This window comes from Halomonas elongata, assembly GCF_029081005.1.
Classification (GTDB): Bacteria; Pseudomonadota; Gammaproteobacteria; order Pseudomonadales; family Halomonadaceae; genus Halomonas; species Halomonas elongata_B.
Genome location: NZ_JAJQTQ010000012.1, coordinates 55572 through 113242, shown reverse-complemented (window position 1 = coordinate 113242; position 57671 = coordinate 55572). Strand labels below are relative to the sequence as shown.

At 66.1% G+C, this 57671-nt stretch carries 44 protein-coding genes and 1 pseudogene (2 of these 45 cut by a window edge); 19 read left to right on the top strand and 26 right to left on the bottom strand.

The window, feature by feature from the left end; genetic code table 11:
* Positions 1-255, top strand: partial view of a CaiB/BaiF CoA transferase family protein gene (locus LU493_RS10890; RefSeq protein WP_275287821.1) — the 3' end only. Its footprint begins 951 nt before the window's first position; the window shows 255 of its 1206 coding nt (coding positions 952-1206); the start codon falls outside the window, past its left edge; it ends in the stop codon at positions 253-255.
* Between the two features lie 6 nt (positions 256-261).
* Here the strand turns inward: LU493_RS10890 and LU493_RS10885 are convergent, their stop codons facing one another.
* The 5 genes from LU493_RS10885 to ppsR all read right to left on the bottom strand — a co-directional run bounded on the left by LU493_RS10885 (position 262) and on the right by ppsR (position 6249).
* The gene (locus LU493_RS10885; protein ID WP_275287820.1) at positions 262-1353 is read right to left on the bottom strand and encodes a DUF1513 domain-containing protein; all 1092 of its coding nucleotides are present in this window, start codon (positions 1351-1353) and stop codon (positions 262-264) included.
* Between the two features lie 3 nt (positions 1354-1356).
* Complete coding sequence (locus LU493_RS10880; protein WP_275287819.1) at positions 1357-2385, bottom strand: imelysin family protein; 1029 nt, start codon at positions 2383-2385, stop codon at positions 1357-1359.
* A 9-nt stretch (positions 2386-2394) separates the two neighbouring features.
* Entirely contained in the window at positions 2395-3804 is a 1410-nt protein-coding gene (locus LU493_RS10875; protein ID WP_275287818.1) for a di-heme oxidoredictase family protein, read from the bottom strand.
* Between the two features lie 87 nt (positions 3805-3891).
* Positions 3892-5175 (bottom strand): imelysin family protein, encoded by a 1284-nt coding sequence (locus LU493_RS10870; protein ID WP_275287817.1) that lies wholly within the window; start codon positions 5173-5175, stop codon positions 3892-3894.
* A 240-nt stretch (positions 5176-5415) separates the two neighbouring features.
* Complete coding sequence (ppsR, locus tag LU493_RS10865) at positions 5416-6249, bottom strand: posphoenolpyruvate synthetase regulatory kinase/phosphorylase PpsR (RefSeq protein WP_275287816.1); 834 nt, start codon at positions 6247-6249, stop codon at positions 5416-5418.
* 532 nt (positions 6250-6781) lie between these two features.
* On the opposite strand from ppsR, the gene ppsA reads away from it, so the two are divergent.
* Positions 6782-9154: a phosphoenolpyruvate synthase gene (gene ppsA, locus LU493_RS10860; RefSeq protein ID WP_275287815.1), complete on the top strand. Its 2373-nt coding sequence runs from the start codon at positions 6782-6784 to the stop codon at positions 9152-9154.
* Positions 9155-9277: 123 nt separating this feature from the next.
* Positions 9278-9769, top strand: a complete 492-nt coding sequence (locus LU493_RS10855) for a hypothetical protein (RefSeq protein WP_275287814.1) — start codon at positions 9278-9280, stop codon at positions 9767-9769.
* A 10-nt stretch (positions 9770-9779) separates the two neighbouring features.
* Here LU493_RS10855 and LU493_RS10850 read toward each other — a convergent pair whose 3' ends face one another.
* The 3 genes from LU493_RS10850 to acnB all read right to left on the bottom strand — a co-directional run bounded on the left by LU493_RS10850 (position 9780) and on the right by acnB (position 15133).
* Complete coding sequence (locus tag LU493_RS10850) at positions 9780-11651, bottom strand: glycerophosphodiester phosphodiesterase family protein (RefSeq protein ID WP_275287813.1); 1872 nt, start codon at positions 11649-11651, stop codon at positions 9780-9782.
* A 166-nt stretch (positions 11652-11817) separates the two neighbouring features.
* Complete coding sequence (gene rraA, locus LU493_RS10845) at positions 11818-12303, bottom strand: ribonuclease E activity regulator RraA (protein ID WP_275287812.1); 486 nt, start codon at positions 12301-12303, stop codon at positions 11818-11820.
* 226 nt (positions 12304-12529) lie between these two features.
* Positions 12530-15133 (bottom strand): bifunctional aconitate hydratase 2/2-methylisocitrate dehydratase, encoded by a 2604-nt coding sequence (gene acnB / locus LU493_RS10840; protein ID WP_275287811.1) that lies wholly within the window; start codon positions 15131-15133, stop codon positions 12530-12532.
* A gap of 269 nt (positions 15134-15402) precedes the next feature.
* On the opposite strand from acnB, the gene LU493_RS10835 reads away from it, so the two are divergent.
* The 3 genes from LU493_RS10835 to LU493_RS10825 are packed head-to-tail and all read left to right on the top strand — an operon-like array spanning position 15403 to position 20450.
* Positions 15403-15849, top strand: a complete 447-nt coding sequence (locus tag LU493_RS10835; RefSeq protein WP_275287810.1) for a DUF1289 domain-containing protein — start codon at positions 15403-15405, stop codon at positions 15847-15849.
* A gap of 34 nt (positions 15850-15883) precedes the next feature.
* Positions 15884-16510, top strand: a complete 627-nt coding sequence (locus LU493_RS10830) for a tRNA-(ms[2]io[6]A)-hydroxylase (protein WP_275287809.1) — start codon at positions 15884-15886, stop codon at positions 16508-16510.
* Between the two features lie 34 nt (positions 16511-16544).
* A complete protein-coding gene (locus tag LU493_RS10825) occupies positions 16545-20450 on the top strand; it encodes an AAA family ATPase (RefSeq protein ID WP_275287808.1) in 3906 nt (1301 codons plus the stop codon).
* A gap of 11 nt (positions 20451-20461) precedes the next feature.
* Here the strand turns inward: LU493_RS10825 and LU493_RS10820 are convergent, their stop codons facing one another.
* The 4 genes and pseudogenes from LU493_RS10820 to queC form a co-directional block, all read right to left on the bottom strand.
* Positions 20462-20725 (bottom strand): YkgJ family cysteine cluster protein, encoded by a 264-nt coding sequence (locus LU493_RS10820; RefSeq protein ID WP_275287807.1) that lies wholly within the window; start codon positions 20723-20725, stop codon positions 20462-20464.
* Entirely contained in the window at positions 20722-21567 is an 846-nt protein-coding gene (locus tag LU493_RS10815; RefSeq protein WP_275287806.1) for a 6-carboxytetrahydropterin synthase, read from the bottom strand. Before LU493_RS10815 ends, LU493_RS10820 begins: the two co-directional genes overlap by 4 nt.
* Entirely contained in the window at positions 21567-22211 is a 645-nt protein-coding gene (queE, locus tag LU493_RS10810; RefSeq protein WP_275287805.1) for a 7-carboxy-7-deazaguanine synthase, read from the bottom strand. Before queE ends, LU493_RS10815 begins: the two co-directional genes overlap by 1 nt.
* 172 nt (positions 22212-22383) lie before the next feature.
* Positions 22384-23052 (bottom strand): annotated as a pseudogene (gene queC / locus LU493_RS10805) (7-cyano-7-deazaguanine synthase QueC); the annotation flags it as partial.
* A 262-nt stretch (positions 23053-23314) separates the two neighbouring features.
* Between queC and yegQ the strand changes: the two are divergent.
* A complete protein-coding gene (yegQ, locus tag LU493_RS10800; RefSeq protein WP_275287804.1) occupies positions 23315-24730 on the top strand; it encodes a tRNA 5-hydroxyuridine modification protein YegQ in 1416 nt (471 codons plus the stop codon).
* A gap of 146 nt (positions 24731-24876) precedes the next feature.
* On the top strand, positions 24877-25299 hold the full coding sequence (locus tag LU493_RS10795; RefSeq protein WP_275287803.1) for an SRPBCC family protein: 423 nt from the start codon (positions 24877-24879) through the stop codon (positions 25297-25299).
* Positions 25300-25375: 76 nt separating this feature from the next.
* Here the strand turns inward: LU493_RS10795 and LU493_RS10790 are convergent, their stop codons facing one another.
* The 8 genes from LU493_RS10790 to LU493_RS10755 form a co-directional block, all read right to left on the bottom strand.
* Positions 25376-25609, bottom strand: coding sequence for a DUF2789 domain-containing protein (locus tag LU493_RS10790; RefSeq protein WP_275287802.1), 234 nt, complete (start codon positions 25607-25609; stop codon positions 25376-25378).
* Between the two features lie 90 nt (positions 25610-25699).
* On the bottom strand, positions 25700-26764 hold the full coding sequence (locus LU493_RS10785; protein WP_275287801.1) for an asparaginase: 1065 nt from the start codon (positions 26762-26764) through the stop codon (positions 25700-25702).
* 45 nt (positions 26765-26809) lie between these two features.
* Positions 26810-27979, bottom strand: a complete 1170-nt coding sequence (locus LU493_RS10780; protein ID WP_275287831.1) for an MFS transporter — start codon at positions 27977-27979, stop codon at positions 26810-26812.
* Between the two features lie 70 nt (positions 27980-28049).
* On the bottom strand, positions 28050-28550 hold the full coding sequence (locus LU493_RS10775) for a hypothetical protein (RefSeq protein ID WP_275287800.1): 501 nt from the start codon (positions 28548-28550) through the stop codon (positions 28050-28052).
* Positions 28551-28633: 83 nt separating this feature from the next.
* Positions 28634-29926 carry a DEAD/DEAH box helicase gene (locus tag LU493_RS10770; protein WP_275287799.1) on the bottom strand — a complete coding sequence of 431 codons (1293 nt, stop codon included), beginning with the start codon at positions 29924-29926 and terminating at the stop codon, positions 28634-28636.
* 143 nt (positions 29927-30069) lie between these two features.
* A complete protein-coding gene (locus LU493_RS10765; RefSeq protein WP_275287798.1) occupies positions 30070-30669 on the bottom strand; it encodes a PqiC family protein in 600 nt (199 codons plus the stop codon).
* Entirely contained in the window at positions 30666-32342 is a 1677-nt protein-coding gene (pqiB, locus tag LU493_RS10760) for an intermembrane transport protein PqiB (protein WP_275287797.1), read from the bottom strand. Before pqiB ends, LU493_RS10765 begins: the two co-directional genes overlap by 4 nt.
* Positions 32339-33652, bottom strand: coding sequence for a paraquat-inducible protein A (locus tag LU493_RS10755; protein ID WP_275287796.1), 1314 nt, complete (start codon positions 33650-33652; stop codon positions 32339-32341). Before LU493_RS10755 ends, pqiB begins: the two co-directional genes overlap by 4 nt.
* A gap of 139 nt (positions 33653-33791) precedes the next feature.
* Between LU493_RS10755 and LU493_RS10750 the strand changes: the two genes are divergently transcribed.
* The 7 genes from LU493_RS10750 to LU493_RS10720 all read left to right on the top strand — a co-directional run bounded on the left by LU493_RS10750 (position 33792) and on the right by LU493_RS10720 (position 43959).
* Positions 33792-34775: a calcium/sodium antiporter gene (locus tag LU493_RS10750; RefSeq protein WP_275287795.1), complete on the top strand. Its 984-nt coding sequence runs from the start codon at positions 33792-33794 to the stop codon at positions 34773-34775.
* Positions 34776-34968: 193 nt separating this feature from the next.
* Positions 34969-36381 (top strand): cytochrome ubiquinol oxidase subunit I, encoded by a 1413-nt coding sequence (locus LU493_RS10745; protein WP_275287794.1) that lies wholly within the window; start codon positions 34969-34971, stop codon positions 36379-36381.
* Between the two features lie 3 nt (positions 36382-36384).
* The gene (cydB, locus tag LU493_RS10740; protein WP_275287793.1) at positions 36385-37386 is read left to right on the top strand and encodes a cytochrome d ubiquinol oxidase subunit II; all 1002 of its coding nucleotides are present in this window, start codon (positions 36385-36387) and stop codon (positions 37384-37386) included.
* 13 nt (positions 37387-37399) lie between these two features.
* A complete protein-coding gene (cydD, locus tag LU493_RS10735; RefSeq protein WP_275287792.1) occupies positions 37400-39079 on the top strand; it encodes a thiol reductant ABC exporter subunit CydD in 1680 nt (559 codons plus the stop codon).
* A complete protein-coding gene (cydC, locus tag LU493_RS10730; protein WP_275287791.1) occupies positions 39072-40817 on the top strand; it encodes a thiol reductant ABC exporter subunit CydC in 1746 nt (581 codons plus the stop codon). The genes cydD and cydC overlap by 8 nt, the downstream gene beginning before the upstream one ends.
* A 25-nt stretch (positions 40818-40842) precedes the next feature.
* Positions 40843-41838, top strand: a complete 996-nt coding sequence (locus LU493_RS10725) for an adenosine deaminase (protein WP_275287790.1) — start codon at positions 40843-40845, stop codon at positions 41836-41838.
* Positions 41839-42201: 363 nt separating this feature from the next.
* Positions 42202-43959: a formate--tetrahydrofolate ligase gene (locus LU493_RS10720; protein ID WP_275287789.1), complete on the top strand. Its 1758-nt coding sequence runs from the start codon at positions 42202-42204 to the stop codon at positions 43957-43959.
* 39 nt (positions 43960-43998) lie between these two features.
* Here LU493_RS10720 and LU493_RS10715 read toward each other — a convergent pair whose 3' ends face one another.
* The 5 genes from LU493_RS10715 to xdhA all read right to left on the bottom strand — a co-directional run bounded on the left by LU493_RS10715 (position 43999) and on the right by xdhA (position 51378).
* On the bottom strand, positions 43999-44844 hold the full coding sequence (locus tag LU493_RS10715) for an EamA family transporter (RefSeq protein ID WP_275287788.1): 846 nt from the start codon (positions 44842-44844) through the stop codon (positions 43999-44001).
* A 127-nt stretch (positions 44845-44971) separates the two neighbouring features.
* On the bottom strand, positions 44972-46324 hold the full coding sequence (gene guaD, locus LU493_RS10710; RefSeq protein WP_275287787.1) for a guanine deaminase: 1353 nt from the start codon (positions 46322-46324) through the stop codon (positions 44972-44974).
* 267 nt (positions 46325-46591) lie between these two features.
* Complete coding sequence (xdhC, locus tag LU493_RS10705; protein WP_275287786.1) at positions 46592-47473, bottom strand: xanthine dehydrogenase accessory protein XdhC; 882 nt, start codon at positions 47471-47473, stop codon at positions 46592-46594.
* Positions 47460-49889, bottom strand: a complete 2430-nt coding sequence (gene xdhB, locus LU493_RS10700) for a xanthine dehydrogenase molybdopterin binding subunit (RefSeq protein ID WP_275287785.1) — start codon at positions 49887-49889, stop codon at positions 47460-47462. The genes xdhC and xdhB overlap by 14 nt, the downstream gene beginning before the upstream one ends.
* On the bottom strand, positions 49873-51378 hold the full coding sequence (gene xdhA, locus LU493_RS10695; protein ID WP_275287784.1) for a xanthine dehydrogenase small subunit: 1506 nt from the start codon (positions 51376-51378) through the stop codon (positions 49873-49875). The genes xdhB and xdhA overlap by 17 nt, the downstream gene beginning before the upstream one ends.
* Before the next feature lie 428 nt (positions 51379-51806).
* Here xdhA and LU493_RS10690 point away from each other — a divergent pair, with 428 nt between their 5' ends.
* Positions 51807-52463 carry a TetR/AcrR family transcriptional regulator gene (locus LU493_RS10690; RefSeq protein ID WP_275287783.1) on the top strand — a complete coding sequence of 219 codons (657 nt, stop codon included), beginning with the start codon at positions 51807-51809 and terminating at the stop codon, positions 52461-52463.
* A 16-nt stretch (positions 52464-52479) separates the two neighbouring features.
* Here the strand turns inward: LU493_RS10690 and LU493_RS10685 are convergent, their stop codons facing one another.
* A complete protein-coding gene (locus LU493_RS10685; protein WP_275287782.1) occupies positions 52480-53856 on the bottom strand; it encodes an NCS2 family permease in 1377 nt (458 codons plus the stop codon).
* A 174-nt stretch (positions 53857-54030) separates the two neighbouring features.
* Between LU493_RS10685 and hrpB the strand changes: the two genes are divergently transcribed.
* From hrpB to LU493_RS10670, 3 genes are all read left to right on the top strand, one after another.
* Positions 54031-56493: an ATP-dependent helicase HrpB gene (hrpB, locus tag LU493_RS10680; RefSeq protein ID WP_275287781.1), complete on the top strand. Its 2463-nt coding sequence runs from the start codon at positions 54031-54033 to the stop codon at positions 56491-56493.
* A gap of 66 nt (positions 56494-56559) precedes the next feature.
* A complete protein-coding gene (locus tag LU493_RS10675) occupies positions 56560-57012 on the top strand; it encodes a YchJ family protein (protein ID WP_275287780.1) in 453 nt (150 codons plus the stop codon).
* 308 nt (positions 57013-57320) lie between these two features.
* Positions 57321-57671: the 5' portion of a copper chaperone PCu(A)C gene (locus LU493_RS10670; RefSeq protein ID WP_275287779.1), read on the top strand. 114 nt of this gene lie beyond the right edge of the window; only the first 351 of its 465 coding nucleotides appear in the window; it begins with the start codon at positions 57321-57323; its stop codon lies off the right edge, out of view.

Sequence of the window (57671 nt, the reverse complement as noted above, 5' to 3'; positions counted from 1 at the left end):
CCCGCCGGTCCGATCAATACCCTGACCGAGGCCTTCGACGACCCCCAGGTTCGCCATCGCGGCCTGTACCGGGAATTCTCCCGGCATGGGCAACGCTTGCCCCAGGTAGCCAACCCATTGCGCTTCGATGGCCAGAGTGCCACCAGCGACACACCGCCGCCGGCACTCGGCGAGGACAGTGACGCCGTGCTCACCGAGATGGGGCTTTCTTGTGAAGAGATCGCCGAGCTGAGGCGCCGAGGCATCGTGCGGTAATGCCGCTCAGGTCAGGTGGTTATCCCAGTGGATATCCCATGACCCGAGTCGCTGTGGTGCGGTGCCGTCGCCGTCGACGCGGTAGAGCCCGCCCCGGCCGGAGGAGATGATGAAGCCGCCCTGGCCGTCGCAGCGGGCGCCGGCGGCATCGGGCAGGCGGTGGCTGGCCAGCAGTCGGCCGTCCCGGGTGTCGAGCAGCAGGACCCGATGGCCGCGTGGCGCCGTGATCAGTGCGCGAGGCATGTCCCGTCCGATGGCGATGCTGGCGGTGTACTGGCGAAGCTCGTCGGTGAGCGGGCCGGGCAGGGATATCTCGGAAAAGTCGCCTTGCGGTGACAGACGGGCGACCAGGGGGCGTCGTTCCCACTCCGGCCCCTGATACTGGTAGCCGACGATCACGGTGCCGTCGGCGCCCGCATCGAGATGCCGGCAACTGAGCTGGTGATGGCTGGGTGCATGACGGGCCGAGATCTCGCCGCTTTCGCGGTCCATCAGCACGAGTGCCGGGGCCATGTCGTCGAGGTTGAGCTTGGCGCGCCCGTAATCGGGGTGGGTGCGGATGCCGCCGAGGCCGATGGCCAGGGTTCGACCATCCGGCATCAGTCGCAGTTCGTGGGGGCCGATGCCGTCCAGGGGCAGGTCATGCCGATGGGCATAGTCCTGCTCGGCGTCGTAGACGCGCACCAGGCCGGCGGCATCCTCGATGCGGTTGGCGGTGACGTGGAGATAGCGTCCGCTCGGGTCGAAGACACCATGGCCGTAGAAGTGATAGCCATTCCCGGCATCGATCCGGGCGATCTCGGCCTGAGCTTCGCCGTCGACGACATGCAGTGAACGCCCCGGACGCCGGGCGAAGAGTACCACCTGGGAATTCCCGGGACGCAGGCAACCGCCATGGCAGCGTTCCGAGACCGGAATGCGAAAGGCGTGTTCTTCCTCGGGCGCAATGGCCTGGATGTAGTGATGGCCGTCGGCATCGTCCACGGCACTGAACAACCAGTCGGCCTGGCGACGTCCCGGAAGCCCCCAGCCCAGGACGGGCAGGCCGATGGCGCCGAGCCTGGCGAGTCCTGTCTTGAGAATGTCGCGCCTGTGCATGCGTCAGTCTCCATCGCTGGCGTTGAAGCCTCGCACCAGGCCCAGGACGCCGCCGATCTCCTCGAGCCGGTAGCGCAACTGGCCGATCTGGACATGGAGTCCCTGGAGTTCGCCGAAGGCGGCGGTGTCGTCATCGAGGGCCGGCGCCACGCCGGGCGACATCTCGGCGGCACGCCGCCGTGCGTGATCCAGCGTTTCCCGGAAGTCGTCGGCGAGGGCCGCTTCGCCGCGTCTGGCGAGCAGTACCTTCAGCCCGGGCAGGAAGGTATCTTCCAGTCCGTGCAGGGTGCCCTCGATCAGCCGAATCGATTGGCCACTGCGCCAGGCCTCGGCCAGATAGCCGTTGGCCGGGCCGCCGGTCAGGCCCATGGGATCGCCCAGGCGCTTGGCCTCCAGGGTTTCCAGGGCCAGCAAGGCGCCATGCAGCGTGGCACCGGTATAGCTTGCGGTGCCCCGATAATGCTCGCCGAAACGTTGCCAATCGCGTTGCAGGGCGCTGGTGCCATCCGCCAGGTGGGTGGTGATGGCACGCAACAGGCCGCAGGCGACGGGGCTTGCCAGGGCCTCGGCGTCTTGCATGCTTTCATCGAAGAGCAGGTATTCGAGGGCCGGAAAGCCCTGGGCGGCGACGCTGTCATCGGCGATCTGTTCGGCCGAAGGCGGTTGATCGGCCGTGAGCCAGGCCTGCATCTTGCGACCGACCAGGTTCTTGCGATCGGGCCAGAACTGGAACTGCCAGGCGCGGCTTTGCTGTTCGATGGGCCCGAAGTCGACGAAGCGCACGGCTTGCCAGGCCTGGTAGGCATCCAGCCAGTTTCGGGTCAGGCGTTGGCGGTGCGAGGCGTCCGGCTGCCTGCAGAAGCGGTCGGCGCTGGCTTCCAGCCGCTCGCTGGCATCGGCGAGAACGCCGTAGCGTTGCTCGATGGCCTGGTGCCAGCGCTCTCTGGCCTGGGACGTGCCGTCGTCGGCCAGCAAGGGCGTGGTGGCCAGGGTGAGGGCGGCAAGGCCGAGTCGGCCCAGTCGTTTCAGCATCGTGTTTCCTCACAGCGATTCGAGAAAGCGGATCAGATCGGCGCGGCGCCGGGCCGGCAGGGCGCGGTAGGCGGCGGCGCTGGCGTCGGCCTCGCCGCCATGCCAGAGGATGGCCTCTTCCAGGGTGCGGGCGCGGCCGTCGTGAAGAAAGCCGGCACGCGGGTTCACATCCCGGGCCAGGCCGATTCCCCATAGCGGGGGCGTGCGCCACTCGCTGCCACTGGCCTCGAACTCGGGGCGGCCATCGGCCAGGGTGTCGCCCATGTCGTGCAGCAAGAGGTCGCTGTAGGGCCAGATCGTCTGGTCGGCCAGGGCGGCGCGCGAGGCGTCCGGCGGCGTCTCGTGGCGGGGCGTGTGGCAAGCGGCACAGCCGAGCGCGTTGAAGGTTTCGGCGCCGGCGTGCACCGCGGGGTCGTCCATGTCGCGGCGTGCCGGAACGGCCAGGCTGCCGGCGTAGAAGGTCACGAAGCGTGCGATCTTGTCGCTGACTTCGGGCGTACCGCCGTCGGGAAAGCGGTCGCACGACTGGCTCGGCATGCAGTCGGTGCCGGGGACCAGATTCGAGGTCAGCCCCATGTCGCCGGCGAAGGCATGCAGACTCTGCTGCTCGATGCTTGGTTCGCCGGCCTTCCAGCCGAAGCGTCCGAGGACGGTGCTGCCCCGACGATCGTCCCAGACCCGGTTGACTCGCCCCGAGATACCATCGCCATCGGCATCCTCGGGATCGGCGGCGGCCTCGAGGGCTTCGGCGGGCAGTGCCTCGAGCAGTCCCAGGCCGATCATCGGCGGGGCCACGCGAGGCGAGACTTGAAGGTCGTCCGGCAGCGGCCCATAAGCGGGTGAGTCGATGGTGTAATGCGGCTCTCGCAGAGTGACGATCTCGCCGTCATCAAGGCGGACATCCCGCTCGGTGTAGTGCAGTCGCATCTCGCCCTCGGGCTCGGCGCCGGTAATGGCGGCGGTCTGCAACTGGCGGCCATAGCCGGGCACGGGTCGCACGCCCAGTCGGGTCAAGGTGGCGTCATCGGCGCCATCCGGGGGAAGCGAGAGGCGCAGGAAGAGGGAGACGGCGCGTTTGTCACCACTCGGCGGATGGCCCCGTCCATCCTTGATATGGCAGCCCTGACAACTGTTGGTGTTGAGCAGGGGACCCAGGCCATCTCGTGCCTTGGTGCTGGCAGGAGCTTCCACCCAGGGGTTGCGGAAGAAGCTGTTGCCGACACTGAAATCGAGCCGATCGGTCATGGCCATGTTGTCGAGCGGCAGGGAGTAGGCGTTGTGGTCGAACTGCTGCACGGTGCCGTCACCGCCGGTCAAGGGAGTGTCCTGGATGGGGGCCTGCGCGGCGTTGGTCAGGCCGGGCCCGGAGAGGACCAGGAAGGCGAGCAGTGGGGGCGCGGAGCAGAGCAGGCGTGTCATTTTCCTTGCCGTGACATCAGTGACGCCGCCAGAGAGGCTGGCGGCGGTTGGCAGAGTGATCCGATGGTCTTCGTGCACGACGCCTTTTCAGAAGGTGTGTCCGGCATCGTCGGATTGCAGTGAACTCACGCCGAGCGCGCCTGCTGCCTTTTCGATGGAGCCGGTCTGGGTCACCAGCGCCAGAATGGCGTTATTGACCAGTTCGGAACCTCGTTCGTTCCCGGGGGCGATCATCATGTCGAAGGCCATCGGGTCCTGAACGGCTTCGGCGGCCTGCTTGAGGGCCTCGAGCTCTTCCATGCTGCCGGCGAGCTGCTCCGTCAGGGTGTCGTCGAGCGCGTTGTTCTCGGTGGCGACCAGATCGGAAAGGGAGGGACCTTCCAGCGTCGAACCGTCCAGGCTCCGATAGGTTCCGGTATAGACGTTCTGAATGCCCTTGCCGTTGTAGTAGTGGGCGTTATGAGTGTTGTCGCTGAAGCAGTCGTGCTCGTCTTCGACGGAATTGGCCTCCAGGGCGACCTTCATGCGTTCGCCGGCCAGCTCGCCGAGTGACAGCGATCCCATGCCGAACAGCATACGGCGCAGTCCTTCCTCGGGGGATTCGGCCAGCAGGGCCTGGCGATAGTTGTCGTCCTGATCCGGCGCCCACTGGGCCACCATCCATTCGAGATCGTCGATGAGTAGCTCGGAAGCGGCATCGAGATAGGCGCCACGGCGGTCGCAGTGGCCATGGGTGCAGGCGTCGCCGGCCATGAAGTCGCTGGCGGGACGCTCGCCGTTGCCTGCCTCGAAGCCGTGCAGGTCCTGACCCCATAACAGGAATTCGATGGCGTGATAGCCGGTGGCGACATTGGCCTCGGAGCCGCCGATCTCGTTGAGGTCGGCCAGCAGCGCCGGCGTCAGCTCGCTGACGTCGATGGTCTTGCCACCGACCTGGATGCGCTCGTTGGCGATGATGTTGGCGGTGGCACCGGCATTGCCGAGTTCATACTGATAGTCGTCGCCGGCGACGTAGTCGATCATGCCCTCGTCCAGGGGCCAGGCGTTGAGCTGGCCTTCCCAGTCGTCGACCACGGCGTTGCCGAAGCGAAAGACCTCGCTCTGCTGGTAGGGGATGCGGGCCTCGAGCCAGGCCTGACGCGCTGCCGCCAGGGTCTCGGCATTCGGGTCGGCGAGCAGGGCGTCGATGCGCTCGTCGAGGCTACGGGCGGCGCCCAGGGCATCCTGGTAATTGGCATGAGCCAGATCGGCGTAATGGGCGACGACGTTCCCGGCAGAGACGTCGCCCTCGGTGGCCATGGCGGTTACCGGTAAGAAGGCCGCCAGCACGAGGGCGCGGCGCAGCGGGCGTGGTGCGAAGAGGGTCGGCATGTCGGCATCCTTGTTCGAGATCGCCTGAATGTGTGATGAGATTCGTGGCGAGTAGAGATAGGCAAGTTTCATCACATCAATATAGTGAAACGATAACCAATCTCGTCAATAGATGCGAATGCGATTTTTTATTGTTCATGGATGGCGAGCTACGAGCTACGAGCTACGAGATGCAAGATGCGAGATGCCATCCGGCTACCAGCCGCTCGTATCTCGCCGCTCGAGGTTCGCGACTCGCGACTAGCGCGGCGAGAAGCGCCGATTGATGCCGGTCTCGGCGATCATGCGGGTCGAGATTTCCTCCACCGAGAAGCGCGTGGCGTCGATGAAGGGGACATGCATGCGACGGTAGAGCGCTTCGGCCTGGGTCACTTCCTGCACGCACTGGTCCATGGAGCTGTAGCGGCTGTTGGGGCGACGCTCGTGACGGATCGCCGCCAGGCGCCTCGGGTCGATGGTCAGGCCGAACAGCTTGTGACGATGCGGTTCGAGTACCCGGGGCAGCTTGAGCTTGCCGGATTCGTCGAGGTCGTCCTCGGTGAGCGGGTAATTGGCGGCCCGGATGCCGAACTGCAGGGCCAGGTAGAGCGAAGAAGGTGTCTTGCCGCAGCGCGAGACGCCGATCAGGATGATGTCGGCCTGGTCATACTGATGAGTGCGGGCGCCGTCATCGTTGTCCAGCGCAAAGTGGACCGAATGGATGCGGTCCATGTAGATGTCGTCGCTGCCGATGGCGTGGGTGCGGCCCACGCTGTAGGACGAATGGGTCGCCAGTTCCTGTTCCAGAGGCTCCAGGAAGGTGGAGAAGATGTCGACCTTGAAGCCGGGAGCGTCACGGATCACGTCGCGGATCTGACTGTCGACGATGGTGTCGATGATGATCGGTTGTTCGCCGTCCTTGACCGCCGTGGACGCGATGATCGCGGCCAGTTGGTGGGCCTTCTCGACGCTGTCGATGTAGGGCTTGGTGATCATGCGGATCTCGACGTTCTCGAATTGCGCGAGCAGGCTGCGACCGAGGCTCTCGGCGGTGATGCCGGTGCCGTCGGAGATGAAGAAGGCGGTACGTGTCATGAAACTCTCGACGCATGGTGGAGGTTGCGGGCATTGTCAGTTGGCGAGAGGGATTGCACAAGGGAAACACTGCTTAAATGCCTGCGCATGCAAATCGCTTCGCTATAGCCGCCATCCTTGGCGGCTACCCAGAGGGCCCGTCTAAAGACGGTTCAAATTCGCTCCCGGCGAATTTGTGCGCGGTGCTCGAAAGCTCGCCTAACCCCTCGTTATGTCTCGCTTTCTGTGCTCCGTGCGCCTTGCGCTTCACTATGCTCGGCGATTTATTCAGTATTTCCCAAGCGGTCCTTCCGGGTAACGAGCCACGAGATGCGAGATGCGAGCAGAATGTTGCCATACTTCACTGCTCGAAGCTCGAAGCTCGAAGCTCGTCACTACATAATCCCGGCCATTTCGACGAATGTTGTAAAAAACCTCCAATGACTTCGATGTTAGACCAATGGCGAATATGGCGACCCGCTGGTAGAGTCGCGATCATCCATTCATGACGGCGTGTCATGGGCTATCAGGCGTCGACATCCAAGGGGGTTGCGTGGACGATTACATTCTGTGGTTCGATCAGTTGGGCATGGACGATGTCGAGCGGGTGGGGGGCAAGAACGCCTCGCTCGGCGAGATGATCTCCAATCTTGCCGGGGCCGGGGTCACCGTGCCCGGTGGCTTCGCTACCACGGCCCACGCCTACCGCGAATTCCTCTCCCACGAAGGGCTCAACGAGCGCATCAACCAGCGTCTGGCCACCCTGGATGTCGATGACGTCGCGGCGTTGGCCGAGGCCGGGGCGGAGATCCGTCAGTGGGTCATCGACACACCGCTGCCTCCGGCCTTCGAGCAGGCGCTGCGCGACAGCTACGAACAGCTGCAGGCCCGGCACCCTAACCTGAAGGTCGCGGTGCGGAGTTCCGCGACCGCCGAGGACCTGCCGGATGCCTCCTTTGCCGGCCAGCAGGAAACCTTCCTCAATATCGAAGGTTTCGACAACATCAAGCGGGCGGTTCACGAGGTGTTCGCCTCGCTGTTCAACGACCGGGCCATCTCCTATCGCGTGCATCGCGGCTACCCCCACGAGAATGTGGCGCTGTCTGCCGGTGTCCAGAAAATGGTGCGCTCCGAAACCGGTGCCTCTGGCGTGATGTTCACCCTGGACACCGAATCCGGCTATCGCGATGCGGTCTTCGTCACTGCATCCTGGGGTCTCGGCGAGACGGTGGTGCAGGGGGCCGTCAATCCGGACGAGTTCTATGTCCACAAGCCGACCCTGGCGGCCGGACGGCCCGCCGTGCTGCGCCGCACCCTCGGCTCCAAGCTGATCAAGATGATCTACACCGGGGACGCCAGTGCCGGCAAGTCGGTGGAGACCGTCGATGTGCCGCTGGCCGACCGGGGACGTTTCTGCATCGGCGACGAAGAGGTCATGGCGCTGGCTCGCCAGGCGGTGATCATCGAGCGCCACTACGGCCGACCCATGGACATCGAGTGGGCACTGGACGGCGACGACGGGGCGCTCTATATCGTCCAGGCGCGTCCGGAGACCGTGGTGTCGCAGCAGGAAGGCGGCAAGCTCGAACGCTTCCAGCTCAAGGAGAAGGGCCGCACCCTGGTGACCGGACGGGCCATCGGCCAGCGTATCGGGCGTGGCGCGGTCAAGGTCGTCGCCACGCCGGACGACATGGACAAGGTGCTCGCCGGTGACGTTCTGGTAACCGACATGACCGATCCTGACTGGGAGCCGATCATGAAGCGGGCCTCGGCCATCGTCACCAATCGCGGGGGGCGGACCTGTCACGCGGCGATCATCGCCCGTGAGCTGGGCATTCCTGCCGTGGTCGGTTGCGGCGATGCTACCGAGGCGCTGGCCGACGGACGGGAGGTTACCGTCTCCTGCGCCGAGGGCGATACGGGGCACGTCTATGATGGCCTGCTGGAGTTCGATCGCAACGTGACCAGCGTCGACGCCATGCCCGAAATTCCGTTCAAGATCATGATGAACGTGGGCAATCCCGACCGTGCCTTCAGCTTCGCCGGACTGCCCAATGCCGGTGTCGGCCTGGCACGCCTGGAGTTCATCATCAATCGCATGATCGGGGTGCACCCCAAGGCGCTGCTCGAATACGACACTCTGCCCACCGACCTGCAGCAGACCATCGACCTGCGAACCGCCGGCTACGATGATCCGGTGAGCTTCTATGTCGACAAGCTCGTCGAAGGGGTTTCCACCCTGGCGGCGTCCTTCTACCCCGAGCGGGTCATCGTGCGGTTGTCGGACTTCAAGTCCAACGAGTACGAGAACCTGATCGGCGGCAAGCTCTACGAGCCCGGCGAGGAAAACCCGATGCTCGGTTTCCGTGGGGCGTCCCGTTATCTCTCGGATTCCTTCCGGTCCTGCTTCGAACTGGAGTGCCGGGCGTTGAAGCGGGTGCGCGACGAGATGGGGCTCGACAACATCGAGATCATGGTGCCCTTCGTGCGGACGACCGAGGAGGCCCGTGGTGTGGTGGACCTGCTGGCCGCCAATGGCCTCGAACGTGGCCGGGATGGTCTCAAGGTCATCATGATGTGCGAGCTGCCGGCCAATGCGCTGCTGGCTGACGAGTTCCTCGAGTACTTCGATGGCTTCTCCATCGGCTCCAACGACCTTACTCAGTTGACCCTGGGCCTCGACCGGGATTCCGGGATCGTGGCTCACCTCTTCGAGGAACGTAATCCGGCGGTGAAGAAGCTGCTGGCCATGGCCATCCAGGCCTGCAAGGCCCAGGGCAAGTACGTGGGCATCTGCGGGCAGGGGCCATCGGATCATCCGGACCTTGCCAAGTGGTTGATGGAGCAGGGTATCGACTCCGTGTCACTGAACCCCGACGCGGTGCTTGAGACCTGGTTCATGCTGGCGGGCGAGACCCTGGACTGATCCGCCTCCCCACCTCTGTCCTCTCATGACACCCGGCCGGTCCGGGTGTCATGCATTTCGGCGTCCACATCGGCGCGGCTTTTTGGCACCATTGCCCGTCAATCGTAATGAAGGATCCGCCCGATGACGTATTTTCTGGTGATGGGGGGGCTGGCCCTGTCACTCTGTGTGTTGATCGGCTGGCCCCTGTGGCGGGTATTGCGCTGGCTGGGCGGGCGGCTCTTCGGCCCGTGGGGAGAGAGGCGCGATGCCGCTCGCGCGAAGCGCCCCACCAAGTCTCGTGCCAAGGCCCAGCCCCGGGCCGCGAAGAAAGACGAGAAGCCGTCGACCACGACTCGCCGATCGACCTCCCGACAGGCAACGCCGCATACCGGCCCCTGGTGGCTGACCCGGACCCTGGCACCGCTCGGCTCGGCGTGGCCGCTGGCGCTGGTGGCGGGGCTGCTCTATGGCGGTACCCGACTGGCCGAGTATGGCATGGGGGCGCGTCCTCATACGGCGCCTGCCGCCTATCATCGACTCGTCGAGGCCCTGGGCTGGGGCGCGATCGCGCTGGCCGGCGTGGCGGTCGTGGGGCTGGTGGCGAGCTGGCGCTGCCGTCACCGTCACGGATAGGTTGCCACCGTCAATCGCGCAGCCAGTTGCGCAACTTGACCAGCATCAAGGCGCCGTCGCTCAGTTTCTCCCGTTCCTCGAGCAGTTGGGCCAGGCGATCCGGCCGGTCGGTGATGATGCCGTCCACTCCCAGGTCGATCAGGCGCGACATGCGGGCCGGATCGTTGACGGTCCAGGCCAGCAGGCGATAGCCATGGTGGCGTGCGCGTCGCACCTCCTCCAGGGAAATACGATTGTGGCGCAGGGCCAGGACATCGAAGCCGCGACGGGGCAGGGTGCCGCGCATCACCAATTGTGCCAGCAGCGTCGTCCGAGCCTCGGGCAGTCGGCGCTCGGCCTCGTCCAGCAAGGCATAGGACAAGGCGGCGATGTTGATCGATTGCCAGGGATCCTCGGGGCCGCAGAGGGCCGGGACTCCCTGGCGGCGACACGCCAGGCGCGCTTGTCGCTCGTCCTCCAGGACCCGTTCCACGGCGCCGATCAGTTCCGATCCCCGGCCGGCAGAGGGCTTGAGCTCGATCATCAGATGGGCGCGCCCGCGGACTCGCTTCAGGGCTTCGTCGAGTCCGGCGATGCGGGCGCCCACGAAGGGGTCGCCGAACCAACTCCCCACGTCGATTGCCTCGAGTGCGCTGCTGTCCAGCTCATCGATGCGGCGATCGTCGCCGGCCAGCCGCGACAGGCTTGCATCATGATGCAATACGACCTTGCCGTCTCTGGTCAGCCGTACATCGATCTCGATCGTGTCGGCACCGTCGGTCAAGGCCCGGTCGATGGCCGCGATGGTGTTTTCCGGCGCCTGGGCCGAGCTGCCCCGATGGGCGATGATCTCGACATCCTCGCGTATCTCGAAGCGATTGAGGATCAGCCAGGCCTGGCTCAGGGCGAAGACCACCACGCCGATCTCGACCGCCCAGGCCAGGCGACCCGGGTGGCTGGTGGCAGGGCGAGGCGCCGGGCGTGGTTCGCGATGGGCCAGTCGCAGATAGAGGCAGGTGGCCAGCAGTGCGTTGAGGGCGATGCCGAGAAAGGTGATGGCCAGCGTTATCAGCACATAGGCGCCGACATAGCCGAGCATGGCCGGCAACAGGATGGCCTGGCGCTCCGGCAGTTGGCCGAGCAGCGGGGTAAAGAGGGCATCGAAGAGTGCCGTGGCGACGAAGGGTGATACAAGTATCATCACCAACAGCAGCAGAATGGCACCGACGATATGCCGTCCCTGGCCGTGGGTTAGTCGGGCGCTGCGACCCAGGGCGCGATGGGGGGCGATGTTCTCGAGCACCAGGATCGGCAGTGCCAGGTGCCAGCGGGCGTAGAGGGTGGCACCGATCACCAGCCAGATCAGCACGATGGGCATGCCAGAGGCCAGGAACCACCACAGGGCGGGCGGTCTGACCTGCTGCACATAGTAGGGGTCCAGGCCGCCGAGGAAGTGCCCGTGCAGGCCTGCCAGCGCCAGGATGGCCGGCAAGGCGAGCAACAGGTGGGCGCCGACTTGCAGCACGACGAGTCCGGCCAGGGCCGGCAGGCGTCGGGTACAGGTCACCAGGGTGTCGAAGGCCAGTCGGTAGTGGTTGTCCCGGGGGCGGACCGCCACCAGGGTCATGCCGGCCTGTTGCAGGTAGAGCACCAGGAAGGTCAGGCCGATCGTGGCCAACAGCCAGCCGAGACCCATGGGGGTGAGCAGCGCCGCCAGCAGGCCGGCGTTGGAGATCAATGGGTGCCCGAGGTGACCGAGCAGCCAGGCCAGGGTCCAGCCGGCCACGGGCAGCAGCAGGCTGGAGGCGAGCAGGGTGAAGAAGAGATGGTAGGCAATGAGCGGGCGCAGGTGGTCGCGAAGCGTGCGCAGCACATCGCCGCTGAACGGCATCAAGGATCGCATGGCGCAGATCGAAGAAACGTCATGTCCTTCAGCCTGACACTCCGTTCATTGGACTGGCAACCTAGGCGAATCAGCCGCGGAGCTATCATCGTTGGTGCCTCGATCGAGGTGATCCGCCGGCTTGTCCCCGATGCCCCTCGTGAGATTCAACGGCGATACCCCGGGATCAGGTGATCGGCAGTTGACGTTCGGCGATCAGCACACCGTTGTTGTCGGCGTAGAGCCATTGGCCGGGCGAGATGGTGACGCCACCGAAGGTGACCGGAATATCCCGTTGCCCCTCGCCACGCTTTTCGCTCTTGCGCGGATGGGCGGCCAGGGCCTGGATGCCCAGTTCGGTCTCGGCCAGTTCGTCGACGTCACGCACGCAACCGTACATGATCACGCCGACCCAGCCATTGCCCGCCGCTTTCTCGGCCAGCATGTCGCCGAGCATCGCGCAGCGCGTCGAGCCGCCGGCGTCGACCACCAGCACGGCGCCGTCACCGGGCTCGTCCACGGCCTGCTTGACCAGGGAATTGTCCTCGAAGCACTTGACGGTGCGCACCGGTCCGTGGAAGGCCTCCAGTCCCCCGAAGTTGATCAGCATTGGCTCGAGAACCTCGACGTCCGGGTAGTCGTCGCAGATGTCGGGAGTGATGATGGTCGTCATGGTGGACGGCCTCCGCATGATGAGTGAAGCCCCGATGATGCCATAGCCGGCGACAAGGAAAATGCCCCCTTGGTGGGTATATGCATTGTCCTGTCCGTGTTCGGGCATTTTCGACAAGGCGTAAAAAAAGCGCCCCGTGGGGCGCTTCGGTCATCGGCTCCGGCCGCGCCGCCGTGGCGGCGGGCCTTCGATGTTGCGAGCATCGGAGTCGAAAGAGGTGATCCGATCAAGCTTCCTGAGCCACCGGGATCACGTTCGAGGCGGCGTTCTGGAACTCCTCGATCTCATGGAAGTTCATGTAACGATAGATCTCGCCTGCCATGGCGTCGAATTCGCTCATGTAGCGACGGTACTCGTCGACGCTGGGCAGTCGGCCTTCCACCGCTGATACCGCCGCCAGCTCGGCGGAGGCCAGGAAGACGTCGGCGCCGTCGCCCAGGCGGTTGGGGAAGTTGCGCGTGGAGGTGGAGACCACGGTGCTCTTGGCGGCGACGCGGGCCTGGTTGCCCATGCACAGCGAGCAGCCGGGCATTTCCATGCGGGCACCGGCACGACCGTAGATGCCGTAGTAGCCTTCCTCGGTGAGCTGGTGCTGGTCCATCTTGGTCGGCGGTGCCAGCCACAGCTTGGTCTTCAGGCTGCCGGCGGGCTGCTTCTCGAGCAGCTTGCCGGCGGCGCGGAAGTGGCCGATGTTGGTCATGCACGAGCCGATGAAGACCTCGTCGATGGACTGGCCGGCCACGTCGGAAAGCAGGCGAGCGTCGTCGGGGTCGTTGGGCGCGCACAGCACCGGCTGGTCGAGCTCGTCGAGATCGATCTCGATGACCTCGGCGTACTCGGCGTCCTTGTCGGCACGCATCAGGCTCGGGTTCTCCAGCCACTCTTCCATGGCCAGGATGCGGCGCTCGATGGTGCGCTTGTCGCCGTAGCCGTTGGCGATCATCCACTTGAGCAGGGTGATGTTGGACTTCAGGTATTCGCTGACGCTGTCTTCGGAGAGCGTGATGGTGCAACCGGCGGCACTACGCTCGGCGGAGGCGTCCGAGAGCTCGAAGGCCTGCTCGACGGTGAGGTCCTCGAGGCCCTCGATCTCCAGGATACGACCGGAGAAGGCATTCTTCTTGCCGGACTTCTCGACGGTTAGCAGCCCCTTCTGGATGGCGTAGTAGGGGATGGCGTGGACCAGGTCGCGAAGAGTGACGCCTTGCTGGCGCTTGCCCTTGAAGCGAACCAGCACCGATTCCGGCATGTCCAGCGGCATCACGCCCGTGGCGGCGGCGAAGGCGACCAGACCGGAACCGGCCGGGAAGGAGATGCCCATCGGGAAGCGGGTGTGGGAATCGCCGCCGGTGCCCACGGTGTCGGGCAGCAGCATGCGGTTCAGCCAGGAGTGGATGATGCCGTCACCCGGGCGCAGCGAGACGCCGCCGCGGTTCATGATGAAGTCGGGCAGGGTGTGGTGGGTCTCCACGTCGACCGGCTTGGGATAGGCGCTGGTGTGGCAGAACGACTGCATCACCAGGTCGGCCTGGAAGCCCAGGCAGGCCAGGTCCTTGAGCTCGTCGCGCGTCATCGGCCCGGTGGTGTCCTGGGAGCCCACGGTGGTCATCTTCGGCTCGCAGTACATGCCCGGACGCACGCCTTCCATGCCGCAGGCCTTGCCGACCATCTTCTGGGCCAGGGTGTAGCCGCTGTTGCTGGCAGCCGGTTGCTCCGGTAGACGGAAGACATCGGAAGGCTCGAGCCCGAGGGATTCGCGGGCCTTGGCGGTCAGGCCGCGACCGATGATCAGCGGGATACGGCCGCCGGCGCGCACTTCGTCGAGCAGCAACTGGGTCTTGAGTTCGAAGGTGGTCAGGACGTCGTCGGTGTCGTGACGGCAGACCTTGCCTTCATAGGGGTAGACGTCGATGACGTCGCCCATCTCGAGCTTCTCGACATCCATCTCGACGGGCAGGGCGCCGGAGTCTTCCATGGTGTTGAAGAAGATCGGGGCAATCTTGCCGCCGAAGCAGAAGCCGCCGGCACGCTTGTTCGGCACATTGGGAATGTCGTCGCCGAAGAACCACAGCACGGAGTTGGTGGCGGACTTGCGCGAGGAGCCGGTACCGACCACATCGCCCACGTAGGCGACCGGATGGCCCTTGGCACGGACGTCCTCGATCTGCTTGAGCGGCCCGGTGGTGCCGGGCGCCACCGGCTCGATGCCATCACGCTCGTTCTTGAGCATGGCATTGGCGTGCAGCGGAATATCGGGGCGTGACCAGGCGTCCGGTGCCGGTGAGAGGTCGTCGGTGTTGGTCTCGCCGGGCACCTTGAAGACGGTCAGGGTGATCTTGTCTTCCAGGGCCGGCTTGGAGAGGAACCATTCGGCCTCGGCCCAGGAGCGGATGATGTCCTTGGCCACCTCGTTGCCGGCCTTGGCGCGTTCTTCCACATCATGGAAGGCGTCGAACATCAGCAGGGTGTGCTTGAGCTGCTCGCCGACTTCGGCGGCCAGGGTCTCGTCATCGAGCAGTTCGACCAGCGAGACGATGTTGTAGCCGCCTTGCATGGTCCCCAGCAGCTTGACGGCATGGGTCTTGTCGACCAGCGGTGATTCGGCCTCGCCCTTGGCGATGGCGGTCAGGAAGGCGGCCTTGACGTAGGCGGCCTCGTCGACGCCGGGAGGAATGCGATTGGTCAGCAGGTCGAGGATGAATTCCTCTTCGCCGGCCGGCGGTGTCTTCAGCAATTCGACCAGGGCAGCTGTCTGCTCGGCGTTCAGCGGCTTCGGCGGCACGCCGTCCTGGGCTCGCTCCTCGACATGTTGGCGATAGGCTTCAAGCACGTGGTGGCCCTCATTGGTTGTGGTGACCGAGGTCTCGACCCAGTCGGCGCATGGCAGGGACGGGGGGACGTCGGCACGTGAAACAACGCTGTCATCGGTGGCGCAATTCTAAAAGAAACTGTCGACAATGTTAAGAAGCCCCGTAATGACGGGGTTTGAACTTTGGTCTCCGGTTCCGTGCCGGTCGGCTTGGTTCTTCGGATCATCGGGGTGCCAGGACGGCGGTGTCGCGTTACCATGTCGCCGAATCGACCGAGAGGGAGCGTTCGATGGCGGGACGCGTGGTATCCCCCTGCGTGGGGTTGTGCTCGACGACCGTGGGAGACCGGGTCTGTCGGGGTTGTCAGCGCATCGACGACGAGATCCGCGATTGGCCCGGTTTCGATGCCGCCGAACGTCGGCGTCGGATGGACGAACTGGATGCGCTGCGGGCGAGTGTGGCCGGGCGTCATCTCAGTGTAGTGGATGCCGAGGCGTTGCAGGCGCAACTGGAACGCCATGGTATCCGCTTTCGCGAGGATCAGCCGGCGCTATCCCGGGCGGTGGAGCTGCTGCGGGTTGGACGCGGGCGCATCCGCGACCTGTCGCGTTACGGCCTGCTGCCCAATGAAAATGAACCGCGCGATGCGGCGGCACTGCATGAACGGATCGCCAGCGAATTGATGACCGCCGCCGAGGCGCGGCGGCGGTCCGTCGATGCGACCTCTCTTCAATAGCCATCATCGGCCCATAGTCACCATCGGAATCCTCATGTCTGCCACCGTCACACACGATCCCCGACTGCCCGACGCCATTCTGGACTTTCTTGCCTGTCCCACGCCTGCCAGTTGGGTCGACTGGGCGCTCGACAACCCCGAGACGCTGCTCATCGATCATGCCCAGTGCGAGAAGAAGGCGGCCTCCACGGCGATGAGCCTGTTGTACCGCTATGTCGATGATGCCGAGCTGCTGACCAAGATGGCCCGGCTGGCACGGGAAGAGCTCCTGCACTTCGAACAGGTGGTCAAGCTGATGGAAGGGCGGGGCATCGTCTATCGGCCCATCGGCGCCGCCCGCTACGCCGAGGGATTGCGTCGCCACGTGCGCGGCGGCGAGCCGCAGAGACTGATCGATGTGCTGATCGTGGGGGCCATCATCGAGGCACGCAGCTGCGAGCGATTCGCCCGATTGATCCCTTTCCTGGACGAGGAGCTTGCCAAGTTCTATCGCGGTCTGGTTAAGTCGGAAGGGCGCCACTATGAGGATTACCTGATGCTGGCACGGCGGCTCGCCCCGGAGTCGCTCGACGCGCGTATTGCCTTTTTCGTCGAGCGCGAGGCCGAACTGATCACCATGCCGGATACGGCTTTTCGTTTTCACAGCGGTGTGCCGGCCTGACGCCGTTACCGCCACCTAGCAGGACAGACCCAACATGCGGGATGCTTCCGACGTCGTTACTCATGACGAGCAGGATCGCCTGGCCCTATTCGGTCATTTCTCGCTGACCCTGGGCGATGATGCCTTGACCCACTTCAGCTATGACAAGGTCAAGGCGCTGCTGGTTTACCTGTTGCTGCACGACCAGCCCGTGAACAGGGCGACCCTGGCCGAGCTGCTCTGGCCGGATCAAGGATTGTCGTCGGGACGTACCAACCTGCGTCATGCCCTGCACTGTCTGCGCCAGTCGCTGGGCGAAGATGCCGAGCGCGTCCTGATCGTTTCGCGTCAGACCATTGCCTTTCGACTGCCGGACAGCTGGTGCTTCGATCTTCATGAATTGCAGGCCCTGCTCGACGGGCCGGCCAGTGTCGATACCCTGGAAGAGGCGTTGGCATACTACCAGGGCGATCTGGTCGAGGAACTGCAACTGGCCAGTTGTTCCGAATTCCAGCGTTGGCTGGTGCAGGTGCGCAACGAGTGGCGCCAGCGGGTGATCCGCTTCGCCGAAGCCGTGCTGGAGCAGCATGATCCCTTGCCCGATGAAGTGCTGCAGTCCCTGGTCAGTCGTTTCTCCGGCTATGGTCCCTTTCATGAGCGGCTCGTGCGTCAACTGGCCGAGCATGGACAGCTGGCCGCCGCCCACGAGCAGTACAATGCCTATCTGCAGCTGCTGGCGCTGACCGGCCAGCAGCCCGATCCCGCCTTCCTGCAACTGGCGCGCTACTGGTCCGACGGGACGCCGGATCCGAGCGGCGGCCCGAGTGGTGCCTTTTCTCGTACCCTGGCCGCTGACAGCCTGCCGCTTCGCGAGGACGAGATCGAGCAGCGTCAGCTATCGGTGATGGCCATTCGGCTACGACTCGAGGTGGAACTGTCCTCTCGGGCCGAAGCGCGTGCCTGTCTGGCGTTGCAGATCGAGCTGATGCGCTGGCTCGAGCAGCAGTGCCACCACCTCGGTGGGTTCTGGCTGCCCGGAGCCACCGGAGGGCTGGGGCTGGCGTGTTTCGGCACCCATGGGCCGGCGCATCAACTGGCCGAGCTGGTGGCTCTCTACGAGCACTGCCGTCGCGTGCTCCCCGAGGAGTGTCGGCGCCACTGGAACGGTGAGGGCGAGCCTCCCCGCTTCGAATTCTCCGCCGGGTTGAACAGTGGGCGGGTCGTCTATCTGCCCGAGCGTCATCTGGTGGACCCGCTGGGGCAGGTCACTCAGGGATCGCTGGCCTTGATGGACGCCGCCAAGGGCAGCGAGCTGGTCATTTCCCAGGAGGCCAGCCAGCACATGCCGCCGGCGCTCGATCTGCAACCGCGCCTGTCGTCGCGCCTGGTGGCCAGCGATGGCCGGGTGCGGTTGCGGGCGCTCGTGCTGGGCACCAACGAAGGGGGGCGCGAGGCCCTGCCGCCCAGTCTGGTCGGACGGGAAGCCGCATTGCGTACCCTGCGTGATGCCCTGGCCAGGGCGGGTATCGGGTTGCGCCAGAGCGTACTGGTGCGTGGCCCGTCCGGGCTCGGCAAGTCGGCCCTGCTGGTCGGCTTCCGACAGCTCGAGCAGAGTCGCGAAGCGGCGATCTGCTGGCAGCCCACCACTCGCTTGTCGGTACAGGAGCCCTATGGGGTGGCCCGCCAGTTGTTGCGCTGGCACCTGGATGGTGATATCGATGCCGAGGCATTCGAAGGCCATCTCGGCGGACTGATGGCCGAAGAGCTCGGTGACGATCATCGGCTCCTGCTCAAGGAGGCCCTGGGGGTGTGCGAGCCGCGCGAGCTGGCGGCGCTGGCACAGAGCGGCGAGGCCGTGGAACTGGTGGTGGCGCTGTTGCACCGCCTGATCGGCAAGATGACCGCGTCCCGTACCCTGGTCCTGATGATCGACGATCTTCAGTGGCTCGACGAGCCGTCCTTCAAGGTGCTGGCCGCGCTTCAGGCCCGTCTGCCGATCAATTGCCCCTTCCTGCTGGTGGCCAGCCACCACGGTCGCGAGGCGCTGCCGGCGCGACTCGACTGGGACCAGCAGATCACCCTGGGGCGTCTCGATGCGATGCAGTCCTCGCGTCTGCTGTCGCAGTTGGCACGCCGCTATCGACTGCACCTCAGTCCCCGCTTGCGGGGGCAGATCATCGAGCGCTGCGACGGCGTTCCGCTCTACCTCCAGGAGATCTGTCGTCGGGTCGACATGGATCGTCGTGAAGGGCGGAGTATCCAGCTCGACGAATTGCCCCGGGGGCTGCTCGGTCTGCTCGCCAGTCGTATCGACCAACTGGATACCGATCGGGAAGTGGCGCATGTGGCGGCCGTGCTGGGGCGGCGCTTTCGCCTCGACTTCCTGGCCGAGTGCAGCGGCTGGGAAATGCCGCGCTTGATGTCGGCGCTGGAACAGATGACCCGGTTGGAGATCATCGAGCCCGCCGAGGGGGAAACCGAGGGCCGTGAGTACCAGTTCACCCATCAATTGCTGCAGGAAGCGGCCTACCTGTCGTGCCCCCGGGACATCCGGGTCAACCTGCATTGCCAGGTGGTGAGCTTGATCGAGGAGCATTTCCCGGTCTGGATAAGCCGCCATCCCGGGGATTTCGCCACGCATCTGCGCCGCAGCGGTCACTATGCCCGCGGTGCTCGCTACTTCGAACTGGCGGCCCGGGAAGCGCTCAAGGTCAGTGCCAACCGTACGGCGTTGAAGATGGCCGACTTCGGTCTGGCCAGCCTGCGTCACGTGGAAGGGCAGGTGGAGAGAGAGGTCAGCCTGCTTACTGTTCGCGGTCAGGCGGCCTTCGCCCTGGAGGGCCATGGCTCGCCCACCGCCCACGACAGCTTCGTCCGTGCCCGGGAGCTCTTGACCTGTGCCGACGATCCGCCCGAGGACAGCGAAGACCTGGAGCAGGCCTTCCTGGTCAAGTGGGGGCTCTGGGTGGGATGCAGCCAGCGCAACGCCCATGCCGATGCCTTCATGCTTGCCTCGCGGCTGGCCGATCTGGCGGACCGGCTGGAGGATCCACGCTATCGCCGCCTGGCCGATTTCGCCCGGGCGAGCTGCGAATACTGGGCCGGCCGCATTCAGCAGGCCTACGAGCACCTCGAGGAGATCGATCCCCTCAATTCCCCCATGATGATCGAGTGGTTGCCGTTCTCCGATCATCCCCAGGTGGCCGCGGCCTGCTTCCAGGGCTGGGCGCTGTGCCTGCGGGGCGATTATCGGCGCGCCGAACGGCAGGTGGAGTCGGCCATTCGGCTGGCCGAGCAGTTCAACCATCCGGGAAGCCTCGCCATGGCCCTGATGTATGCCGCGGCCTTGTATCGCCAGGTCGGCCATGTGCATCTGGCGACCAGTCGCGCCGAACGTGCCTATGAGATCACTGGTTCCTCGGACTTGCATCTCTGGCAGGTGTCCTCGCGCAGCGTGCTGGGGTGGCAGCGAGCATTGGCCGGTGATCGCGAAGGGTTGACGATCATCGAAGGGGCCCTCGAAGAGCTGGCGGAGGTCACGGGACGCGATCCCCATCAGCGTCCCGCGCTATGGTACGTGGATGCCTGTGTGTCGATGAACGAACTGGCCCGGGCCGAGGATTACCTCGATCAGACGCTGATGATCGCCAGGGAACGTACGACCCTGTTCGTGCCGGAGTTGGCGGTTCAACTGGCACGGGTGCGTCAACGACTCGGCCATCCTGCCGAGGAAGTCCGCACACTGGCCGAACTGGCGCTCACCCAGTCCCGTGACGATGGCAATCTGCACCAGGAGTTGTGTGCCCTCGAGCTCTGGTTGACGGTGGTCGACCCCGAGGACGCGGGCGCGCGGGACGACTTCCGGCGACTGCTCGGCGAGGTCAGTCACAGCGATGCCCCGGTGCTGGTGCGATGGCGGACGTTGTTGGATAGGCGGCTGACGCATACGGTCGATGCCTGAGACACCGACCTTCAGGTGCTGGCCTCCAGGGAGGCGATCAAGGTCAGGGCCTGTTCGCGGTGATCGCCGCATAGTTCGCGGTCATAGTCGAAGCGTTCACAGACGGCGGGGCGTCTCGGGTCGCCGAAAAGTCGGCAGAGGTTGTCCTCGGTGAGTTGTGCGCAGCGCACCCCCGCCGGCTTGCCATCGGGCATGCCGGGGATGGGGGAGCTGATCGAGGGTGCGATGCAGCAGGCGCCGCAACCCGGACGACATCCTTCCCCCTCGTTCCTCATGGCCTCGCCTCCGCGATAGCCCCCTTGTCGATGCCTTCGAACGCCTGGACACGGGTGGGTCGACCGGTCTCCCGGGCGATCTCGCCGGCCAGCCAGGCGGCGATATGCTCCACGGTGGTGGAGGTGGGCATGACCACGCAGCGATCGCGCGGCAGGCTCATCGTGAAGAGCCCTTGAGCGGCCCGGTAGCTGGTGACCAGACGGCCGAGAAAGGGGGCGTCCAGTCCCTCGTCGACATCGGCTTCGTCCACCAGATAGCGATCATCGAGGCGCGATGCCCAGTCGGCCTCCAGTGCGGGGCAGCGTTGTCCGTTCTGCCAGACATGCAGGCGCGAGCGATGGCCGTGGGCGATGCGCTGGCAGTTGCCGGCGTGTCGCTTCAGGCCGTGGCTGTAGCAGTAGCCGGCGCCCTCGATGGGTTCGTCGTCGAGGGTGAGGCGAATGGCCTCGACCCGCTCGGGCGGCTGACGCATCAGTCCCTGATCGAGATGTTCGGCCAACCGCTGTGGGGTAATCGCCGGCCAGGGCAGCAGGCTGAACGCCTGGCGTGGACCGCGCACCTCCAGGGTATAGGGGGTTTCGGTGCGAATGCGCAGCCCTTCGTAGCACTCGTGGACGGTCACCCCCGGTGCCTCGGTAGGCACCAGCAGGGTGTGGTCGACGCCGCGGTCGAGACGCGACTTGATCCAGGGCTTGACCTCACCGAAGTCGAATAGCATGCCGTCGTCGCCGATTTCGCCGTCGAGTTCGGCATCGACACGCCAGCTCGCGCCGATCAGGCCGCGTTCCGGGCACCATAGCGACGCATCCAGGTGCGTCAGTCGGTTGACGAAGAGCGTCATCAGTCGATCCCCGCGATCTTGTGAGTCTGCAGCGACAGGCGCCAGCGTGGATTGGCCAGACAGTAGGCTACGGTGGCGGCCATGGTATCGTGCGTCTCGTCGAGCGGCGAGGTGTCCATGGGCTGCAGGAAGAAGTGGCGGAAGTCGAGGCCGGTGAAACGTTCCGGGGGGGCCTCGGGCTGCGGATGTACCAGCTTGAGCTCGTCGCCGCGGGTCTGGATCAGCGGTGTATCGCCCTTGGGGCTGACGCACAGCCAGTCGATGCCTGCCGGCGCCGCCAGGGTGCCGTTGGTCTCCACGGCGACGTCGAAGCCGCGCTCGTGCATCGCCGCGATCAGGGCATCGTCGAGCTGCAGCAGGGGTTCGCCTCCGGTGAAGATGACCTGGGGGCGTGAACCGTCCGACGCGCCTTGCCACAGGTCATCGAGGTGCCCGGCAAGCGTTTCGGCATCGGCGAAGCGGCCGCCGTTCTGGCCATCGGTGCCCCGGAAGTCGGTGTCGCAGAAACGGCAGGCCGCCGCGGCACGGTCGGCCTCGCGACCGGACCACAGGTTGCAGCCGGCGAAGCGGCAGAAGACGCTGGCGCGACCGGCCTGGCCGCCTTCGCCTTGCAGCGAGTAGAAGGCTTCCTTGACGCTATACATCGCTCGGCTCCCCGGATGATGCTTCAGCGTCGGCCTTGAGTCGCTGTGATGGTTTAGTGGCGGCATCGGGTCGCTGTGATGGTTTAGTGGCGGCATCGGGTCGCTGTGATGGTTTAGCGGCGGCATCGGGTCGCTGTGATGGTTTAGCGGCGGCATCGGGCCGCTGTAAATAATAACCCAGAGGGTCATCGATGCCATTGGCGGCGAAGGCTGCCAGGCGTTCTCGGCAGCTACCGCAGCGGCCGCAGGCCAGCGACTCGCCCAGGTAGCAGGTCCAGGTGTCGGCGTAGTCCAGGCCCATGGCGAGACCGTCGGCGAGGATGTCGGCCTTGGTGTGGTGCAGATAGGGAGTATGGATCTCGACCGGCTCGAAATTGGCGATACCGGCGACGGCATTCATGGCTTCCACGAACTCGGGGCGACAGTCCGGATACAGTACGTGATCGCCGCCATGGGCGCCGTAGTCGACGCGCCCGGCACCGATGTTCACGGCCTTGGCGATGGCCATCGACAGCAGCATCATGTTGCGATTGGGCACCACGGTGTCGGCGAGATTGTCGGCGGCATAGTCACCGTCGGGCATGTCGCGCTCGACATCGGTGAGCGCCGAATTGTCGATCAGGCCATGAATGGCACGGATATCGACCACCTGGTGGGGAATCGCCAGGTTGCGGCAGACGCGCCTGGCCACCTCGAGTTCGCGGGCATGGCGCTGGCCGTAGTCGAAGGAGAGGGCGTGGACGTCGCGTCCCTCGCGCAGGGCGCGGTGCAATACCGTAAAGGAGTCCATGCCGCCGGAGTAGATCACCACGGTGGCAGAAGAAGCGGAAGATCGGGACATGCGTTACCTGTGGGTCGGAGAATTTGATGGCCGGGGTCCGGTCCGGCAGGGGCGCACAGTGTACTGGACCGGCAAGATAAGCGGCAATAACGCTCGAGCTTCGAGCTTCGAGCTTCGAGCTTCGAGCTTCAGGCTTCGAGCGTCGGACTACGGTCCTTACCTCTTTCCCCTCCCGGTTCGGCCTATGCCGTCGAGGCTGATATAATCCTCGCCCTTCGAAATTCTGCGCTCTGCGCGCCATCGTCCTGACAACGGTGATTCCATGAAAGCCCCAGAACTGCTGTCGCCCGCCGGCACCTTCAAGAACATGCGCTACGCCTTCGCCTATGGGGCGGATGCGGTCTACGCCGGTCAACCGCGTTATTCGCTGCGCGTGCGCAACAACGACTTCAAGATCGATAACCTGCACAAGGGCATCGCCTACGCCCACGAGCGGGGCAAGCAGTTCTATGTGGCTTCGAACATCGCGCCGCACAACAGCAAGTTGAAGACCTATCTGCGCGACATGGAACCGGTGATCGAGGCCGGTCCCGATGCCCTGATCATGTCCGATCCCGGGCTGATCATGATGATCCGCGAGCGCTGGCCCGAGCAGGAGATCCACCTTTCGGTGCAGTCCAACGTGGTCAACCATGCAGCGGCGAAGTTCTGGCATCGGCAAGGCATCAGCCGGATCATCCTGTCCCGCGAGCTGTCGCTGGAGGAAATCGCCGAGATACGCGCCGAATGCCCGGATCTCGAGATCGAGACCTTCGTGCACGGCGCCCTGTGCATCGCCTATTCCGGCCGCTGCCTGCTGTCCGGCTATTTCAATCACCGTGATCCCAACCAGGGGACCTGCACCAACGCCTGCCGCTGGAAGTACAACACCGTGGCGGCATCCGAGGACGAGACCGGTGACCTGGTGCCGGCCAACTCGGCTCGGGCCCATGATGCCAGCGGCATCTGGACCCCGGAGCAGGGGCCCGGCCTGATTGCCAGTGGCGGCGGCAGCGCCGAGAGCACCGCCACCGCCGGCGGCGTGGAAGGGCAGGACGAGCTGTCGGCCCTGATCGAGGACCGCAGCCGTCCGGGCGAGCTGATGCCGGTGCACGAGGACGAGCATGGCACCTACATCATGAACTCCAAGGATCTGCGGGCGGTACAGCATGTGCCGCGCCTGGCCGAGATGGGGGTGTCCTCGTTGAAGATCGAGGGGCGGACCAAGTCGCACTACTATGTGGCGCGAACCGCCCAGGTCTATCGCCGGGCCATCGACGATGCCGTGGCCGGCCGTCCCTTCGACATGCGCCTGATGGACGAGCTCGATAACCTGGCCAACCGTGGCTATACGGAAGGCTTCTATCGTCGCCACGTCCACGACGAGTACCAGAACTACGAGCGTGGTCATTCGATCGGCGTCCACCAGCAGTTCGTCGGCGAGATACGGGATTACGATCCCGCTCGGGGCGTACTGGAGATCGACGTCAAGAATCGCTTCGAGGTCGGTGATGGCGTGGAGCTCATGCTGCCCGGCGGCAACCGGCGCTTTACGCTGGAGCACATCGAGAACCGCCGCGGCGAGTCGGTGAGTGCCGCGCCGGGGTCGGGCCATGTGGTGCGCATTCCGGTACCGGGCGAGGCGATTCCCGAAGAGCGCATCGCCTATGCGCTGTTGATGCGGGACCTGCCTTCCTGACATGACGGCAAGGCATGCCCCGTAATGTGCCACCATCCCCCGGCTCCCCCTGGACTGGACACTGGCCGGGGATGTCGGGGAAGCTGTTACGGGGTCCGGCCCTTTGCCGAGGCCTCGCCTGCGTCATTCGCACACGGGAAAACGCCATGTCCACCATCGAACACAGTGCCATACTCGACGCGCCTCCCGAGCGGGTCTTCGCCCTGCTCGAGCGGGTCGAGGACTTCGTCGACTATTCGGACCTGATCAAGGCCATCGAATCGCTGGGAGATGACCGCTATCGGTGGCACGTCAAGGCGGTGGGCATGGACTGGACCTTCGACGTGGTGATCACCGAGTCGGTGGCCCCGGAAGTACTGGCCTGGGAATCGGTGGATGGCGTGAGCAATCGCGGCCGCTACCACCTGACACCCGTGCCCGAGGGCACCGAGGTCTCGCTCAGCCTCGAATACGAGATCAAGAATCGCCTGGTCGAGAAGGCCGTGCGCCGCGCGGCGAGTCCGCTGGTGAGCCGGGTGAGTCAGCAGATACTCGATCGGGTTGCCGCGCGCCTTCACACGTCCACCTGAAGGGCGATGCCCGCTGCTCGGACGCCGAGATCACCACTTGCCAGCGAAGCGGCGCGCACGGGCCTTCATCCGCGTTTCACTTGCGCAGCGACGCATCCAGATGATCCACCACCTCGGCCCAGTCGGCGTCCGTCTCGAGAGCCTCTCGCAACAGCTCGGCCTGGCCCTCGTTCCAGCAGGGCGCGTCGGGCAGGGCCATGTCGTCGGGCAAGGGGCCGTTGCGCTCGATGAAACGCTTGATGGAGGCCGGGTCGGAGGCGAGACCGAGCTGCTCGAACAGCTCGGTGAAGGGATGATCGGGGGCTTCCATGGCGGGCTCCTGTGTCCTGGTTCGATCGGGTCTGGTTCAGATTTCACTCTAGACCCTGACGGATAAAGGTGCCCGCCTCGGTCGTTTTTCTCAGTCTTCGAGAGCCGGTGCCGTGCGTTCGCCGACCAGGGGAGTGAGGAAGCGTCGACGGCGCTCGGCATCGTCCAGCGGTTGGGCGAGCAGGTGGACCAGCTTGGTGACGGCGGCTTCCGGGGTCATGTCGTCGCCGGACAGGACCCCGGCGTCGACCAGGCCTCGGCCGGCGGCGTAGGCGCCGATGCTGACGCTGCCATGGGGGCACTGGCTGATGGCGGCCAGCAATTTGCCTTCTCCGCTGGCACGCGCCAGGACGCCCATGATGGCCTCGTCCTCCGGCAGGTTGCCGCCACCCCAGACCTCCAGCAATGCGCCCCGGACGCGATCATCCAGCAACCAGGCTTCGAGCTGCCAGGCGGCGATGCCGGGCCAGAGGACCAGGCGAGGCACGCTGCCTTCGGCCAGGCCGGCGACGTCGGGCAACTCGAAGCGCGGTGCGCCGCGCTGGTGTCGCTCCAGGCCGCGGCGGGGGAAGAGGACGGCGTCATCGTCGACGAATTCACCGAGCGAGGGGTAATTGGGGCTGACGAAGGCGTCGGCGTGTCGGGTCTGCCATTTCCGGCTGCGCGCGCCACGCAGCAGGCGACCGGAAAAGCACAGGGCGACTTCCTGCAGGCGGGCATCGGTGGCGAAACGCATGGCCGCCTCGATGTTGCCCAGGGCATCGCTGTCTGCGCGTTCGAGCGGTGCCATGGCGCCGGTCAGGATCACCGGGCGGTCGATGCCCTGAAGTTGATAGGCGAGACTCGAGGCCGTCCAGGCGAGAGTGTCGGTGCCGTGCAGGATCACCACGCCGTCGTGGGCCAGGTAATGATCGGCGACGAGCCCCGCCAGGTCGCGCCAGTCGTCGGGGGTGGCGGCACTGGAGTCGATGGGGCGAGGGGTTTCCAGCATCTGGAAATCCGGCAGCGCCCTGCGACGCGCAGGAGGCAGGGTGCTCAGTGCGTCGCGCAGCCGCGCCTCGAAATCGTGACCCGGGATCAGCCCTTGAGGGCTATCCACCATGCCCAGAGTGCCGCCGGTATAGATCACCAGCAGGGAAGCGCGAGAGGATGACATGCGGGCTCCTTCCTGATTGAACGCTGGTCGCTCGATTCACCGCGATCAGCGGTAGTCGCGAATCAGCAGTCGGCCTTCGGTATCGGTTTCCAGTCGACGGTTGCGGCCGGCCAGCATGGCGAAGACGGCGGCGACCGAGACAATGCCCAGCAGCACCAGGTTGACGGTGAGCAGGCCGAGGTCGAACTCCAGCATCATGCCCACGGCCAGGGGGCCCAGCGCCGCCAGGGTGTAGCCGCCGCCCTGGGCGAGCCCCGACAGCTTGCCGGCGAGACGCGAGTCGGCGGTGCGCAACACGATCAGCGTCAGCGCCAGGCTGAAGCTGCCGCCCTGACCGAGCCCCAGCAGGGTGACGCCGACCCAACGCATGCGTTCGGGGCCGAGCAGCAGCAGGGTGAGGCCGGAGGCCACCAGCAGCAGCAGGAACAGCAGAGCCGGTCGCTGATCGCGTCCCAGGCGAGCCAGCCAGGGGGCTGTCAGGGCCGAGATCAGTTGCACCATCACCGAGGCAGCCATCATCCAGCCGGCTTCGGCCTCGCCATAGCCGCGATCGATCAGCAGGGTGGGCAGCCAGCCGAAGACGATATAGGCCAGCGAGGACTGTGACCCCATCAGGGCCATGACCTGCCAGGCCAGGGGCTGACGCAGCAGGTCCCGAGTGTTCCCCGTTCTGGGCGGACGCACCGCCGGACTTCCCGGTTGCGGCATCAGCACCAGCCAGGCGACCAGTGCCGCCAGGGCGAGGCCGGCCCAGGCCACCAGGGCAAGCGGCCAGCCCCCGAAGGCGTCGGCCATCGGAATGCTCAGGCCGGCCCCCAGGGCGCCACCGAGACACAGCGCCATGGTGTACACGCCGGTCATCAGATCGGCGCCCCTGGGCAGCTCGCGCTTGACCAGGGCCGGCAGCAGGCTGCCGGCCACGCCGATACCCGCGCCGACCAGCAGGGTGCCGGCGAATAGCCAGGCCGGAGTGGCCAGGCCGCGCAGTCCCAGCCCCAGGGCGAGGACCAGCAAGGCCAGTGACAAGGTGCGTTCCGGACCGAGGCGCCGCGACAGCCAGGGCGCAAGAGGCGCGAACAGGCCGAGGCAGAGCACGGGCAGGGTGGTCAGGGCGCCGATGCCGGCCACGGTCAAGTCGGTCTGGGCCTCGACACGTGGCAGCAGGGGAGCCAACGACGAGAGTGCCGGTCTCAGGTTGAGACCGACCAGAATCATCAGGCAGAAAAAGGCCGCCGGATGCAGGGTCCTTTCGGGAGCAGTGCTGGCGTGAGAGTTCGACATAGGCTTACTTGAGGTATGGACGCAGGTCACCCCGGGCGCTGTCGAGGAGCGTGATGAACTGGATATCGCCGGCACTGTCGACTCGGTCGACCCTGGCCATGCTGGCCATGCCCTTGTTCATTTTCAATTGTTCGAAGATTTCCAGGGTCAGCTTCTCGGCGGGCAGGTCACCGGGATTCGACGGTCCGTCTTCCAGGGTAAAGGTCGGCAGCAGCGTTGCACGAACCCGTGTGGTGCCTCCTTCGGCAAGCACCCGGCGCACGAACAACCAGCCTTCGCAGGCCAGGGCTTGTTCGTCGCGCTCGCGCAGGAAGAGAGTGCGGTAGCACGCCCCCTCGCTGGCGGCCTTCTCGGCCATGCTGCGGTAGGCTTCGGTCATGCGTGTTGCCGAGACACTGGCCTTTTCCAGTTCCCGCAGGGCGGCGTTGTGCTCGCGCTCGAGCTGGGCCTGACGCTGAAAGGTGAGCCAGCGGCGATAGTCGTGGATCAGCTGTTGGGTGTCCATGGCGTTCCTTGCAAATCCAGGATAGGAATGAGGGCTGTGGCGGATCACCGTCGCATAAGTCGCGGTGTTCCGCCAGGTTGAGGCTAGGCCTGCTGGCGCTTCTGGCCGCCACGACGCTGACGCTTGCGCCCGGAGGGGGCGTCACGGTTGGCGGTGTTGTTGGCGCCGGGTTTGCCGCCGCGTGCGTTTTGACCGCGTCCACGCCCGCCACGGCCGTTCTCGATCGGCTCCGGCTTGGCATTGGGGTCCGGCTCGAAGCCGGGCTCGATGTGCTTGACCAGGTCACGCTTGATCAGCCGCTCGATGTTCTTCAGCAGGCCATGCTCGTCGACGCAGACCAGCGACACGGCCTGGCCCTCGTTGCCGGCACGTCCGGTGCGGCCGATGCGATGGACATAGTCCTCGGCGACGTTGGGCAGCTCGAAGTTGACCACATGGGGCAGCTCGTCGATGTCGAGCCCGCGGGCGGCGATGTCGGTGGCCACCAGTACCTGCAGGTCGCCGGACTTGAAGGCCGAGAGTGCCTTGGTGCGTGCCGACTGGCTCTTGTTGCCGTGGATCGCCATGGCCGGGATGTCGCGCTTGCCGAGGTGCTCGGCCAGGCGGTTGGCCCCGTGCTTGGTGCGGGTGAAGACCAGCACCTGGAACCAGCGTTGGGATTGGATCAGGTGAGCCAGCAGGTCGCGCTTCTTCTCGCGGTCGACCCGGTAGACGGCCTGCTCGACTGTCTCGGCGGTCGTGTTGCGACGCGCGACTTCGATCAGGGTCGGCCGATCGAGCAGCTGGTTGGCAAGGGTCTGGATCTCGTTGGAGAAGGTCGCCGAGAACAGCAGGTTCTGGCGCTTGGCAGGCAGCAGCTTCAGGACCTTGCGGATGTCGTGGATGAAGCCCATGTCGAGCATGCGATCGGCTTCGTCCAGCACCAGGGTCTCGACGCCGGAAAGGTCGACATGGCCCTGCTGCTGCAGGTCGAGCAGGCGGCCCGGTGTGGCCACCAGGATGTCCAGGCCCGGGCGGATGGCATCCACCTGGGGTTGCTGGCCGACACCGCCGAAGATGACGTGAGACGTCATGGACAGGTGTTGACCGTAGTCACGCACGCTTTCACCGACCTGGGCGGCGAGTTCCCGCGTGGGTGTCAGCACGAGGGCGCGTACGCCGCGTTTGGCGGGGCGCTTGCCGCCGGCCAGGCGCTGAAGCATCGGCAGGGTGAAGCCGGCGGTCTTGCCGGTGCCGGTCTGGGCGCTGGCCAGCAGGTCGCCGCCCTCGAGAACGGCAGGAATGGCCTGACGCTGGATCGGGGTCGGTTCGGTGTAGCCCTGAGCCTCGATGGCACTCAGGAGTTCGGCCCGCAGGCCAAGGTCGGAAAAACTCATGCAGTCTCCGCAGCGACGTCTCGATCCGTGCCGGTCGCTTCTGGCGACTGGCCAGTCCCGGATCGGGGCGTGGGAATAGGGGCAGACGCGGCAGGAGGGACTGGCGATGCCGCGAGTGGCGATATTATGCCATAGCCGCGCGGTCAGCGCAGCCGTTCGATCTCCGAGGCCAGCCGGTCGGCGAGACGGTCCAGATCCTGCCCCAATGCCTGGACCAGGGCGGGATAGCCATCGGCCTCGAGTGGCGTGGTCAAGCTGAAGGGCGTCAACGAGAGCAGTTCACCGTCGGCAGCGCGGAGGTGCCAGCGCCCCTCGGCCACGGCCATGCCGTCATGGCGGCCCTGGAAGCGGGCGAGCTCGAGCCGCAGGCTCAAGGGGGCGTCGCTGCGGCGGGTATCGCCATCGAGCATGATCCGGGTGTCGGACAGGCGGGAGGCCAGTCGGTCGCGCAGCCCGCGTTCGAGTTGTCGGCCCAGTGGTTCGGCCCATTGGTGCCCCTTGGCCTGCTGGACGGTGATGTCATCGAGCTGAAAGACGATGCCTTCCACATCGAGGTAGCGTGCCAGCCGGATGGGACGTATCACCAGCAATCTGTCGGCCGAGGCTTCGGTGGCCTCCTCCGGCAATGGTGCGTCGGGCAGGGTGTAGTGAGTCGTCGGCGTTCCGCCGCTGGCGCAACCGCTCAACCAGAGGGTCGCCAGGGAGGCGGCAAACAGGGCGGAAAGACCTCTCGATCGCATCATGGCTGGTTCCTCGAGTCGGGGGCGCGGGGTGTCGGGTCCTCGGCGTCGATGCTGTCGAACAGCAGGGCTCGGGGATCGTCACTGATCTTGCGGGCCGCCGGCTGCAGGTCGCGCATCAGGCGTTCGACCTGATCCAGGGTGTCGGTCAGCTCACGGTAGGCCGGCGAGTCGGCGGACAGTCCCTCGAGGGTACCCTGGAGCTCCGTCAGGGTGTCGTTGAGATTGCCCGGCAGTTCTTGCGTGCCGGGGTCGTCGAGCAGGCTCTGCATGCTGGCGGTCAGCTTGCGGACTTCCTCGAGCATGGCCCTTGACGTCGTCAGGTTGTCGTCCAGGCCGGTGAGGATCGGCGCGACCTCCAGGGCGTTGAGCTTGTCGAGCAGGGCCGTGACCTGGGACTGAATCTGTGCCAGCCCCGTGGACGTGGTGGGGAAGACCGTGCGTTCGGCGAAGGTTTCCGCCTCATAGTCATCGGTGCGCTGGTCGTCGAAGGTCAGGTCGACGAACAGGGCCCCCGTCAGCAGGCTGCCGTTCTTCAAGGAGGCGCGAAGGCCACGCTCGAACAAACGGTCGAAGCGTTCTCGCCAGGCGTCGAGATCCAGTTCGTCGACGCCCAGTCGCTGGGGCTCGATGCGGATCAGCACCGGGATGGCCAGGCGGTCGCGCCCATCGGGCTGTGGTGCGGTGAAGTTCCAGGGCACGCTGGCGACCGTGCCGATGCGCACACCGCGGAATTCCACCGGGGCACCCTTGGAGAGTCCCCTCACGGTGTTCTCGATCAGCAGCACGTACTCGAGATAGCGGTCGAAGGTGCCCTGGCGCGCATCTTCCTCGTTGGCGTAGAGGGTGAAGGTGGTGTCGGGATCCACGGTCGTGCCGCGTGGAAGATCTTCCGGCACTCCGAAGGTGATGCCGCCGCCGAGCAGTGCCTCCACGGATTCGACCTGGACGCGCACGCCCTGGGAGTCCAGGCGCAGGTCGATGCCGCTGGTGCTCCAGAAGCGGGTATTGCGGGTGATCAGGCGATGGTAGGGGCTTTCGATGAAGATGCGATGATGCATCTGCCGGGTATCGACGTCGAAGTCGGCCTGTTCGACGCGGCCCACGGCGAAGCCCTGGAAGGTGATGGGGTCGCCCACGCTGAGGGCATTGCCGACCTGGCTGACCAGGTTGATGCGCAGGCCCTCGGCGCCGGGTGGCGCCACCGGAGGCTGGTCGCTGACCTCGAAGGTGCGTACCTCCTCGCCGCCCTGGCCGGGTTCGAGCTGCAGGTAGGCACCGGACAGCACGGTGTTGAGACCACTGATGCCCTCGCGGCCGATGCGCGGCTTGACCACCCAGAAACGGCTGTCTTCGACCAGCATGGATGCTGCCTGGGCCTTCATGCGTGCCTTGATGACGACTTCCGACTGGTCCGCCGAGAGCGACACCGACTCGACCTGGCCGACCTCGACGTTGCGTGTCTTGATCAGGGTGTTGCCGGCCTCGATGCCATCGGCGCTGTCCATGGTCAGGGTGATTAACGGTCCCCGGCTGGCGTAGTTGTCGTACACCAGCCAGGCACCGATCAGCAGCGCCACGATGGGGACGATCCAGATCGGCGACAACCGGGCCTGGCGTGTGGCGCGGGCACGATGCTCGTCGTCCCGCTCGGTCTCACGGGGAGTGTCGTTCATGAAGCGCTTCCTTGTTTCCTGTGAGGCGCGACCGGGTCATCCCAGATCAGCCGGGGGTCGAAGCTCATGGCGGCCAGCATGGTGATCACCACCACGGCGCCGAAGGCCAGGGCGGCAGGGCCGGGAGTGATAGACATCAGGTTGCCGGCACGAATCAGGGCCACCAGGATCGCCACGACGAAGATGTCGACCATCGACCAGCGACCGATGAACTCGGTGAGGCGATACAATCGGGTGCGGGCCTGAGCCTTCATGCGGTGGGCGCGGGGAGCCACCAGGCAGAGCCAGGCGAGGGCGATCAGTTTGCCCAGGGGCACGATCACGCTGGCCACCAGGATCACCAGGGCCACTGGCCAGGACCCCATCTCCAGTAGCTGGACCACGCCGCCGATGATGGTGGAGGGATTGGATCGACCGAGACTGGTGGTGGTCATGATCGGATAGACATTGGCCGGAATGTAGAGCACGGCGGCGGCGGCGAGCAGGGCCCAGGTGCGTTGCAGGCTGTGGGGACGGCGTGCGTGCAGTCGTTCTCCGCAGCGTCGGCAGCGGCCCTTTCCCCGGGGGTCGAGGCGATTGACGAGCCCGCAGGTGGCGCAGCCGGTCAGTCCTTGGGTGGCGGCGGTCTCCCCGGTACGGCTGCCCTCCGGTGCGCCGGGTTCGCCGGCCAGGGCGAACCACATCCAGTCACGGTCCACGGACTGGGTGGTCGCGATCAGCAGGATCACGAAGACCCCGAAGGCCCAGAACCCCGGGCCGAGCTCCACCTGGGCCAGTCCGGCGATCTTGATCAGGCTGACCAGGGTGCCGATGAGGAAGACATCGGCCATCATCCAGGGTTGCAGATGCGCCAGGGAACGCGCGATACCGCGGCTGGCCGGCAGGGGAGTGCCGCGCAGCAGGCCCGTCTGCAACCAGACCACGCCGAGCAGGTAGAGGGTCGGCAGCACCAGGATGGTCAGCAGTACGGCAATGGCCACGACCGGCTCGTGATAGCCGATCAACTGGGTGGCCGACTGGGTCAAGTCGATACGGTTGCCCACGCCGCGGACGCTGAAACCGAGAAAAGGGTAGGTCACCGCCAGCGAGAGGGTCACCAGCGAGGCCAGTGCCAGCGCCATGCTGCGCTGGGCGGGGTAGCGATGTCGACGCACCTCGGCATGGCCGCAGCGTGGACAGGTCGCTTGCTCGCCGGAGCGCAGCGGGGGCAGGGCCATCAGCCAGTCGCACTCGTGACAGGCGCGCAGGCGCCGCCGCGAGTGCCGCGTCTCGGGCGGGGCCTGATCGACGAGGGGAGCTCCCCTGGGCATGGTGATGGGTCTCGGGGCCGGCCTTGGCACTAGGCGGTCATCCTCCTGGCACCGGTTGAATCCAGTCTCAAGTGTGTCACGTTGACGCCGAAGGGACCATAGTCAAACATACAAACCCGAATGTTCCGATGGAGATACCATGATGCTTCCCGTTCTGGCGGTAGTGGCGGGCCTGGTCCTGCTGATGTGGAGCGCCGAGCGTTTCGTCGATGGTGCGGCATCGACCTCGTCGCACCTCGGGCTTTCGCCCCTGCTGATCGGGATGCTGGTGATCGGTTTCGGCACTTCGGCGCCCGAGCTGGTGGTCTCGGTCATTGCGGCGGCACAGGACAATCCCGGGCTGGCGCTGGGCAATGCCTACGGCTCCAACATCGTCAATATCGGGCTGATTCTCGGCCTGGTGGCACTGATCTCGCCGCTGGCCGTGCACTCGAGCATGGTCCGCCGCGAACTGCCGGTGTTGGGGGGCGTGACCCTGCTCTCGGCGTTGTTGCTGCTGGGTGGCGTGCTCGGACGGCTCGAAGGCGGCGTGCTGTTGCTGATTCTTGGCGCCTTCATGGGGTTCAGCATCCGGCAAGGCTTGAAGGTGCCCGACGACCCGATCTCCACGGATACCGAGCAGGACATCGCCTCTCATCCTATGTCGTTGCGTGCCGGGCTGATCTGGACGGTCATCGGGCTGCTGCTGCTGGTGGTCAGTTCACGCCTGCTGGTCTGGGGAGCGGTGTCCATTGCCCAGAGCTTCGGGGTCAGCGACCTGATTATCGGGTTGACGGTCGTCGCCGTGGGTACTTCCTTGCCGGAGCTTGCCTCCTCGATCAGCGCGCTGCGTCGCAAGGAACATGATCTGGTACTGGGCAATGTGGTCGGCTCCAACCTGTTCAATACCCTGGGAGTGGTGGGCCTGGCCGCGCTGATCACGCCGATCGAGGTGGCTCGCGAGGTGCTGCTGCGCGACTGGACGTTGATGACCGCCATGACCATTTTGATGACGGTCTTTGCCCTGGGCTGGCAAGGTCGTGCGGGGCGAATCAATCGGCTCGAGGGCGGGGCGCTGCTGGCCATGTACCTCGTCTACACCGGGTTCATGGTCCATCTGGTGATGCAGGGCGGTCCTGCCTGACCACCTGCGACAACGCGACACTGCGGTATCTTCCGCCGTCGGGGTAGCATGGCATCATGATGAACGCGAGCCGCGTGATGACGGGCTCGGGGCATGGTGCAACACGAGTACCGTGCCTATCGTCTAGGCTGTTGTATGAGCGGGGGCTAAATCGCTCCCGTCTCGTCCCGAGTGCAGAGACCTGGAGTCTGCCATGGAACTCGATCCCCTGTTGCTGTCGCGATTGCAATTCGCTTTCGTGGTGTCCTTCCACGCCATCTTCCCCGTCTTCTCCATCGGGCTCGCGTCCTATCTCGCGGTGCTCAATGGGCTCTTCTACCGCACCGGCAATCCGGCCTGGGAGCGCCTGGCCGTGTTCTGGGCCAAGGTCTTCGCGGTGGTGTTCGGGATGGGCGTGGTGTCGGGCATCGTCATGTCCTTCCAGTTCGGCACCAACTGGAGCAACTTCTCCCTGGCCGCCTCGAATTTCCTGGGCCCCATGCTCAGCTATGAGGTGGTCACGGCCTTCTTCCTCGAGGCGGCCTTCCTCGGCGTGCTGCTGTTCGGGCGCGGCAAGGTGCCCCAGGGGGTTCACCTGTTCGCCTCTCTCATGGTGGCGCTGGGGACTTTCATCTCGGCGTTCTGGATCCTCGCGGCCAACAGCTGGATGCAGACGCCGGTGGGCACGGAGCTGATCGATGGGCGTTTCCATGTGACATCCTGGTCGGAAGCGATCTTCAATCCTTCCTTCCCGTACCGTTTCACGCACATGGTGCTGGCCTCGTTTCTCACCGGCGGCTTCGTGGTGGCCGGGGTCAGTGCCTGGTACCTGCTGATCGGGCGTGACGTCGAGGCCAATCGCAAGGCCTTCTCGATGTGCCTGTGGCTGTTGCTGGTCCTGGCGCCGACCCAGGCGATCGTGGGGGACTTCCATGGCCTCAATACTCTGGAACACCAGCCGACCAAGGTGGCGGCCATGGAAGGCAACTGGGAGACGCAGACGAACACGCCGCTGCTGCTGTTCGCCTGGCCGGACAAGGACGCCCAGGAGAATCTCGTCGAGTTCGGTATCCCGGGGCTGGCGAGCCTGATCCTGACGCACCATGTCGGGGGGGAAGTGCCGGGCATCAGCGAAGCCCCGCCCTCGGAGCAGCCCCCGGTCTGGCTGGTCTTCTGGTCCTTCCGTGTCATGGTCGGCCTGGGGCTGGCGATGATCGCCGTGGCCCTGGCCGGACTCTGGCTGCGCGTCAAGGGCCGGCTGTATGACCATCGCGGTTTCCTGCAACTGATGCGATTGATGAGCGTGTCGCCGTTTCTGGCGGTGCTGGCCGGCTGGTTCGTGACGGAAATCGGTCGCGCGCCCTGGCTGGTCTACGGGGTGATGGACCAGGCCGAGGCGCTCACGCCCTCGTTGAGCGGTGGCATGGCGCTGTTCACCCTGCTGGGCTACATCGCCGTCTATGCCGTGGTGTTCTGGGCCGGTGTCTATTACCTCACCCGCGTGGTGCGTCAGGGCATGCTGCCGGATCTCGAGCCCCACGATGACGAGGTGGAGCGGCCCATGCGCCCGTTGTCCGCCGCCCACGTGCCTTTCGAGGACGCCGCCAACCAACCGGGCAGGAGCTGAGCCATGCAAATGTTCGATCTGTCACTGATCTGGGCCCTGATCATCGGCTTCGGGGTGATCATGTACGTGCTCATGGATGGCTTCGATCTGGGCGTAGGCATCCTCTTTCCCTTCGCGCCAGACGATGCCGGGCGTGACGTCATGATGAACTCGGTGGCGCCGATCTGGGACGGTAACGAGACCTGGCTGGTACTGGGGGGAGCCGGCCTGCTGGCCGCCTTCCCGCTGGTCTATTCCGTCTTCCTGCCGGCCCTGTACCTCGGGGTCTTCCTGATGCTGGCCGGATTGATCTTCCGGGGCATCGCCTTCGAATTTCGCTTCAAGTCGCATCGCAATCGCCACTGGTGGAATCGTGCCTTCAGTTGGGGCTCGGCGCTGGCGGCCTTCGCCCAGGGCGTGGTGGTCGGTGCCTATATCCAGGGCTTCGCCGTCGAGGATTTCGTCTATGTGGGCGGTCCCTTCGACTGGCTGACGCCCTTCACGGTATTGACCGGTTTCGGCCTGATGGCGGGCTATGCGTTGCTCGGCGCGACCTGGCTGATCATGAAGACAGAAGGACGGCTTCAGGATTGGGCTTATGGCCTGGCGCCGAAACTGCTTGTCGCGGTACTGGCCGTCTTCGCGATCATCAGCTTCTGGACGCCCTTCGTCGATGAGTCGGTGCGCGAGCGCTGGTTCAGCCACCTGCACCTGATCTGGGTCTTCCCGGTGCTGGCGCTGGCCTGTGCGGCGCTGGTCTGGCGTGCCGTGCGCCAACGTCGGGAAGGGCAGCCCTTCATCGCGACACTCGGCGTGTTCGTCTTCACTTACCTGGGGCTGGTGGTCAGCAAGTGGCCGGTGATCGTGCCGCCGGACTACACGATCTGGGATGCCGCCTCGGCGCCCGAGTCGCAGCTCTTCCTGCTGATCGGCGTCTTGTTCGTGATCCCCATCGTGCTGGCGTATACCGCCTGGACCTACTGGGTGTTCCGCGGCAAGGTCCGGGAGGGCGAAGGCTATCACTGAGCCCGGGCGTGACATGACAGGAAGACTGACGCCTCGCGTCTGGCTGGCCAGGCTGGCACGGGCCGAGCGTCGCCATCTGGCACTGGCGGTGACCGCCGGTCTTGCGGCAGGGCTGCTGACCATCGCCCAGATGGCGGCGCTGGCCTGGTTGGTGACATCGATGCTGATCGAAGGGGCCGGGCCGTCGTCCCTGGTGGCAGGGTTCGCGATCCTTGTGGTCATGATCGTGCTGCGGGCCCTGGCCCAATGGGGGCAGGAGAGTGCGGGACTGACGGCCAGTCTGCGCCTGCGCGCCAGGGCGCGCAGCGAACTTCTCGATCATCTCGAACGCCTGGGGCCGGTCGGGCTGGCCGATCATCACACTGCCAGCCTGGCCAACCGCGTGGTCGACCAGGTCGAGGCACTGGACGGTCATGTCGCGCGTTTTCTGCCACAGATGCGCCTGGCGGTAGCGATTCCCCTCGTCATCCTGGTCGTCGTGGCCTGGCTGGACTGGCTGGCGGCCCTGTTCCTGTTGCTGGCCGCACCGATGATTCCCCTGTTCATGGCGTTGGTGGGCATGGGGGCCGAGAAACTCAACCGCGAGCAGTTCGACACCGTGTCGCGGCTCTCGCGCCACTTCATCGATCGAGTCCGGGGCATCACGACCTTGCAGCTCTTCGGGGCCGGCGCACGGGCCACCCGGGACGTGCATGCCGCCGCCGATGACTACCGCCGGCGCAGCATGCGCACTCTGCGCCTGGCGTTTCTTTCCTCGGCGGTGCTGGAGTTCTTCGCCGCCGTGGCCATCGCCGTGGTGGCCATCTATGTCGGCTTCGGGTTGCTTGGCTATATCCGTTTCGGGCCAGCCGATGAGCTGACCCTGTTCAGCGGCCTGCTAGTGTTGCTGCTGGCACCGGAGTTCTTCCAGCCGCTACGCACCCTGTCCCAGCACTATCATGACCGTGCCGCCGCCCTGGGCGCCGCCGAGGGAATGGTGGCGCTGCTCGATATACCCCCGCCGCGGGGCGAGGGGGCGCCATCACCCTGCCGGACCGACGCCTTGTTCGAGCTGGATGCCGTGACGGTGTCGTATCCAGAGCGAGGTCGGGTACTGGGTCCCCTGAGTCTGTCGATACAATCCGGCGAGATCCTCGGCGTGAGCGGTCCGTCCGGCGTCGGCAAGTCGACCCTGTTGCAGTTGCTGGCCGGTTTCGTCGCGCCATCGTCGGGCGAGCGGCGTACCGCCGTCGACCTGAAGGTGGCCTGGATGGATCAGCGCCCGCTGCTGATTCATGGCAGCCTGGCCGACAACTTGCGCCTGGCGGCCCCCGAGGCGGATGAGTCGGCGTTGCGCGAGGCGCTTCAGCGCGTCGGCCTGGGAGAGCTCCTCGCGACCCTGCCCGAGGGACTGGCCACGCCGCTGGGGGAGCGTGGGGTCGGGCTTTCCGGTGGTCAGGCTCATCGCCTGGCCCTGGCGCGAGTCTTCCTGTCCCCGGCGCCGCTGGTGTTGCTGGACGAGCCCACGGCGAGCCTTGACGACGACAGCGAGGCACGCGTGCTCGAAGCATTCTCGGCGCTGGTCGAGCAGGGACGGACCCTGGTGATTGCCAGCCATCGGGCGGCGCCCCTGGCCCTGGCGACGCGTCGGTTGTCTCTGGTTCCGGAAAGGGAAGGCGAATGGCGACGGAATGAGGAGGTGGCGAATGGCTGAACCTGCCCCGGGACTCGTTGCCACGCTGCGGCCCTGGCTCATTCAGCTCGGTCGACGTCGCGGGCGCCTGCTGACGGGAGCGGCTCTCATGCTGCTGGCCCTGGTGGCGGCACTGGGATTGCTGGCGCTGTCGGGCTGGTTCATCACCGCTACTGCGCTGGCCGGCCTGGTCCTGGCGGCGGGAGGCGCGGCGACCCTGGACGTCTATGTGCCCGGAGGCGGCATTCGTGCCTTCGCCTTGACGCGTACCCTGGCACGCTATGCCGAGCGACTGTACAACCACGACACCGTGCTGCGGCTGTTGGCCGACCTGCGTGGCCACATGTTCGCGGTGCTGGTCGATCTCGATGCCACCAGCCTGAGCCGACGTCGTGCCAGTGACTGGTTGAATCGGCTGACCGCCGATATCGACACCCTGGACAGCCTTTTCCTGCGCCTGTTGGCGCCGGCCCTGGTCGCCTTGCTGGCGATTCTTGGCCTGAGCGCCTTGTTGGCCGTCTGGGCGCCGTCGGCGGGATTGGCGGCGGGGGCGATCCTGGGACTCGCCTGGTGCTGGCTGACGATCGGCCAGGCACGCCTGGGGCTGGCCGCCAGCCGCCGGCGTGTGACAGAGCTGGAGCGGTTGCGGGGGCGCGTGATCGAGCATCTGTCGGGGATGGCGGAGCTGGAGAGCCATGGCGCACTGGCCGAGCAACGGCGACGCCTGGATGCCATCGAGACGCGGCTGCGTGATGATCAGCGCCGGCTGGGGCGGCTATCGGCCCTGGGCTCGGCCCTGGCCGGGCTGGCGGTCGGTCTGGCCTGGCTGTTCGCCCTGTGGCTGGGGGCGAGGCTGTGGCATGCCGAGGCCTTGTCCGGCCCCTTGATGGTGATGATTCCACTGGCCGTGCTGTCGATGAACGAGGCGCTGATGGCCCTGCCACTGGCCTTTACCCAGTTCGGCGCCACCCAGGCCGCCGCCGAGCGGCTCAATGCCCTGGAGGCCGCCCGGCGTCCGGCGAGGATGCCGCGCGAAGGCCCCTTGCCGCCGGACGGGCCATTGTCCGTGAGCCTGGAGCGGGTCGGCCTGCATTATGCCGGCGCCTTGACCGCCACCCTCGACGACTTTTCGTTGAATATCGACCCCGGGGAACGGATCGCCCTGTGCGGGCCCTCCGGTGTCGGCAAGTCCAGCATGGGCGCCCTGGTCGGTGGCCAGCTCGTCCCCGACAGCGGCCGTGTCCGTCTCGGCGGCATCGATATCGAACACTTCGAGGAGCAGGCCCTGCGCCGCCGCCTGGCCATGCTGACCCAGGGCAGCGAGCTATTCGATGACAGCCTGGCGGCGAACCTGCGACTGGGTGACCCCGACGCCTCCGATGCGCGTCTGTGGCACCTTCTCGCCGAGGTCGAACTGGACGAATGGGCGCGGGAGCTGCCGCATGGTCTCGCGACTCGGGTGGGCGAGGGGGGACGGCGCCTGTCCGGTGGCCAGGCGAGGCGACTGGCGCTGGCACGGCTGTTGTTGCGTGATCCGGGCGTCGTGATCCTCGACGAGCCCTTCACCGGCCTCGATGCGGACACTGCACAACGACTGGCCGAGCGGCTCGATGCCTGGCTGGCGGGAAGAACCGTGATCTACCTCTCGCATCGTCATGATGACGAGGCCATGCCCTTGCCCGGCGTGACGCGGACGCTCGATCTGGCGGCCCGCGTCGGCCCGCCACTTTGCGCAAATGGTCAGAATCTTTCAGGATAGAGCAAAGCATTGAAAGAGGTGACTCATGCGGGACTTCCTCAAGCGCCTGCCCAAGGCCGAACTCCATCTGCACATCGAGGGAACCCTGGAACCCGAACTGATGATGGCGCTCGCCGACCGCAACGGCGTCAGTCTGCCCTACGCCTCGGAAGACGAGGTGCGTGCTGCCTATGACTTCGAGGACCTGCAGTCCTTCCTGGATCTGTACTTCCTGGGCATGAGTGTTCTACGCACCGAGCGCGATTTTCACGACCTGGCCATGGACTACTTCCAGCGTGCACATGCCGAGGGCGTGGTACATGTCGAGATGCATGTCGATCCTCAGGCTCATCTGGCGCGCGGGGTATCCCTGCAGACGGTGATGGAAGGGCTCGGCCAGGCGCGTCGTCGTGCCGAGCGGGAGCTCGACATGTCGTCGGCGATGATCATGGCCTTTCTGCGCGACAAGCCCGCCGACGAGGCGATGCAGCTGCTGGAAGGTGCCGCGCCCTACTGGGAGACCCTGGATGCCGTGGGGCTCGACAGCGCGGAACTCGGTCACCCGCCATCCAAGTTCGCCGATGTCTTCCAGCGTGCCCGGGACCTCGGGCTGCCGCGGGTGGCCCATGCGGGCGAAGAGGGGCCTCCCGAGTACATCCGCGAGGCGCTGGATGTGCTGGATGTCTGCCGGGTGGATCATGGCGTGCGTTGCCTCGAGGATCCCGCTCTGGTCGAACGTCTTCGCGAGCAGGGCACGGTACTGACTGTCTGTCCGCTTTCCAACCTGCGTCTCAAGGTCGTCGACCGGCTCGACGACCACCCCTTGCCGCAGATGCTGGAGGCGGGATTGACCCTGACCCTGAACTCCGATGACCCGGCCTATTTCGGCGGCGGCATGCTGGAGAACTTCGAGGCCTGCCACCGTGCCTTCGGCTGGTCGCGCGACACCTTCCGCGACCTGGCCCGCAACGCCATCGACGCGGCCTTCATGAGCGACGCGCGACGTGGGGAGTTGGTCGGGCGCCTGGAAGCCTGTACATAAGGAAAGCAAGGACCTGGCCGACCAGGGTAGGGCTATCTCGCAGTTAACAGTTAAGCTTTGTCGCTCGGGCTGATCCGTCGACAGGCTTACGAGGGGGCGCTGTGAACCCTTCCCTGGGCGCTACCGATGCCATCCATGGCATCGGACCCCCTCTTCAGCCTGTCCCCGGCGCCTCTCGCCGGATCCAGCTGCGATAGCCCTGCCCACCAGGGCAGAGACCTTGCCAAGGGTATGTTGTGTCTGTTTCGGCTATGCCGGCGTCGCAATGGGAATGCCCCTCTCGCCAGAAGCGTTCCACGCTGCCTCTGAAGATCCGGATTCAGGACGATGACGTCACCGGGTGGCGCTTCGCAAGGGGGCGAGATGACCGATTACATGCCGTGGCACGACGACGAACCCTTGGCCCGGGAAGCCTTGCCGCTCGAGGCATCTTCCGGTCTCGACTGGCCGCCTCCCGGTTCGCCGGACAGCGTCATCGCCCGGGCGGTGACGCCACGTCCTATCACCGAGGTGGCCGCGCGGCTCGGCATCGCGCCTTCGGACCTGCTGCCCTACGGTCACGCCAAGGCCAAGCTGCCCCATGCCTTCACCGACGCACTGGCCGATCGCCCACAGGGCAAGCTGGTGCTGGTCACATCCATCACCCCGACGCCCGCCGGGGAGGGCAAGACCACCGCTACCGTCGGACTTGGCGACGGCCTGAACCGGCTCGGTCATCGCGCCGCCATCTGCCTGCGTGAGCCCTCGCTGGGTCCCTGCTTCGGAATGAAGGGCGGCGCCGCCGGCGGCGGCCGGTCCCAGGTGATCCCCATGGAGGATATCAACCTGCACTTCACCGGCGATTTTCACGCCATCACCTGCGCCCACAACCTGCTGGCCGCCTTGATCGACAACCATCTCCACTGGGACAACGAACTGAACCTCGACCCCGAGCGCATCACCTGGAAACGGGCGATGGACATGAACGACCGGGCGCTGCGCCACCTGACCGTCGGCCAGGGCGGGCAGGGGGTTCCGCGCAGCGATGGCTTCGACATCACCGCGGCCTCCGAAATCATGGCGATTCTCTGCCTGGCCCGGGATCTCGATGACCTGCAGCGGCGCCTCGGCGAGATCGTGGTGGCGCGGACCCGTGACGGAGCGCCGGTTCTGGCGCGAGACCTCAAGGCCGACGGCGCCATGGCGGCATTGCTCCGGCAGGCCCTGGCCCCCAACCTGGTGCAGACCCTCGAACACAACCCGGCCTTCGTTCACGGGGGCCCCTTCGCCAACATCGCCCATGGCTGCAACTCGGTAATGGCCACCCGGTCGGCCCTGGCCCTGGCCGACGTGGTGGTGACCGAGGCCGGTTTCGGCGCCGACCTGGGGGCCGAGAAGTTCTTCAACATCAAGTGTCGCCAGGCCGGCCTGGCGCCCAGTGCCGTGGTGGTGGTGGCCACCCTGCGGGCTCTCAAGATGCATGGCGGTGTCGACAAGGACGCGCTGGGTCGACCCGACCCGGAGGCGGTGCGCCGTGGCGCCGCCAATCTGGCCCGGCATGTCGAGAACCTGCGTGGCTTCGGCGTGCCGCTGCTGGTGGCGGTCAACCAGTTCGACCAGGATGCGACCGAAGAGTACGACGCACTGCATGAGGCCTGCGACGCAATGGGCGTGGAGGTGACGGTGAGCAGCCATTGGCGGGACGGATCCGCCGGCAGCGAGGCGCTGGCCGAGCGAGTGGTGGCCTTGCTCGATGCGCCGACGCCCGAACCGACGCTGACTTACGGCGACGACGCCAGTCTGGTGGACAAGGTGCGGACCATCGCCACCCGGCTCTACGGAGCCGCGGACATTCATCTCGAGGAGCGGGCGAAGCGCCAGCTCGAGGAGTACGAGGCGCTGGGCTATGGCCACCTGCCGGTGTGCATCGCCAAGACCCAGTACAGTTTCGACGCCGATCCTGAGTCACGTGGCCTGGTCCAGGGGCATGTGCTGCCGATCCGCGAGGCCGAGCTGGCCGCCGGGGCCGGCTTCGTGGTGGTGGTATGCGGGAGCATCATGCGCATGCCGGGCATGCCGCGGCGTCCGGCCAGTGTCGACATGCGACTGGATGAGGCCGGCGAGATCGAGGGGCTGTCCTGACGCGCGCCTGACACCTTCATCGCATCGCGCCGCCATCCCTCATCCCCAGTGGGTCAGTGCCACACCGGCCAGGATCAGTCCACCGGCCAGCAGGCGTTCCCGCCGCAACGGCTCCTTGAGCCAGATCACGCCGATGGCGATGGCGAACAGGACGCTGGTCTCGCGCAACGCGGCCACCAGGGCGATCGGCGCCATGGTCATGGCCCAGATGGTGACGCCATAGGCGCCCAGTGAAAGGGCGCCTCCCATCAGGCCGATCCGCCAGTGGTGTCCGAGTTGTGGTAGCGCCCGGGTGCCGTTCAGGGCGACCAGCACCAGCAGCATGGCGAAACCATTGAGCAGGAACAGCCAGATGACGTAGCCGAGGGCGTCGCCGTTGGCTCGAGCGCCGCTGCCGTCGGTCAGGGTATAGCCGGCGATGAACATCGACGTCATCAAGGCATTGATCAGCGAGGCATGCTCGAGTCGATGACGCTGCCCGCCGCCGGGGAAGGCCATGCAGAGAATACCCAGCACCAGCAGGCCGATGCCGGCATAGCCCAGCGAGGACGGATGGTCGCTGAGCAGACCGATGCCGATCAAAGTGACCAGCAGCGGGGCACAGCCTCGTGCGATGGGGTATATCTGGCCCAGGTCGCCGACGCGATAGGCGCGGGCAAGGAAGACGTTGTAGCCGATATGCAGGATCACCGAGGCCGCAAGCCACGGCCAGGCATCGGCGTGAGGAAACGGCACGAAGGCCACGCCGACCAGGGCGATGATGGCGCAGCCGACCTGAATCAACGAGATGCTCAGCAGGCGGTCGAGACCGACCTTGACGAGTGCGTTCCAGCTGGCATGCATCAATGCGCTGGCCAGCACGGCGAGAAAGACGGGCGTGGTCAATGCGGTTCCCTTGCGTCGACATGGCAATGGTTACCATGTCACAGAAATGACACAAGGGTCGATGTCACCCTCGCGTTGCAGGGGCGCCACCTCGGTATACCGGGGTGGCGCCAGGCCTGCAGGCGGGTCAGCTGGCTACCGCGGCTGCCGGGTGGTCGATGTCGCGCCGATGCACGCATTCGCCGTTGGCCCAGGTGGCGTGAACGGTGCGGTCGTCGCCCAGCATCATCAGGGCGAAGAGACGCTCGGCCAGTGTCCGGCAACGGGCGGTACGCCTCGCGAGCAGCGGGGTGGCTTCAGGGTCGAGCACCACGATGTCGGCTTCTCCTCCTTCGCGCAGCCGGCCGATGTGCCCGTCCAGGTGCAGGGCTCGGGCGTTGCCCAGGGTCAGTCGATAGAAGCCTTGCCAGGCGGTCAGCGGTTGGTCGAGCAATTGGCCAACCTGATAGGCGGCCTTGAGCGTGCCGAGTCCCGAGAGATCGGTGCCGCCTCCCACGTCGCTGGCCAGGCTGGTGGCCAGGCCGGCTTCCTGGCAGGCCTGGCGGTCGAAAAGCCCGCTGCCGAGAAAGAGGTTGGAGGTGGGACAGAAGGCGATGTTGGCCCCGGCGTCGGCCAGTCGGTGACGCATCGGCTGGGTGAGATGGATGCCGTGGGCGAAGGTGCTGCGCGGCCCGACCAGGCCGAAGCGTTCGTAGACGCCCAGGTAGTCCTCGCATTCGGGGAAGAGCTCGGCGACCCAGTCTATCTCGCCGAGATTTTCCGAGAGGTGGGTCTGCAGATGGAGGTCGGGGGCGTTTCTCAACACGGCCCCGGTGGCATCGAGCTGCTCGCGGGTGGAGGTCGGGGCGAAGCGCGGGGTCAGGGTATAGCCCAGCCGGTCTCGGCCGTGCCAGTCGGCGATCAGGCGCTCGCTGTCGACGAGACCGCCGAGGGTGTCGTCGAGCAGGCCATCCGGGGCATGGCGGTCCATGAGCACCTTGCCGGCCAGCATGCGCAGGCCTCGCCGACGGGCGGCGTGAAAGAAGGCATCGACGGAGCCGGGGTGCGAGGTGCAGAAGACCTGGGCGGTGGTGGTACCGACCCGCAGCGATTCATCGAGAAAGGCATCGGCGACGGTCTCGGCGTGGGCGCGTTCGGCGAAGCGGCATTCTTCCGGAAAGGTGTATTCGTTGAGCCAGTCGAGCAGTTGCCGTCCGTAGGAGGCCATGATGTCGAGCTGGACGTAGTGCACATGAGTGTCGATGAAACCCGGCATCATCAGCTTGCCGCGGTAGTCGACGACCTCGATGCCGGCGGGCAGATTGCCGGCCAGCTCGGTGTAGTCGGCGACGGCCCGGATGCGGCCGTCTTCCAGCCAGAGGGCGCCATCCTCGAGATAGCGCACGCTGCCGGAGGCGGGGGTATCGCCATCGCCGGGATCGGCGTCGAAACTCAACAGGGGGCCGCGCAGGACGCGCATGGCGGGTCGGGGGGCGGTCATAAAACTCTCCAGTCGGCGTCGGTATACCGAGTCATGCATCGAGCGAGATGAGCGCCGGTGATAAGGCGGAGCGAGGGTCATCCGCCATGGGTGAGGCGCATGCCGCCGAACGGGCTGGCCATGGAAGGCCAGCCCAGGTCCTGCAAGCGGAGCAGGAGACGGGAGCGCCGCAGGGCGGATGTAGCGCCCAGGGAAGGGTTCACAGCGCCCTCGCGAAGGCTTGTCGCCGGGAAAGCTCATCTACGGTGTCTTGTCTGAGAAAGCTGCTCAGTCGTGTGACGGCTTGAAAGCGTCACGCAGGGTCTCGGGGGCCACGCCGAGCCGGTCCGGTCGCTGGATGTCCGGCTTGAGCGTGAGCAATTCGGCGGCGGTCGCCAGGGCGATCTCGTAAGGCCGCTTGCCCTTGGCGCCGGGCACGCCGATCGGGCAGCGCACAGTGTCCAGGGCCGAGGCATCGTGGCCGGCATCGCCGAGTCGTCGGCGAAAGCTCGCCCACTTGGAGGCCGAGCCGATCAGGCCGAGCGAGGCGCAGTCGCCGCGCCGCAGCAGGGCATCGACCAGGGCACGGTCCTCGGCGTGATCATGGGTCATCACCAGGGCGTGGCATCCCGTGGGCAGCGAGTCCACGGCGGCGGCAACGTCGACGCCCTCGGGGCCGACGGCGATGCGCCGGCAACTCAGGCGCTCCCGGGACTCGGCGTCGGCCGGGAAGGCATCATCCCGGCTGTCGAACCACAGCAGGCGCCAGGGCAGCGGGGCGAGTATCTCGATCAGCGCCTGGCCCACATGCCCGGCGCCGAACAGCGCTACCGTCATCTCCGCGCCGGTGAAGACCTCGATCAGCACATGAACGTAGCCGCCGCAGCACTGACCGGAGCGGCCGCCCAGCGGGAACGCCTCGAGGTGGCTGCCACCCTCGCCGGCGGCCAGGGCGGCGCGGGCAACCTCGATCACCTGGTACTCGAAGCTGCCGCCGCCGAGGGTGTCGTGGATGGCATCGGGCGTGATCACCATCTTGGTGCCGGGCTCCCGAGGGGTGGACCCCGCCGTGCCCACCACGCTGGCCAGGGCGTGGGGCCGTGCCTGTCGCTGCAGCCGATCGAGGGCCCCGTGCCAGGCCCCCGCCGCCGTGGTGTCATGCCGGGGCATGATCGGATCTCCTGGGCGTGGTGGCGTCCTCGGCGCGTCGCCGCCGCAGGGCTTCGGCGACCATCAGCACACGCTCCGGTGTGGCCGGGGTGTCCAGTGCCGGGCACTCGCGGTAGTCGACCAGGCTGGCCAGGGCGTCGCGCAGCGCCGACCAGACCGAGATGCCGAGCATGAAGGGCGGTTCGCCCACCGCCTTGGAGCGATAGATACTGGCCTGGGAATTGGGGTGTCCCTGCAGCAGCTCGACGTTGAAGGTCGGCGGCAGGTCGCCGAAGGCCGGGATCTTGTAGGTGGAGGGGCCGTCGGAAACCAGTCGTCCGGCGTCGTTCCACTTCAGCTCCTCGCTGGTCAACCAGCCCATGCCCTGGATGAAGGCACCCTCGACCTGGCCGATATCGATGGCCGGATTCAGGGAGTCACCGACGTCGTGCAGGATGTCGGCGCGGCTCAGTCGATACTCGCCGGACAGGGTGTCGACCTCGACCTCGGCCACGGCGGCGCCATGGGCGAAGTAGTAGAAGGGGCGACCACGGCCGCTGGCACGGTCATAGTGGATCAGCGGCGTGGCGTAGAAGCCCTTCTCGGAGAGCGAGACGCGCCCCATGTAGGCGGCCTGGACCAGCTCGCCCCAGGGGATGCGCTGTTCGCTCTCGCCGATACCTGCCACCAGATGGCCGTCTTCCAGACGCATGGCTTCCCGGTCGAGTCCGCCATTTCCCTGGTCGAAATGCTCGGCGGCGAAATCGAACAGCCGCTCGCGCAGCTTGCTCGCCGCGTCCCGAGCCGCCTGGCCATTGAGGTCGGCGCCGCTGGAGGCGGCGGTGGGCGAGGTGTTGGGCACCTTGTCGGTACGCGTTGCGCTGATGCGCACGCGCTCCAGATCGAGCCCCAGTTCCCGGGCTACGACCTGGCAGACTTTGGTGTGCAGGCCCTGGCCCATCTCGGTGCCGCCGTGGTTGATCATCACGCTGCCGTCGGTGTAGACGAGCAGCAGGGCGCCGGCCTGGTTGAGGTGCTGTACGGTGAAGGAGATGCCAAATTTCACCGGGGTCAGCGCCAGGCCCTTCTTGATGATCGGGCTGGCCGCGTTGAAGGCGGTGATTTCCCGGCGTCGCTGCCAGTAGTCGCTGCTCGTCTCGAGCTGGGCGACGATGTCGTGTAGCAGGCTCAGTTGCTCGACCCGCTGCCCATAATGCGTGGTATCGCGGGATGTCCCGTTCGTATCCTCGGCGCGATAGAGATTGCGCTTGCGGATGGTCAGCGGGTCCTCGCCGAGGTGGCGGGCGATGTCGTCCATGGCCCGCTCTATGATCATCATGCCCTGAGGGCCGCCGAAGCCTCGGAAAGCGGTGTTCGAGGCGGTGTTGGTTCGCGCCCGATGGCCCGTGACTCGGGCGTCGCCCAGGGAGTAGGCGTTGTCGGCATGGAACATGGCGCGGTCGACCACGGCGTCGGAGAGATCCGGCGAATAGCCGCAGTCGCCGATGACGGTAATCTCGCCGCCGGCCAGTACTCCGCGGTCGTCGAAGCCGAGACGATAGCGGTTATTGAAGGGATGGCGCTTGCCGGTGGCGCGGGTGTCCTCGGCGCGGGGCAGGCGCAGCTTGGCGGCCCGGCCGGTGCGCCGGGCGATGATGGCGGCGATGCAGGCCCAGGGAGAGGCCTGGGTTTCCTTGCCGCCGAAGCCGCCGCCCATGCGGCGCATCTCCATGGTGACGGCATGGAAGGGGATGTCGAGGACCTCGGCAACCAGCTTCTGCGTCTCGCTGGGGTGCTGGTTGGAGGTGTAGACCATCACGCCTTCGTCCTCGCTGGGGACCACCAGGCAGGCCTGCCCCTCGAGATAGAAGTGTTCCTGGCCGCCGACGAACTGCTCGCCCTCGAGTCGGTGGGGGGCTTCCTCAAGGGCGTTCTGCCAATCGCCGCGCTCCTGGACATGGGTGGGCCGCACGAATTCCTCGCGCTCGGTGGCCGCCACCGGATCGAGACAGGCCGGGCGTTCGTCGATCTCGACCACGGCTTCCTTGACGGCCAGTCGCGCCGCCTTGTGGGTATCGGCGGCGACCGCGAACAGGCACTGGCCGACATAACTGATCTCGTCGCCGGCAAAGATCGGATCGCCCGGAAACACCGGACCAATGTCGGTATGGCCGGGGACGTCTGCCAGGGTGATGACGTCGACCACACCGGGGGCGGACCTGACCTTCTCCAGGTCCAGACGGTTGAGCCAGCCATGGGCCACCGGCGAGAGGCCGAGCGCGACATGCAGGGTGTCGGCCGGTGCCGGTTGATCGTCGATATAGGCGGCGCGCCCGGTCACGTGCTTGATGGCGCTCTCGTGGGCACGGGCCGCGCCGGCCGATCCCTGGCGCTCGGTGGTGTCGGGGGAAGGGGAGAGCCTAGTGAGCGTACGCATCGAGAGTCACCTTGGTCGCTGAATCATTGTTGTCACTGTCATTGTTCGGCGTCGCCTCGGCGGCGGGCATGTCGGCCTCGATCATCAGGCGCAGGCGTTCGAGCATGTTGCCGGCGGCGGTACGGCGGTATTCGGCGCTACCCCGTACATCGCTCATCGGCGTCAATTCCTCGCACAGCACTGCGCGGGCGGCGGCGAAGACGGCGGGGTCGGGCGCGCGCCCTTCCAGGGCGGCCTCGGTTTCGGTGGCGCGTCGGGGGATGGCGGCCATGCCGCCGAAGCCCAGGCGAACGTCACGCATCACGCCATCCTCCAGCCGCCAGGCGAAGGCGGCGAGTATCGCCGAGATATCGTCCTCCCGACGCTTGGACAGCTTCCACACCTTGAGTTGCTGTGCCGGTGTCGGGCGCGGCAGGAAGATGGCGGCAATGAATTCGTTCTCGCCCAGGGCCGTCTTGCGGTAGTCGAGGAAGAACTCCGACAGCGGCAGCTCGCGGGCGCCGTCGGGGCCGTCCAGGCGCAGCCGGGCATCCAGGGCCAGCATGACCGGCGGGGTGTCGCCGATCGGCGAGGCGTTGGCGATATTGCCGCCCAGGGTCCCGCGGTTGCGGATCTGCGACGAGGCGAAACGGTGCATCAGGTGCTCGAAGGCCGGGTAATGCTCGGCGAGCAGCGGCGTCATGTCGGCGAGCGTCACCGCCGCGCCGATCCACCAGCCGTCATGGGTCTCGTCGATGCTGGTGAGCTCGGCCACCTGCCGCACGTCGATGATGTCGTCGAGGGGCTTGAGCTGTTGCGTGCTTTCCAGCCACAGGTCGGTGCCGCCGGCCACCAGCCTTGCCTTCGGGCGTCGACGCTTGAGGTCGCGCAGGGCGGCGATGTCCTGGGGAGCGACATAGTGGCCGGCGGTGGCCGGCTCGTCGTCGTCGGTGCGACGCAGCCAGGCGACATTACTGCTCAGGTGCGGTTCATCGGCCCAGGCGGGGCGGACATCGGGGTAGTCGCCCATGCTGAGCGCGGCATCGCGGATCGGGCGATAGCCGGTGCAACGACACAGATTGCCGCCCAGCGCCGCCTCGAGACGTTCCTGAGTCAGCGGGGCGGGCGTGCGGCGTTGCTGTTCATGGAGGGTGAACAGCGACATCACGATGCCTGGCGTGCAGAACCCGCACTGGCTGCCATGGTGATCGACCATGGCGGCCTGGGCCGGATGCAGCTCGTCGCCCCGGGCCAGACCTTCCACGGTGACCAGGTGACAGCCATCGATCTGATGGGCGGGCAGGATGCAGGCGTTGGCGTTGCGATAGGCCAGTTCACCCAGGGCGTCCGGCTCGCCGATGGCCACGGTGCAGGCGCCGCAGTCGCCGGAGGCGCAGCCTTCCTTGGTCCCGGTTCGACCGAGGTGCACGCGCAGCAGCTCGAGCAGGCTGGTGTCGGCGGGTACGTCACTGCAGCGACGTCGCTCGCCATTCAGATAGAAGTCGATCATGGCCGGCTCCGTTTGTCGTCGTTGTTTCGGAAAAGCGTAGTGGAAAAGCGTATCGGGAAAGCACGACTTTCCCAGGCCGTGTAAAGATGATACCTCAATTCTTGACCATATGGTCAGCTTTGGCAAGTTTTTGTCGTGTTTTTTTGTGACGATCCTTGGTGGCCGAGGTCTCTCGCCGGAGCCGGCAGCACTCGCCCTGTTTTTCACCCTGGGCGAATTGCCTGTACGGCGGCTGTCAGGCAAGCTCATGGCCCCAAGGAAGCGCTGAACGAATCGGCGAGCGGAGCAAAGCGCAAGGCGCCCGGAGCGCAAGAACCGGAGCCTATGCGGTATAGGTGAGGATTCTGAGCACCGCGTAACGTAGCGATTTGCCCGCACAGGCATTTGTGCCGTGCTTCCTAAACCTGTCGTCGAGCTGATGAGGGTTCATGGCCAAGGCAATGCAGTACAGCGAACAAGAGGGCGGAGCGATCCGCCAGCGCAACGAGAGGGCTATCCTGGCGGCGGCGGAACGCGTCTTCGCGCGGCACGGTTATCGCGGCGCCAGCCTGCAGGAAATCGCCGAGCAGGCCGATCTGCCCAAGTCCAATGTCCTCTATTACATGGGCAGCAAGCGCAAGCTTTACGTGCGCCTGCTGGAACGCATGATGGCGCGCTGGAACGCGATGCTCGATGACATCTCGGCCCAGGACGATCCCGCCGAGGTGCTCTCCGCCTTCATTCGCTCCAAGATGCAGATGTCGCGACGCCACCCGGAAGGTTCGCGGTTGTTTGCCAGCGAAATTCTCGGCGGCGCCCCCTTCCTTCAGGAGTACCTGCGTGGCGAGTTGCGCGAGTGGGTGCAGAGTCGTGCGGCGGTGTTCCGGGAGTGGGCCGATCGGGGCCTGATGGACCCGGTCGATCCAGTCTGGCTGATCTTCTTGATCTGGTCGTCCACCCAGCACTACGCGGATTTCGAAGCCCAGGTGCTGGGCATCACCGGTCGCGAGGCACTGGGTGACGACGATCTCGAGGACATCACGCGTTTTCTGACCCGGGTGGTCCTGAAGGGCTGCGGGGTGCGTCACCCCGAGCCCGTCACGTAATCAGAGGTTTCCTTGTCTACTGGGTGGTCAGCAGCATCAGCACGGCGAGGGCTGCCGTGACCCACATGGCCGGCTTGATTTCCTGCACCTTGCCGGTCAGCGCCTTGATCAGCACGAAGCTCATGAAGCCGAAGGCGATGCCCAGGGTGATCGAGTAGGTCAACGGCATCAGGATGATTGCCAGGAAGGCCGGGAAGGCCTGGTCGAAGTGGCTCCAGTCGATCTTGCTGATCGGCGTCATCATGAACAGCCCGACCAGGACCAGCGCCGGGGCGGTGGCGATGCTGGGCACCAGCGACAGCAATGGCGAGAGAAACAGGAAGGGCAGGAAGAGGAGCGCGATGACCACCGCCACCAGGCCGGTGCGTCCGCCCTGGGCGACCCCGGCCCCGGATTCGATGAAGGTCTGGGCGGCGCTGGTACCAAGCGGTGCCGCGATCATCGAGGCGAAGGCATCCACCGTCATCGAGCGCTTGAGATTGCGCGGATTGCCTTCTTCATCCTTGAGGCCGGCGGACTCGGAGAGTGCCATGAAGCAGGACAAGGCATCGAAGAAGTTGGTGAACAGCATCACGAAGATGAACGGCAGGTAGGCGACCTTCAGCGCGCCGATGATGTCGACCTGCATGACGGCGCCGAAATCGGGCCAGGCGGCCAGGCCGTTCCAGGCCACCATCACCTCGTCGCCCCAGAACCGGCCCATGGGCGCGGCCAGCAGCGTGGTCAGGGCGATGCCCATGATCAAGGCGCCGTTGAAACGCATGATCACGAAGATCGCCGTGGCCACCAGGCCGAGGAAGAAGGTGACCAGGCTGGCATCGATGGTGCCCAGCGATACCAGGGTGGCGTCGCTGCCGACGATGAAACCGGCGTTCTTCAGACCGATGAAGGTGATGAACAGGCCGATGCCGCAGGTAATGGCGTAACGCAGCGACAGCGGGATGGCCTCGATGACCGCCCGGCGCACGTTGAACAGCGCCAGGGTGGCGAACAGCACCCCGGACCAGAACACGCAGCCCAGTGCCACCTCCCAGGACAGGCCGGCGCCCATCACCAGGGTATAGGTGAACAGCGCATTCATGCCCATGCCCGGTGCCACCAGGATCGGGTTGCGTGCATAGAGACCCATGGCCAGGCTGCTCATGAAGCTGATCAGCACCGTCGCGGAGAGGGCGGAGGCGAAGGGAATACCGGCATCGGAGAGGATTGCCGGATTGACCACGATGATGTACATGCCGGCCAGGAAAGTGGCGATGCCGGCGAGAATTTCGGTCTTCAGGCTGGAACCGCGACGGCTGACGCCGAACCAGCGATCGAGGGAAGGCAGGTCCTCCTGTTGGGACGCGGCCGAGCGCGAGCCCCCGACGGGGCGGGTGGTAGTGGTCTGTTGCATACCATTGGACCCTGTTTGTTGTTGTGGGCGGAACGTCAAATTGTCATTTCCTGACCTTTTGGTCAAGGTGTCGAAAGCCAAGCCTAGAATCGCTGGCGCGCCTTGGCAAGTCGAAAACGGGATGGAGGCCATGATGGCGACAGGGCTCGGACGAGAGTGGGCAAGGACATGAAGATGCCGAAAACGACGCACCACGGCGCCGATACGATGGCGCTGCCCATCGAAGCGCGGCTCGAGGCGATCCTCGAGGCGTTGAATGAGCACGCCTGCGCCATGCTGGTGGCCGAGCCGGGGGCCGGCAAGACCACGCGAGTACCGCTGGCATTGCTCGACGCCGAATGGTGCCGAGGCCAGCGCTTATTGCTTCTCGAACCACGCCGTGTCGCTGCCCGCCTGGCGGCGTCTCGCCTGGCCGAGACGCTGTCCGAGCCGGTCGGGCAGACGGTCGGTGTGCGGATGCGCGGCGAAACGCGGGTGAGCGACCGGACGCGGCTCGAGGTGGTCACCCAGGGCGTTCTTACGCGCATGTTGCAGGAAAATCCGCTTCTGGATGGCGTATCCGGCATTATCTTCGACGAATTTCATGAACGAAGCCTCGATGCGGATCTGGGGTTGGCCCTGACGCTGGATGCCCGGACCGTGCGTGATGATCTGCGACTGCTGGTGATGTCGGCGACGCTCGATGTCGAGGCGCTTGCCGCGGCCCTGGGTGCCGAGACGCCGTTGATCGAGTGTGAGGGTCGCCAGTTCCCGGTGACGACACGCTACCGGCCACCGGGGGCTCGCGCCGAGGTGGATCGCCATCAAGCGGCGATCGTCGAGGAGGCGTTGGCCAGCGATGACGGCGATGTCCTGGTGATACTGCCGGGCGTCGCCGAGATTCGTCGGCTGGGGCGGCGGCTCGACGAACGTCTGCCGTCGTCGGTCGTCATCCATGAACTGCATGGCCGAATGCCCCTGGCGGCGCAACGCCGGGCACTGGTACCGGATACCGAGGGGCGCCGTCGGGTGGTGCTGGCGACTGCCATTGCCGAGTCCAGTGTGACCGTCGATGGCGTGCGCCAGGTCATCGATGCCGGCCGCGAGCGGCTGCCGGTCCATCAAGCGCGTACCGGTCTCACACGACTCGAGACGCGCCGGGTCAATCGTGCCAGTGCCGACCAGCGTCGGGGGCGTGCCGGCCGCCAGGCGCCGGGTGTCTGCTACCGCCTGTGGTCGGAAGCGCAACCCCTGCCACCGGATCGTGAGCCGGAGATCCGTCAGAGTGACTTGATGCCGCTGGCCTTCGAGCTGGCACGCTGGGGCATCACCGAGCCTGGTGCGCTGACCTGGGTGACGCCGCCGGCGCCGGCCGCGTTGGCGGCGGGGCGCGATGGACTGGTGCGGCTCGGGGTGCTGGACGGCGAGCATCGCCTGACTCGCTTCGGGGGCGACTGTGCGCGCTGGCCGGTACATCCACGCATGGCGGTGATGCTGGAAAGGGCCGGGCGACTCGAGGCTCGTGCCCTGGCCTGTGGTCTGGTGGCCCTGCTCGAGGGGAGGGATGCCGATGATGAACGTGACCTCGCCGAGGCTCTGCGGCGTCGCTTCGCCGCGCCGGAAGACCACCGGCGTTGGCGGCGCGATGCCGAGCGACTGACCTCCATTGCCCGGGTACGACTTGAGGTGGTCTCGGACATGGCACCCCTCGGTGAGCTGCTGGCCTTGGCCTGGCCGGAGCGCATCGCCCAGCGCGTCGAGGTGGGACGTTTTCGGCTGGCGTCGGGCGGCCAGGCGTGCTTGCCGGCGTCCCACCCGCTGGCCCACGCTGACGTGCTGGTGGCGGCGGAGCTCGATGGGGAGCAGGGCGGCGGTCGTATCTTCCGTGCCGCCGCCCTCTCGGTGGCTGGCCTCGAGGCCTTGTATCCCGAGGCTCGACAATGGCGGGACCATCTGGAATGGTCCGATGCCCGGGGCGAACTCGTCGGGGAGCGTCGGCGCGGCCTGGGGGCGGTGGTGCTCGAGCGCGGTCCGCTGCACGACAAGTCGCCGGAGGCGGTACGCCATGCCTTGCTGGAGGCCCTGGTCCGTCGCGCCGAGCTGCCGTTCGATGACGAGGCGGAACAGCTGCGCGGCCGGGTGGCGCTGTTGCGTCGTCATCTCGGCGAGGCCTGGCCGGATTGGTCCGACGCGACCCTGCTGGCGACGCTGGACACCTGGCTCGGCCCCTATCTGGACGGCATCAAGCGGCTCGGTGAGGTGGAACGCCTGCCCCTGAAGCGGATCCTGCTGGATCGTCTCGACTGGACGCTGCGGGCCCGGCTGGACGAGCTGGCCCCCAGCCATCTCGAGGTGCCCAGCGGCTCACGGATTCGCCTGGATTATCGCGGCGAGACGCCGGTGCTGGCCGTGAAGCTGCAGGAAGTGTTCGGCTGGCAACAGACACCGCGACTGGTAGACGGCCGGATCGCGCCGCGTCTGCACCTATTGTCGCCGGCGCGGCGCCCCCTGCAGGTGACCGAGGACCTGGCCAGTTTCTGGGCCAACGGTTATCCCGAGGTGCGCAAGGAAATGCGCGGCCGCTACCCCAAGCACCCCTGGCCGGAGGATCCACTGGCATCACCCGCCACGGCGCTTGCCAAGCGTCGTCGTCGATGAGAGCGCTGAGAAAACGGGGCGCGATGGGTATGATAGCGCTCTCGATACGAACCCGGAGGCTCGAGGATGAACGATGATCGCTGCCCCTGCGGCACTGGCCATGCGCTCGCCGAATGCTGCGACCGCTACCATGCGGGCACACCGGCGCCGACGCCGGAGGCCCTGATGCGTTCGCGGTTCAGCGCCTTCGCGCTGGGGCGTAACGACTATCTGCTGGCGACCTGGCACCCGGAGTTTCGGCCGGCGAGCCTGCCGGATGTCGACCCGACCGAATGGATCCGTCTGGAGATCATCGACAGCCAGGCGCAGGGCGATCAGGGACGCGTGCACTTTCGTGCCACCTTCCGCGAGGGGCGCCGCTGGGGCGTGCTGGAGGAGACGTCCGCATTCAGTCGGCTCGAAGGCCGGTGGTGTTATGTCGATGGCGAGCCGAGCGTCATGCGGCTCAAGCCGGGTCGCAATGATCCCTGCCCCTGCGGCAGCGGGAAAAAGGGCAAGCAGTGTTGTCTCCGGGCGTGAGCATGGCGCTTGAGCGGCGCCCCATGGCCGTTTAATATCCGCGCATGCCGTATACCCGTGGTCTCGCCTTCTGTCCGGGGCTTCCTGCCGGGGAGCCGCGATATGGCTCTGTCCTTTCCTTTCCTTTCCCTTCCCTGGACGCTACTGTGTCTCCAGCCGACTCCTGGGGCTGTCCAGACGGTCGACAAGCATCGACGATTTTCAGACAAGGCGTAATGACCAGCCGGTCCTGGCGTCGGGCTGAGCGAGCACATGTCACTCGAGACATGTACGGTTGCTGAAAAGGCTGGAAAGGAGAAGGGCCCAAGATGGATGTCAAGCGGGAACTCAAACGCCGGATCTCGGCCGCTTCGCTGGGGAGTCTTGCGGCATGCCTGTTGATGGTGCCCCTGGGCGCGAGTGCCGAGGAACTGGATGCCATGGAGGCACGCATGCGCTTGCTGCCGGGGAATACGCCGGCAGCGGGGTATTTTCGCCTCGATAACACCGGCGATGAAACCGTGGTCCTCGTGGGGGCACAGAGCGAGGCGTTCGGCAGCATCGAGCTGCATCGGAGCATGAGCCAGGATGGCATGGCCAGCATGGAGCCGGTGTCGCGGCTCGAGGTGGCGCCGGGTGAGGAACTGACGTTCGCTCCCCAGGGATATCACCTGATGCTG

Coding starts and splice junctions, on each gene's coding strand:
- LU493_RS10795 (WP_275287803.1), top strand. CDS start 24,877: ATGTCCACCATCGAACACAGTGCCATACTCGACGCGCCTCCCGAGCGG.
- xdhB (WP_275287785.1), bottom strand. CDS start 49,889: ATGCGTACGCTCACTAGGCTCTCCCCTTCCCCCGACACCACCGAGCGC.
- xdhC (WP_275287786.1), bottom strand. CDS start 47,473: ATGCCCCGGCATGACACCACGGCGGCGGGGGCCTGGCACGGGGCCCTC.
- LU493_RS10825 (WP_275287808.1), top strand. CDS start 16,545: ATGCGGGATGCTTCCGACGTCGTTACTCATGACGAGCAGGATCGCCTG.
- LU493_RS10675 (WP_275287780.1), top strand. CDS start 56,560: ATGAACGATGATCGCTGCCCCTGCGGCACTGGCCATGCGCTCGCCGAA.
- LU493_RS10720 (WP_275287789.1), top strand. CDS start 42,202: ATGACCGATTACATGCCGTGGCACGACGACGAACCCTTGGCCCGGGAA.
- yegQ (WP_275287804.1), top strand. CDS start 23,315: ATGAAAGCCCCAGAACTGCTGTCGCCCGCCGGCACCTTCAAGAACATG.
- LU493_RS10765 (WP_275287798.1), bottom strand. CDS start 30,669: ATGATGCGATCGAGAGGTCTTTCCGCCCTGTTTGCCGCCTCCCTGGCG.
- ppsR (WP_275287816.1), bottom strand. CDS start 6,249: ATGACACGTACCGCCTTCTTCATCTCCGACGGCACCGGCATCACCGCC.
- LU493_RS10790 (WP_275287802.1), bottom strand. CDS start 25,609: ATGGAAGCCCCCGATCATCCCTTCACCGAGCTGTTCGAGCAGCTCGGT.
- LU493_RS10835 (WP_275287810.1), top strand. CDS start 15,403: ATGGCGGGACGCGTGGTATCCCCCTGCGTGGGGTTGTGCTCGACGACC.
- LU493_RS10755 (WP_275287796.1), bottom strand. CDS start 33,652: ATGCCCAGGGGAGCTCCCCTCGTCGATCAGGCCCCGCCCGAGACGCGG.
- cydB (WP_275287793.1), top strand. CDS start 36,385: ATGCAAATGTTCGATCTGTCACTGATCTGGGCCCTGATCATCGGCTTC.
- cydC (WP_275287791.1), top strand. CDS start 39,072: ATGGCTGAACCTGCCCCGGGACTCGTTGCCACGCTGCGGCCCTGGCTC.
- LU493_RS10775 (WP_275287800.1), bottom strand. CDS start 28,550: ATGGACACCCAACAGCTGATCCACGACTATCGCCGCTGGCTCACCTTT.
- cydD (WP_275287792.1), top strand. CDS start 37,400: ATGACAGGAAGACTGACGCCTCGCGTCTGGCTGGCCAGGCTGGCACGG.
- rraA (WP_275287812.1), bottom strand. CDS start 12,303: ATGACGACCATCATCACTCCCGACATCTGCGACGACTACCCGGACGTC.
- LU493_RS10785 (WP_275287801.1), bottom strand. CDS start 26,764: ATGTCATCCTCTCGCGCTTCCCTGCTGGTGATCTATACCGGCGGCACT.
- guaD (WP_275287787.1), bottom strand. CDS start 46,324: ATGACCGCCCCCCGACCCGCCATGCGCGTCCTGCGCGGCCCCCTGTTG.
- LU493_RS10820 (WP_275287807.1), bottom strand. CDS start 20,725: ATGAGGAACGAGGGGGAAGGATGTCGTCCGGGTTGCGGCGCCTGCTGC.
- LU493_RS10830 (WP_275287809.1), top strand. CDS start 15,884: ATGTCTGCCACCGTCACACACGATCCCCGACTGCCCGACGCCATTCTG.
- xdhA (WP_275287784.1), bottom strand. CDS start 51,378: ATGATCGACTTCTATCTGAATGGCGAGCGACGTCGCTGCAGTGACGTA.
- pqiB (WP_275287797.1), bottom strand. CDS start 32,342: ATGAACGACACTCCCCGTGAGACCGAGCGGGACGACGAGCATCGTGCC.
- LU493_RS10770 (WP_275287799.1), bottom strand. CDS start 29,926: ATGAGTTTTTCCGACCTTGGCCTGCGGGCCGAACTCCTGAGTGCCATC.
- LU493_RS10870 (WP_275287817.1), bottom strand. CDS start 5,175: ATGCCGACCCTCTTCGCACCACGCCCGCTGCGCCGCGCCCTCGTGCTG.
- LU493_RS10780 (WP_275287831.1), bottom strand. CDS start 27,979: ATGATTCTGGTCGGTCTCAACCTGAGACCGGCACTCTCGTCGTTGGCT.
- LU493_RS10855 (WP_275287814.1), top strand. CDS start 9,278: ATGACGTATTTTCTGGTGATGGGGGGGCTGGCCCTGTCACTCTGTGTG.
- LU493_RS10750 (WP_275287795.1), top strand. CDS start 33,792: ATGATGCTTCCCGTTCTGGCGGTAGTGGCGGGCCTGGTCCTGCTGATG.
- LU493_RS10745 (WP_275287794.1), top strand. CDS start 34,969: ATGGAACTCGATCCCCTGTTGCTGTCGCGATTGCAATTCGCTTTCGTG.
- LU493_RS10885 (WP_275287820.1), bottom strand. CDS start 1,353: ATGCACAGGCGCGACATTCTCAAGACAGGACTCGCCAGGCTCGGCGCC.
- hrpB (WP_275287781.1), top strand. CDS start 54,031: ATGCCGAAAACGACGCACCACGGCGCCGATACGATGGCGCTGCCCATC.
- LU493_RS10880 (WP_275287819.1), bottom strand. CDS start 2,385: ATGCTGAAACGACTGGGCCGACTCGGCCTTGCCGCCCTCACCCTGGCC.
- LU493_RS10725 (WP_275287790.1), top strand. CDS start 40,843: ATGCGGGACTTCCTCAAGCGCCTGCCCAAGGCCGAACTCCATCTGCAC.
- LU493_RS10875 (WP_275287818.1), bottom strand. CDS start 3,804: ATGACACGCCTGCTCTGCTCCGCGCCCCCACTGCTCGCCTTCCTGGTC.
- LU493_RS10690 (WP_275287783.1), top strand. CDS start 51,807: ATGGCCAAGGCAATGCAGTACAGCGAACAAGAGGGCGGAGCGATCCGC.
- LU493_RS10685 (WP_275287782.1), bottom strand. CDS start 53,856: ATGCAACAGACCACTACCACCCGCCCCGTCGGGGGCTCGCGCTCGGCC.
- LU493_RS10815 (WP_275287806.1), bottom strand. CDS start 21,567: ATGACGCTCTTCGTCAACCGACTGACGCACCTGGATGCGTCGCTATGG.
- queE (WP_275287805.1), bottom strand. CDS start 22,211: ATGTATAGCGTCAAGGAAGCCTTCTACTCGCTGCAAGGCGAAGGCGGC.
- LU493_RS10850 (WP_275287813.1), bottom strand. CDS start 11,651: ATGCGATCCTTGATGCCGTTCAGCGGCGATGTGCTGCGCACGCTTCGC.